At 67.5% G+C, this 54,044-nt stretch carries 59 protein-coding genes and 1 tRNA gene (2 of these 60 only partly in view); 6 read left to right on the forward strand and 54 right to left on the reverse strand.

Annotated elements, in window-relative coordinates:
* Positions 1-143: the 3' portion of a DciA family protein gene (locus K0H49_RS12895; protein ID WP_219213301.1), read on the forward strand. The gene continues 163 nt to the left of window position 1, outside the view; 143 of the gene's 306 nt are visible here — the last part of the coding sequence; its start codon lies beyond the left edge, outside the window; the stop codon is at positions 141-143.
* A gap of 87 nt (positions 144-230) precedes the next feature.
* On the opposite strand, the gene K0H49_RS12900 is transcribed toward K0H49_RS12895, so the two are convergent.
* The 6 genes from K0H49_RS12900 to petA all read right to left on the reverse strand — a co-directional run bounded on the left by K0H49_RS12900 (position 231) and on the right by petA (position 4,561).
* Positions 231-306: transfer RNA gene (locus K0H49_RS12900), tRNA-Thr, on the reverse strand.
* Between the two features lie 31 nt (positions 307-337).
* The gene (locus K0H49_RS12905) at positions 338-898 is read right to left on the reverse strand and encodes a ClpXP protease specificity-enhancing factor (protein ID WP_219212651.1); all 561 of its coding nucleotides are present in this window, start codon (positions 896-898) and stop codon (positions 338-340) included.
* 152 nt (positions 899-1,050) lie between these two features.
* Positions 1,051-1,662 (reverse strand): glutathione S-transferase N-terminal domain-containing protein, encoded by a 612-nt coding sequence (locus K0H49_RS12910; RefSeq protein WP_183025009.1) that lies wholly within the window; start codon positions 1,660-1,662, stop codon positions 1,051-1,053.
* A gap of 97 nt (positions 1,663-1,759) precedes the next feature.
* Positions 1,760-2,515 (reverse strand): cytochrome c1, encoded by a 756-nt coding sequence (locus tag K0H49_RS12915; protein ID WP_219212653.1) that lies wholly within the window; start codon positions 2,513-2,515, stop codon positions 1,760-1,762.
* A gap of 16 nt (positions 2,516-2,531) precedes the next feature.
* Positions 2,532-3,932, reverse strand: a complete 1,401-nt coding sequence (locus K0H49_RS12920) for a cytochrome b (protein WP_219212655.1) — start codon at positions 3,930-3,932, stop codon at positions 2,532-2,534.
* A 14-nt stretch (positions 3,933-3,946) separates the two neighbouring features.
* A complete protein-coding gene (petA, locus tag K0H49_RS12925; RefSeq protein ID WP_219212657.1) occupies positions 3,947-4,561 on the reverse strand; it encodes a ubiquinol-cytochrome c reductase iron-sulfur subunit in 615 nt (204 codons plus the stop codon).
* 162 nt (positions 4,562-4,723) lie between these two features.
* Between petA and mscL the strand changes: the two genes are divergently transcribed.
* Positions 4,724-5,152, forward strand: a complete 429-nt coding sequence (gene mscL / locus K0H49_RS12930; protein ID WP_219212660.1) for a large conductance mechanosensitive channel protein MscL — start codon at positions 4,724-4,726, stop codon at positions 5,150-5,152.
* Here mscL and pdxA read toward each other — a convergent pair.
* Together pdxA and K0H49_RS12940 are read right to left on the reverse strand one after the other, a co-directional pair.
* On the reverse strand, positions 5,139-6,209 hold the full coding sequence (gene pdxA, locus K0H49_RS12935) for a 4-hydroxythreonine-4-phosphate dehydrogenase PdxA (protein ID WP_219212661.1): 1,071 nt from the start codon (positions 6,207-6,209) through the stop codon (positions 5,139-5,141). The two genes, mscL and pdxA, sit on opposite strands and share 14 nt — an antisense overlap.
* A gap of 14 nt (positions 6,210-6,223) precedes the next feature.
* Positions 6,224-6,997, reverse strand: coding sequence for a Nif3-like dinuclear metal center hexameric protein (locus tag K0H49_RS12940; RefSeq protein WP_219212663.1), 774 nt, complete (start codon positions 6,995-6,997; stop codon positions 6,224-6,226).
* Between the two features lie 109 nt (positions 6,998-7,106).
* Here K0H49_RS12940 and K0H49_RS12945 point away from each other — a divergent pair, with 109 nt between their 5' ends.
* Entirely contained in the window at positions 7,107-8,270 is a 1,164-nt protein-coding gene (locus K0H49_RS12945) for a Do family serine endopeptidase (protein WP_219212665.1), read from the forward strand.
* 42 nt (positions 8,271-8,312) lie between these two features.
* On the opposite strand, the gene tatC is transcribed toward K0H49_RS12945, so the two are convergent.
* The 42 genes from tatC to K0H49_RS13155 form a co-directional block, all read right to left on the reverse strand.
* A complete protein-coding gene (gene tatC / locus K0H49_RS12950; protein WP_219212666.1) occupies positions 8,313-9,116 on the reverse strand; it encodes a twin-arginine translocase subunit TatC in 804 nt (267 codons plus the stop codon).
* A gap of 60 nt (positions 9,117-9,176) precedes the next feature.
* Positions 9,177-9,638, reverse strand: a complete 462-nt coding sequence (tatB, locus tag K0H49_RS12955; RefSeq protein ID WP_183025000.1) for a Sec-independent protein translocase protein TatB — start codon at positions 9,636-9,638, stop codon at positions 9,177-9,179.
* A 10-nt stretch (positions 9,639-9,648) separates the two neighbouring features.
* Entirely contained in the window at positions 9,649-9,885 is a 237-nt protein-coding gene (gene tatA / locus K0H49_RS12960) for a Sec-independent protein translocase subunit TatA (RefSeq protein WP_219212669.1), read from the reverse strand.
* Between the two features lie 76 nt (positions 9,886-9,961).
* Positions 9,962-10,321 carry a histidine triad nucleotide-binding protein gene (locus tag K0H49_RS12965; protein ID WP_219212670.1) on the reverse strand — a complete coding sequence of 120 codons (360 nt, stop codon included), beginning with the start codon at positions 10,319-10,321 and terminating at the stop codon, positions 9,962-9,964.
* Positions 10,311-10,700, reverse strand: coding sequence for a DUF4870 family protein (locus K0H49_RS12970; protein ID WP_219212672.1), 390 nt, complete (start codon positions 10,698-10,700; stop codon positions 10,311-10,313). Before K0H49_RS12970 ends, K0H49_RS12965 begins: the two co-directional genes overlap by 11 nt.
* Positions 10,701-10,709: 9 nt before the next feature.
* Entirely contained in the window at positions 10,710-11,087 is a 378-nt protein-coding gene (locus K0H49_RS12975) for a phosphoribosyl-ATP diphosphatase (RefSeq protein WP_219213304.1), read from the reverse strand.
* Positions 11,084-11,473: a phosphoribosyl-AMP cyclohydrolase gene (gene hisI / locus K0H49_RS12980; RefSeq protein WP_219212674.1), complete on the reverse strand. Its 390-nt coding sequence runs from the start codon at positions 11,471-11,473 to the stop codon at positions 11,084-11,086. The genes K0H49_RS12975 and hisI overlap by 4 nt, the downstream gene beginning before the upstream one ends.
* 44 nt (positions 11,474-11,517) lie before the next feature.
* Positions 11,518-12,297 carry an imidazole glycerol phosphate synthase subunit HisF gene (hisF, locus tag K0H49_RS12985; RefSeq protein WP_219212676.1) on the reverse strand — a complete coding sequence of 260 codons (780 nt, stop codon included), beginning with the start codon at positions 12,295-12,297 and terminating at the stop codon, positions 11,518-11,520.
* Positions 12,298-12,326: 29 nt separating this feature from the next.
* Complete coding sequence (locus K0H49_RS12990) at positions 12,327-13,160, reverse strand: D-hexose-6-phosphate mutarotase (RefSeq protein ID WP_219212678.1); 834 nt, start codon at positions 13,158-13,160, stop codon at positions 12,327-12,329.
* Between the two features lie 24 nt (positions 13,161-13,184).
* Positions 13,185-14,384: an AAA family ATPase gene (locus K0H49_RS12995; RefSeq protein ID WP_219212680.1), complete on the reverse strand. Its 1,200-nt coding sequence runs from the start codon at positions 14,382-14,384 to the stop codon at positions 13,185-13,187.
* 49 nt (positions 14,385-14,433) lie between these two features.
* Positions 14,434-15,177, reverse strand: coding sequence for a 1-(5-phosphoribosyl)-5-[(5-phosphoribosylamino)methylideneamino]imidazole-4-carboxamide isomerase (gene hisA / locus K0H49_RS13000; RefSeq protein WP_219212682.1), 744 nt, complete (start codon positions 15,175-15,177; stop codon positions 14,434-14,436).
* A gap of 21 nt (positions 15,178-15,198) precedes the next feature.
* Positions 15,199-15,846, reverse strand: a complete 648-nt coding sequence (gene hisH, locus K0H49_RS13005; RefSeq protein WP_219212684.1) for an imidazole glycerol phosphate synthase subunit HisH — start codon at positions 15,844-15,846, stop codon at positions 15,199-15,201.
* Positions 15,846-16,475, reverse strand: a complete 630-nt coding sequence (gene hisB, locus K0H49_RS13010; RefSeq protein ID WP_183024990.1) for an imidazoleglycerol-phosphate dehydratase HisB — start codon at positions 16,473-16,475, stop codon at positions 15,846-15,848. Before hisB ends, hisH begins: the two co-directional genes overlap by 1 nt.
* Positions 16,472-17,572, reverse strand: a complete 1,101-nt coding sequence (gene hisC, locus K0H49_RS13015) for a histidinol-phosphate transaminase (protein WP_219212685.1) — start codon at positions 17,570-17,572, stop codon at positions 16,472-16,474. Before hisC ends, hisB begins: the two co-directional genes overlap by 4 nt.
* A 6-nt stretch (positions 17,573-17,578) precedes the next feature.
* On the reverse strand, positions 17,579-17,932 hold the full coding sequence (locus tag K0H49_RS13020) for a hypothetical protein (RefSeq protein WP_219212687.1): 354 nt from the start codon (positions 17,930-17,932) through the stop codon (positions 17,579-17,581).
* A gap of 14 nt (positions 17,933-17,946) precedes the next feature.
* A complete protein-coding gene (hisD, locus tag K0H49_RS13025) occupies positions 17,947-19,269 on the reverse strand; it encodes a histidinol dehydrogenase (protein WP_219212689.1) in 1,323 nt (440 codons plus the stop codon).
* Positions 19,270-19,273: 4 nt separating this feature from the next.
* Entirely contained in the window at positions 19,274-19,915 is a 642-nt protein-coding gene (gene hisG / locus K0H49_RS13030; protein ID WP_219212691.1) for an ATP phosphoribosyltransferase, read from the reverse strand.
* A gap of 28 nt (positions 19,916-19,943) precedes the next feature.
* Positions 19,944-21,215, reverse strand: a complete 1,272-nt coding sequence (gene murA / locus K0H49_RS13035; RefSeq protein WP_219212693.1) for a UDP-N-acetylglucosamine 1-carboxyvinyltransferase — start codon at positions 21,213-21,215, stop codon at positions 19,944-19,946.
* A 43-nt stretch (positions 21,216-21,258) separates the two neighbouring features.
* Entirely contained in the window at positions 21,259-21,501 is a 243-nt protein-coding gene (locus K0H49_RS13040; RefSeq protein WP_219212695.1) for a BolA family protein, read from the reverse strand.
* Positions 21,502-21,598: 97 nt separating this feature from the next.
* The gene (locus K0H49_RS13045; RefSeq protein ID WP_219212697.1) at positions 21,599-22,363 is read right to left on the reverse strand and encodes an ABC transporter permease; all 765 of its coding nucleotides are present in this window, start codon (positions 22,361-22,363) and stop codon (positions 21,599-21,601) included.
* Complete coding sequence (locus K0H49_RS13050; RefSeq protein ID WP_219212699.1) at positions 22,360-23,307, reverse strand: ABC transporter ATP-binding protein; 948 nt, start codon at positions 23,305-23,307, stop codon at positions 22,360-22,362. Before K0H49_RS13050 ends, K0H49_RS13045 begins: the two co-directional genes overlap by 4 nt.
* Positions 23,308-23,340: 33 nt before the next feature.
* Complete coding sequence (locus K0H49_RS13055) at positions 23,341-23,613, reverse strand: STAS domain-containing protein (RefSeq protein WP_183024981.1); 273 nt, start codon at positions 23,611-23,613, stop codon at positions 23,341-23,343.
* A gap of 2 nt (positions 23,614-23,615) precedes the next feature.
* The gene (locus tag K0H49_RS13060) at positions 23,616-24,275 is read right to left on the reverse strand and encodes an MlaC/ttg2D family ABC transporter substrate-binding protein (protein WP_219212701.1); all 660 of its coding nucleotides are present in this window, start codon (positions 24,273-24,275) and stop codon (positions 23,616-23,618) included.
* Between the two features lie 192 nt (positions 24,276-24,467).
* A complete protein-coding gene (locus K0H49_RS13065; protein WP_219212704.1) occupies positions 24,468-25,223 on the reverse strand; it encodes an MlaA family lipoprotein in 756 nt (251 codons plus the stop codon).
* On the reverse strand, positions 25,220-25,729 hold the full coding sequence (mlaD, locus tag K0H49_RS13070) for an outer membrane lipid asymmetry maintenance protein MlaD (RefSeq protein WP_219212706.1): 510 nt from the start codon (positions 25,727-25,729) through the stop codon (positions 25,220-25,222). Before mlaD ends, K0H49_RS13065 begins: the two co-directional genes overlap by 4 nt.
* 27 nt (positions 25,730-25,756) lie before the next feature.
* Positions 25,757-26,536, reverse strand: coding sequence for a lipid asymmetry maintenance ABC transporter permease subunit MlaE (mlaE, locus tag K0H49_RS13075; protein ID WP_219212708.1), 780 nt, complete (start codon positions 26,534-26,536; stop codon positions 25,757-25,759).
* On the reverse strand, positions 26,533-27,396 hold the full coding sequence (locus K0H49_RS13080; RefSeq protein ID WP_219212710.1) for an ABC transporter ATP-binding protein: 864 nt from the start codon (positions 27,394-27,396) through the stop codon (positions 26,533-26,535). Before K0H49_RS13080 ends, mlaE begins: the two co-directional genes overlap by 4 nt.
* 109 nt (positions 27,397-27,505) lie before the next feature.
* Positions 27,506-28,984, reverse strand: a complete 1,479-nt coding sequence (locus tag K0H49_RS13085; protein WP_219212712.1) for a glutamate synthase subunit beta — start codon at positions 28,982-28,984, stop codon at positions 27,506-27,508.
* A gap of 38 nt (positions 28,985-29,022) precedes the next feature.
* Complete coding sequence (locus K0H49_RS13090; protein WP_219212714.1) at positions 29,023-33,762, reverse strand: glutamate synthase-related protein; 4,740 nt, start codon at positions 33,760-33,762, stop codon at positions 29,023-29,025.
* Positions 33,763-33,962: 200 nt separating this feature from the next.
* On the reverse strand, positions 33,963-34,658 hold the full coding sequence (locus tag K0H49_RS13095; protein ID WP_219212715.1) for a transposase: 696 nt from the start codon (positions 34,656-34,658) through the stop codon (positions 33,963-33,965).
* Between the two features lie 23 nt (positions 34,659-34,681).
* Entirely contained in the window at positions 34,682-35,542 is an 861-nt protein-coding gene (locus tag K0H49_RS13100; protein ID WP_219212717.1) for a class I SAM-dependent methyltransferase, read from the reverse strand.
* Complete coding sequence (locus K0H49_RS13105) at positions 35,539-36,117, reverse strand: DUF1415 domain-containing protein (RefSeq protein ID WP_219212719.1); 579 nt, start codon at positions 36,115-36,117, stop codon at positions 35,539-35,541. Before K0H49_RS13105 ends, K0H49_RS13100 begins: the two co-directional genes overlap by 4 nt.
* Positions 36,114-37,385 (reverse strand): MFS transporter, encoded by a 1,272-nt coding sequence (locus K0H49_RS13110; RefSeq protein WP_219212721.1) that lies wholly within the window; start codon positions 37,383-37,385, stop codon positions 36,114-36,116. The genes K0H49_RS13105 and K0H49_RS13110 overlap by 4 nt, the downstream gene beginning before the upstream one ends.
* Before the next feature lie 2 nt (positions 37,386-37,387).
* The gene (locus tag K0H49_RS13115) at positions 37,388-38,557 is read right to left on the reverse strand and encodes a deoxyguanosinetriphosphate triphosphohydrolase (protein ID WP_219212723.1); all 1,170 of its coding nucleotides are present in this window, start codon (positions 38,555-38,557) and stop codon (positions 37,388-37,390) included.
* A gap of 14 nt (positions 38,558-38,571) precedes the next feature.
* Entirely contained in the window at positions 38,572-39,681 is a 1,110-nt protein-coding gene (gene aroB, locus K0H49_RS13120) for a 3-dehydroquinate synthase (protein ID WP_219212725.1), read from the reverse strand.
* A 53-nt stretch (positions 39,682-39,734) separates the two neighbouring features.
* Positions 39,735-40,286, reverse strand: coding sequence for a shikimate kinase (locus K0H49_RS13125; RefSeq protein WP_219212727.1), 552 nt, complete (start codon positions 40,284-40,286; stop codon positions 39,735-39,737).
* A gap of 76 nt (positions 40,287-40,362) precedes the next feature.
* Positions 40,363-41,949, reverse strand: a complete 1,587-nt coding sequence (locus K0H49_RS13130; protein ID WP_219212728.1) for an Ig-like domain-containing protein — start codon at positions 41,947-41,949, stop codon at positions 40,363-40,365.
* Positions 41,950-41,974: 25 nt separating this feature from the next.
* The gene (gene pilQ / locus K0H49_RS13135; protein ID WP_219212730.1) at positions 41,975-44,116 is read right to left on the reverse strand and encodes a type IV pilus secretin PilQ; all 2,142 of its coding nucleotides are present in this window, start codon (positions 44,114-44,116) and stop codon (positions 41,975-41,977) included.
* Complete coding sequence (locus tag K0H49_RS13140; protein WP_219213307.1) at positions 44,113-44,655, reverse strand: pilus assembly protein PilP; 543 nt, start codon at positions 44,653-44,655, stop codon at positions 44,113-44,115. Before K0H49_RS13140 ends, pilQ begins: the two co-directional genes overlap by 4 nt.
* Positions 44,655-45,332, reverse strand: a complete 678-nt coding sequence (locus K0H49_RS13145) for a type 4a pilus biogenesis protein PilO (protein ID WP_219212731.1) — start codon at positions 45,330-45,332, stop codon at positions 44,655-44,657. The genes K0H49_RS13140 and K0H49_RS13145 overlap by 1 nt, the downstream gene beginning before the upstream one ends.
* Positions 45,333-45,344: 12 nt before the next feature.
* Entirely contained in the window at positions 45,345-45,974 is a 630-nt protein-coding gene (locus tag K0H49_RS13150; RefSeq protein ID WP_219212734.1) for a PilN domain-containing protein, read from the reverse strand.
* Positions 45,971-47,050 carry a pilus assembly protein PilM gene (locus K0H49_RS13155; protein ID WP_219212736.1) on the reverse strand — a complete coding sequence of 360 codons (1,080 nt, stop codon included), beginning with the start codon at positions 47,048-47,050 and terminating at the stop codon, positions 45,971-45,973. The genes K0H49_RS13150 and K0H49_RS13155 overlap by 4 nt, the downstream gene beginning before the upstream one ends.
* 241 nt (positions 47,051-47,291) lie before the next feature.
* Here K0H49_RS13155 and K0H49_RS13160 point away from each other — a divergent pair, with 241 nt between their 5' ends.
* On the forward strand, positions 47,292-49,688 hold the full coding sequence (locus tag K0H49_RS13160; RefSeq protein ID WP_219212738.1) for a penicillin-binding protein 1A: 2,397 nt from the start codon (positions 47,292-47,294) through the stop codon (positions 49,686-49,688).
* 9 nt (positions 49,689-49,697) lie between these two features.
* Here the strand turns inward: K0H49_RS13160 and cyaY are convergent, their stop codons facing one another.
* A complete protein-coding gene (gene cyaY / locus K0H49_RS13165; protein ID WP_219212740.1) occupies positions 49,698-50,027 on the reverse strand; it encodes an iron donor protein CyaY in 330 nt (109 codons plus the stop codon).
* Positions 50,028-50,063: 36 nt separating this feature from the next.
* Here cyaY and lptM point away from each other — a divergent pair, with 36 nt between their 5' ends.
* Together lptM and lysA are read left to right on the forward strand one after the other, a co-directional pair.
* Positions 50,064-50,291 (forward strand): LPS translocon maturation chaperone LptM, encoded by a 228-nt coding sequence (gene lptM, locus K0H49_RS13170; protein ID WP_374122343.1) that lies wholly within the window; start codon positions 50,064-50,066, stop codon positions 50,289-50,291.
* Positions 50,288-51,565, forward strand: coding sequence for a diaminopimelate decarboxylase (gene lysA / locus K0H49_RS13175; RefSeq protein WP_219212744.1), 1,278 nt, complete (start codon positions 50,288-50,290; stop codon positions 51,563-51,565). Before lptM ends, lysA begins: the two co-directional genes overlap by 4 nt.
* Here the strand turns inward: lysA and K0H49_RS13180 are convergent.
* The 3 genes from K0H49_RS13180 to ccsB all read right to left on the reverse strand — a co-directional run.
* Positions 51,562-52,224, reverse strand: coding sequence for a sulfite oxidase heme-binding subunit YedZ (locus K0H49_RS13180; RefSeq protein ID WP_219212746.1), 663 nt, complete (start codon positions 52,222-52,224; stop codon positions 51,562-51,564). The genes lysA and K0H49_RS13180 overlap by 4 nt on opposite strands.
* A gap of 14 nt (positions 52,225-52,238) precedes the next feature.
* A complete protein-coding gene (gene msrP / locus K0H49_RS13185; protein WP_219212748.1) occupies positions 52,239-53,237 on the reverse strand; it encodes a protein-methionine-sulfoxide reductase catalytic subunit MsrP in 999 nt (332 codons plus the stop codon).
* 85 nt (positions 53,238-53,322) lie between these two features.
* Positions 53,323-54,044, reverse strand: the 3' portion of a protein-coding gene (gene ccsB, locus K0H49_RS13190; RefSeq protein ID WP_219212750.1) for a c-type cytochrome biogenesis protein CcsB. The gene runs 595 nt beyond the window's last position; only the last 722 of its 1,317 coding nucleotides appear in the window; the start codon falls outside the window, past its right edge; the stop codon is at positions 53,323-53,325.

Consider the following 54,044-nt stretch of genomic DNA (forward strand, 5'->3'; position numbering starts at 1 on the left):
AGGAGGACGTCTGGTGCCTGCTGGTGCAAGGCAGCGCCGCGGCCGCCAAGCTGCGTCAGCTGACGCCGGCGCTGGTGACCCGCCTGAATGCCAAGGGCTGGAATGTCTCCAGCATCCGGATCAAGGTGCAGGCCCGGCATTGAGGCCGGCCGGGCCGGACAGAAAAAAACCCCTCGGGCCTTGAGGTCCCCAGGGGTTTATTCGTGCCAGGATGCCCCTGGCTTCAAAGATGGTGCCGCTTGTCGGAATCGAACTGACGACCTACCGCTTACAAGGCGGTTGCTCTACCAACTGAGCTAAAGCGGCGCGGACAGGATTCTACCGGCGCAGATGCGCCTTACTTGATGCGCTTGAGCGAAGGCTTGGCGCCACCGCCCGCGGGCGGCTTGGGCGGCTCGGGATCGACCGGCGCATGGCCTTCGTCATCGCGCGCCTCGTCGGAGCCTTCGACCGCGACGAGATGGACCACCTTGCTGGCATCGCCTTCGTTGCCGCGCGACGCATCGCGCAAGGGCATGCGCGGCGGCGGGGCCGAGGCCTCGTCGCCCTTTTCACCACCCGACGAAGAGGCCAACGCCGGCGCGGGAAAGGCCATGCCCTGACCGTTCTCGCGCGCATAGATCGCGATCACGCGGCCGATCGGCACGACGATCTCGCGCGCAGAGCCCGCGAAGCGGGCCTTGAACTCGATGAAGTCGTTGCCCAGCTTGAGCGAACTGGTCGCGTCGAAGCTGACGTTGAGCACGATCTCGCCGTTCTTCACGTACTCGCGCGGCACCTGCACGGTGTCGTCGACCAGCACCGCCACATAGGGCGTAAACCCGTTGTCGGTGCACCATTCGTAGAGGGCACGGATCAGGTACGGGCGGGTGGAAGTCGAGTCGAGTGCGTTGATCATGTGAGTGGATAGGTGCGCCGCCAAACTGCAGCTCGGAAGCCCCCCGGTATGGCGTGAGACACCGCGGAACCGGCTCTGCCGGGCCGCAGGTGTCGCCCCCGGAAGGGGGAAGGCGCACGCGACACGAAGTGCGCGCAGCCCTCGGGGGCGAGTTATTTCCTCATGACCTTTTCGGACGGGGTCAGCGCTTCGATGTAGGCCGGGCGCGAGAAGATGCGCTCGGCGTACTTGAGCAGCGGTGCCGCGTTCTTGCTGAGGTCGATGCCGTAGTAGTCGAGGCGCCACAGCAGCGGCGCGATGGCCACGTCGAGCATCGAGAAGTTGTCGCCCAGCATGTACTTGTTCTTCAGGAACACCGGCGCGAGCTGGGTCAGGCGGTCACGGATGTGCGCACGCGCCTTCTCCAGCGCCTTGTCGTTGCCCTTGGCGGCGCGGTTCTCGAGCGCGGCCACGTGCACGAACAGTTCCTTCTCGAAGTTGAGCAGGAACAGGCGCACGCGCGCGCGGTCGACCGGGTCGCCGGGCATCAGCTGCGGATGCGGGAAGCGCTCGTCGATGTACTCGTTGATGATGTTCGACTCGTACAGGATCAGGTCGCGCTCGACCAGGATCGGCACCTGGCCGTACGGGTTCATCACGCTGATGTCTTCGGGCTTGTTGTAGAGATCGACGTCGCGGATTTCGAAGTCCATTCCCTTCTCGAACAGCACGAAGCGGCAGCGGTGGGAAAAGGGGCAGGTCGTACCTGAATACAGAACCATCATGGCGAGAGACTCCTAAAAATCAAAAAGAGTGGGTCGCGTTGGCAACCCACTCTGCGGGACCGGTCACCCTGCGGCGACATCGATCGGCATTGGACGACTACTTGACGTCTTTCCAGTACGACGCGTTGAGGCGCCAGACGAAGACCAGCGTCATCATGAGGAACAGCAGCACCCAGACGCCGATGCGCACACGGGTGTTCTGGGCCGGCTCGGCCATCCATTGCAGGTAGTTGACGAGATCGCCCACGGCCTGGTCGTATTGCAGCGGGGTCAGCGTGCCCGGACGGGTCTGCTCCCAGCCCTTGAAGACTTCGACTTCATGGCCGTGCGACTCGATCTTGGTGTAGACCGGGCGACGGTCGCCCTGCAGCTCCCACAGCGCGTGCGGCATGCCGACGCTCGGGAACGCGAGGTTGTTCCAGCCGGTGGCCTTGGTGTCGTCGCGGTAGTAGGTGCGCAGGTAGGTGTAGAGGTAGTCGGCACCGGTGCCGCCATGGCCGGCACGCGAGCGCGCCACCAGCGTCAGGTCGGGCGGGTTCGCGCCGAACCATTCCTTGGCCTGGTGCGGATCGATGTTCGCCTTCATGACTTCACCGACCTTGTCGGTCGTGAACAGCAGGTTGTCCTTGATCTGCTGTTCCGTGATGCCGATGTCCTGCAGCCGGTTGAAGCGCATGAACGCCGCCGAGTGGCAGCCCAGGCAGTAGTTGACAAACAGCTTGGCGCCGTTCTGCAGCGAGGCCAGGTCGTTGGTCTTGTTGGGCGCCTTGTCCCAGGCGATACCGCCTTCGGCGGCCTGGGCACCCGTGACGATGCCGAGAGCGGCGATCAGCGTGAGGATCAGTTTCTTCATTCTTCTTCTCTTCGGCTCAGTGCGCATGGAAGGTGACGCGGTCCGGCACCTGCTTGAACGTACCCACACGGCTCCACCATGGCATCAGCAGGAAGAAGCCGAAGTAGAACAGGCTGCCGACCTGCGACACGCGCTCGCCCAGCGGCGAGGGCGGCTGCACACCCAGATAACCCAGCACCAGGAAGTTGATCACGAACACGCCGTACAGGTACTTGTTCCAGCTCGGACGGTAGCGGATCGACTTGACCGGGCTGTGGTCCAGCCAGGGCAGGAAGAACAGGATGATGACGGCACCACCCATCACGACCACGCCCCAGAACTTGGCGTCGATCGAGAGCATCAGCGCGGCGACGACCACTGCGGCGATCACGAACGCACCCTTGATCAGGGCCGGCACGCGGGCCTTCCACACGCCGAAGACGGCGGCGCCCACGACGCAGGCGATCAGCGCATACATCATCTCGCTGGTGATGGCACGCAGCATCGAATAGAAGGGCGTGAAGTACCAGACCGGTGCGATGTGGTTGGGCGTCTTGAGCGAATCGGCCGGGATGAAGTTGTTGTACTCCAGGAAGTAGCCGCCGGCTTCGGGCGCGAAGAAGATCACGGCCGAGAAGATCGTCAGGAAGATCACGACGCCGAAGATGTCGTGCACCGAGTAGTACGGGTGCGACGGGATGCCGTCGACCGGGTGGCCGTCGGGTCCGAGGTTGGCCTTGATCTCGATGCCGTCGGGGTTGTTCGAGCCGACTTCGTGCAGCGCGATCAGATGCGCCACGACCAGGCCCAGCAGCACCAGCGGCACGGCGATCACGTGGAAGCTGAAGAAGCGGTTCAGCGTGGCATCGCTCACCACGTAGTCGCCGCGGATCAGCAGCGCGAGGTCAGGACCGACGAAGGGGATCGCGGCGAACAGGTTCACGATCACCTGGGCGCCCCAGTAGGACATCTGGCCCCAGGGCAGCAGGTAGCCCATGAAGGCCTCGGCCATCAGGCACAGGAAGATCGCGCAGCCGAAGATCCAGATCAGTTCGCGCGGCTTGCGGTAGCTGCCGTAGATCAGGCCGCGGAACATGTGCAGGTACACCACCACGAAGAAGGCCGAGGCCCCCGTGGAGTGCATGTAGCGGATCAGCCAGCCCCAGGGCACGTCGCGCATGATGTACTCGACCGAGGCGAACGCGAGGTTGGCGTCGGGCTTGTAGTGCATCACCAGGAAGATGCCGGTCACGATCTGGATCACGAGGACCAGCATCGCGAGCGAGCCGAAGATGTACCACCAGTTGAAGTTCTTCGGCGCGTAGTACTTGCCCCATTGGTCGTTCCACAGCTTGGTCAGCGGGAAGCGGTTGTCGACCCAGTTCAGCAGCTTTTCGCCGGCCGGGGCGTTGGGGGAGATTTCGTGGAATTCAGCCATTTTCTTTTTTTGCCTCAGGCTTTCTTGTCTTCGCCGATCAGCAGGCGCGTATCCGAGAGGTACATGTGCGGCGGCACCGGGAGGTTGTCGGGCGCGGGCTTGTTCTTGTAGACGCGGCCGGCCAGGTCGAAGGTCGAACCGTGGCAGGGGCACAGGAAGCCGCCTTCCCAGTTGTCGGGCAGCGAGGGCTGCGGACCGGCCTGCAGACGGTCGATGGGCGAGCAGCCGAGATGGGTGCAGATGCCGACCACCACCAGCACTTCGGGCTTGATGGAGCGGCCTTCGTTGCGCGCGTACTCGGGCGTGAATTCGGAGGGATTGCGCTGCGACTTCGGATCGGCCAGCTGGCTGTCGAGCTTGGGCAGTTCCGCGATCTGCTGCGGCGTGCGCTTGAGGATCCACACGGGCTTGCCGCGCCATTCGACGGTGAGCTTCTCACCAGGCTGCATGGCGCTGATGTCCACTTCGACCGGCGCACCGGCGGCCTTGGCGCGCTCGGAGGGCTGGAAGGTGCTGACGAAGGGGATGGCGGTTGCCACGCCACCCACGGCACCGGCGCAGGTCGATGCAATCAACCACGTCCGCTTGCTCTTGTCGATCCGGGGGGCGCCGACGGGGATGTCACTCATGGGGGTCCTCAATCTTCTCGCTGGGGGCTTGGGTCAACCCGCGATTGTAGCGGAGCGATACAGACAGATTCAACGCGCACGCAGCCACACGGCGCGCCGCCCACATGCCCGGCGCACCTCTATACTGACCGCGATTCCAACATCACCGCGAGGTAGGCAGACATGAGCGTTCTCAAAGAGTTCCGGGAATTTGCCATCAAGGGCAATGTGATCGACCTGGCCGTGGGCGTGATCATCGGCGCGGCGTTCGGCAAGATCGTCGACTCGCTGGTCGGCGACGTGATCATGCCGCTCGCCGGACTGGTCTTCGGCAAGCTGGACTTCTCCAACCTGTTCCTGGTGCTGGGCACGGTACCGGCCGGCGTGGCCAACAACCTGGCCGACCTGAAGAAGGCCGGCGTCCCGGTGCTGGCCTATGGCAACTTCATCACCATCGCGGTCAACTTCCTGATCCTGGCCTTCATCATCTTCATGATGGTCAAGCAGATCAACCGGCTGCGGAAGAAGGAAGAAGCGGCGCCCGCCGTGGCGGCCCCGCCCGAGGACATCGCGCTGCTGCGCGAGATCCGCGACAGCCTCAAGCGCCCCTGAGTGCGCCGGGCGCGAGCGATCGCGCCATCCGGATCGCCTCGATCAGGCTGGCCGCATCCGCGCGGCCGGTGCCCGCGATGTCGAAGGCGGTCCCGTGGTCGGGGCTGGTGCGCACCAGCGGCAGCCCCAGCGTCACGTTCACCCCCTTGTCGACGCCCAGGTACTTGACCGGAATCAGCCCCTGGTCGTGGTACATCGCGATCACCACATCGAATTCGCCGGCCTTGTCCGGCGTGGCCCGGGCCCGCATGAAGACGGTGTCGGGCGCATAGGGGCCGTGGGCCTCGATGCCCTCGGCACGCGCCGCCGCAATGGCCGGCGCAATGATCTCGCGCTCCTCGCTGCCGAACAGCCCGCCCTCCCCCGCATGCGGATTCAGGCCCGCCACGCCGATGCGCGGCGTGCGGCCCAGCGCGGCGCCCAGGGCCCGGTGCGCGATCCGGAGCGTGTCGAGCACGCCCTCGGCATGCACCGCGTCGATCGCCTGGCGCAGCGACATGTGGATGCTGACCAGCACCGTGCGCAATTCGTCGTTGGCCAGCATCATGCGCACCGGCACCTCCGACAGCGGACGCCTCAGATGCGCGGCCGCCTCGGCCTGCAGCAGCTCGGTGTGGCCGGGGAAGGGAAAGCCCGCAGCCGACAGCGACTCCTTGTGCAGCGGCGCGGTAACGATGGCCGCCACCTGCCCCGCCAGCGCGGCACGCGCGGCCCAGACCACGCTGTCGCCGGCCGCCTTTCCCGCCGCCGCGCCGACCTGACCGACCACCACACCCTGCGGCACGTCGATGGCCTGCAGCAGCGGCAGGCAGTTCGGCGGCAGGCCCGCGACCTCGTCGGCCCGCGCGATCAGCGCCACCGGCAGCGACACGCCGCCGGGCACGGCCAGCGCCGCCGCGGCGCGGCGCAGCGTGCCGAGGTCGCCCACCACGAAACAGCCGCGCGTCAGCTCGGGCGCCTGCAGGAAAGCCTTGACCACGATCTCGGGGCCGATGCCCGCCGGGTCGCCCATGGTGATGGCGATCGGCAGGCCCGCCGAGGCAGCGTTGTCGCCCATGTTCCTCACCTCGTTCATGCCGGGTTGTCGATGTCGATGAATTCGTGCGCCAGCCCCAGTTGGGCGGCCACGTGCGCCGCCACCGCCGGTGCGCCATAGCGCTCGGTGGCGTGATGGCCGCAGGCCAGGAAGGCCACGCCCAGCTCGCGCGCGTAGTGCGCCTGCGGCTCGGAGATCTCGCCGGTGATGAAGGCATCGGCGCCGGCCGCGATCGCGGCCTCGAAGTAGCCCTGCGCGCCGCCGGTGCACCAGGCCACGGTCTGGATCGGGCGGCGCGTGCCCGGCACCAGCGTGACATGGCGGCCCAGCACCTGCTGGACGTGCGTGGCGAGCGCCGCGGCATCGGCGAAACCGCTGCCGTCGATGCGCCCGCCGATGAAGCCCAGGTCCTGCTCGCCAAAGCGGCCGGCCGGGCCCAGGTGCGCCGCCAGGCCCAGCTGCAGGCCCAGCTGCGCGTTGTTGCCCAGCTCGGGGTGCGCATCGAGCGGCAGGTGGTAGGCGAACAGGTTCACGTCGTCACCCAGCAGCAGGCACAGGCGCTGCCGCATCCAGCCGGTCACGCGGCCGTCCTGGCCACGCCAGAACAGGCCGTGGTGCACGAAGATCGCATCGGCCTCGGCATGGATCGCGGCCTCGATCAGCGCCCGGCTGGCGGTCACGCCCGACACGATCTTGCGCACCGTGGTGCGGCCCTCGACCTGCAGGCCGTTGGGCCCGTAATCCTTGAAGCGTGCGGGCGCCAGCAGCAGGTCGAAGGCGTGCAGGAGTTCGTGGCGGGTGGTGCTCATGTGCCGATTGTGGCGCGGCCGGCAGACGCCGCGAGGCGTTGAGGGACAATTGCGCCCTGGCGCCGGCCGCGTCTGGCCGCGCTCTTCTTACGCCTTAGCTCCTCTGTTCATGAAACGCACCTGGCTGCTCTTCGCCCAAGCCGTGACCGTCCTGCTCGCGGCCTATTTCGTGGTCGCCACGCTCAAGCCCGAATGGCTCAACCGGCGCACCTCGCTGAACGGGCTGGTCTCGATCATCGAGGCGCCCGGCAGCGCCAGTCCGGCCACGACGGCCGTCGGCAGCCTCAGCGCGGCCGCCAAGAAGGCGGCGCCGGCGGTGGTCAGCATCAACACCAGCAAGGCCGCCCAACGCCATCCGCGCAGCAACGACCCCTGGTTCCGCTTCTTCTTCGGCGACCAGGGCGACGACCAGCCGCAGGTGGGGCTGGGCAGCGGCGTGATCGTCAGCACCGACGGTTACATCCTCACCAACAACCACGTGGTGGCGGGCGCCGACGAGATCGACGTGACGCTCAACGACAGCCGCCACGCGCGCGGCAAGGTCATCGGCACCGATCCGGAAACCGACCTGGCGGTGCTCAAGATCGAACTCGACAAGCTGCCGGCGATCGTGCTGGGCAATTCGGATGCGCTGGAGGTGGGCGACCAGGTGCTGGCCATCGGCAACCCCTTCGGCGTCGGCCAGACCGTGACCAGCGGCATCGTCTCGGCGCTCGGGCGCAACCAGCTGGGCATCAACACCTTCGAGAACTTCATCCAGACCGACGCGGCCATCAACCCCGGCAATTCGGGCGGCGCGCTGGTCGACGTGAACGGCAATCTCGAGGGCATCAACACCGCGATCTACTCGCGCTCCGGCGGCAGCATGGGCATCGGCTTCGCGATCCCGGTGTCGATCGCCAAGCAGGTGCTCGGAGACATCGTCAAGGAAGGCAAGGTCACGCGCGGCTGGATCGGCGTGGAGCCCAACAACCTGTCGCCGGAACTGGCGGAGACCTTCGGCGTCAAGGCCAATGCGGGCGTGATCATCACCGGCGTGCTGCAGAACGGCCCGGCGGCCAAGGCCGGCATCCGGCCCGGCGACGTGATCACCAACGTGGACGACCGCAAGATCGACAACGTGCAGGAACTGCTGACCGCGGTGGCCGGCCTCAAGCCCGGCAACGAGGCGCGCTTCGCGCTGCAGCGCGGCACCGACAAGATGGAACTGAACGTGGTGCCGGGCCTGCGGCCGAAGGTGCAGCAGCGTCGCAGCCCGGCCGACACCGAGTAAGGTCAGCCAGGACGATGCCCGGCGCCGGGCATCGCCTGCGCGTCAGGAGGAGGGCGAATCGGCGCCTTCTTCTTCCTTGGGTGCGGCGCTGTGCTTCACGAAGTAGCGCGCCGCGAGGATCCCGACTTCGTAGAGCAGGCACATCGGCACCGCGAGCGCCAGCTGCGACACCACGTCGGGTGGCGTGAGTACCGCGGCCACCACGAAGGCCAGCACGATGAAGTAGCCGCGGAAGCTGCGCAGCTTCTCGACCGTGACCAGCTCGAAGCGCACCAGCAGCATCACCACGATCGGCACCTGGAAGGCGCAGCCGAAGGCGATGTAGAGCGAGAGGATCGCCTCCACGTACGAGGAGATATCGGGCGTGGCCGCCACGCTGGGCGGCGTGAACTTCTGGATGAAGCCGAACATCTTGTCCAGCACGAAGAACTGCACGAAGGCGATGCCTGCATAGGCCAGCAGGCTGCCGAAGAGGATCAGCGGCAGCGCGAACTTCTTCTCGTGGCTGTAGAGGCCCGGCGCCACGAACATCCAGATCTGGTACATCAGCCAGGGCAACGCCAGCAGCACGGCCGTCATGCCCAGCACCTTGAGCGGCACGAAGAAGGGCGAGAACACACCGACGGCGATCAGCTTCGCGCCGGGCGGCATGTGAGCCCGGATCGGCATGGCGATCAGGTCGATCAGCCCGCTGGGGCCGGGCCAGAAGGCCAGCAGTGCGGCGGCCACGGCCAGGCCGTAGACGCAATAAAGCAGGCGGTCGCGCAGCTCCATCAGGTGCGCAACGAAAGGCTGCTCGGTGCCGGCCAGTTCGTCGTCTTTGTTCTTGTCGGTGGAATCGGCCATGAGGGAGCGCTGCGGGCAGGAAGACGAATCGCGCTGCACGCGACCGCTTCGGCCTGGCGGCTAGTTGATCTTGTGGGGACGAAAGCGCGCGACGCGCGCCGCGCCGGAAAGCGCCTTGGTACGGACGCCGTTGCGGGACTTGTACCACTGCGGCGTGGCGCCCTGCTTCAAGCGCCAGTTCTTGCGAGGATGCTTGTATTCGGGATAGGAGGCGGCTTCGGGCTCGGCCAGCGCCGACAGGGTCTGGCCGCTCTCCGAGAACTGCTTCTCGAAGTCGCTGGCACCCGCGTGGATGCTCTGTTCGACATCGCGTGCAGCATCCTGCACCGTGTCCTTCATCTTGCGCAGTTCGTCGAGGTCCATCGAACGATTGACCTCGGACTTGACGTCGTTGACGTAGCGCTGGGCCTTGCCCAGCAGCATGCCGACCGTGCGCGCCACCCGGGGCAGCTTTTCAGGCCCGATGACGATCAGCGCCACCGCGCCGATCAGCGCGAGTTTCGAGATGCCGAGGTCGATCACGCGCGGCGGCTCAGGACTTCTGACGTGCTTCGACGTCGATCGTCGACTTGTCGGCAGCCGGCGTGCCGGTCACGTGCTGCGTGGGCACGTCGGGCGTGTCGGTGGACGAGCCGTCCTTCATGCCGTCCTTGAAGCCCTTGACGGCGCCGCCCAGGTCGGAGCCCATGTTGCGCAGCTTCTTGGTGCCGAAGATCATGACCACGACGAGCAGCACGATCAGCCAGTGCCAGATGGAAAAGGAACCCATGGAAGTACTCCTGAAGAATGAAAAGAATTTTAGTCCCGGCGGCCCGGGCGGACATCGCCGCCACCCGCCAGCATGACTAGCCCTTGAGCCAGGGGCGCGGACCGCCCATGACGTGAACGTGGAGATGGTGGACTTCCTGCCCGCCCTCTTGGCCGGTGTTGACCACCACCCGGAAGCCGCCCTCGGGGTACGGACGGCAGCCCTGCTCGAGCGCCAGCTGCGGCGCGAGCGTCATGATCCGGCCCATCAGCGCCGCATCGTCGGGCGTCAATTGCGCCATCGAGGGGATGTGCCGCTTGGGCACGAGCATGAAATGCACCGGCGCCCAGGGCGAGATGTCGTGGAAACCGAAGAGTTCTTCGTCCTCGTAGACCTTCTTCGACGGGATCTTGCCCTCGACGATCTTGCAGAAGATGCAGTTGGAATCAGACGACATCGGCGGGCTCCATGGCACGGCCGGCGTTCATGCGCACCATGCCCTTGACGATACGGTAGAGGAACCACAGCGAGATCAGCCCCCAGGCGATCCAGCCGGGCACCACGAACAGCAGCCACAGCCAGGCGGTCAGCACGTACAGCACGCCCGCCCACAGCACCGAGCGGATGCGCCAGCTGAAGTGCGACTGCTGCCAGGTCCCGGCGGCGTCGGGGCGCTTGACCAGGTCGATCACCAGCGCGATCAGCAGCAGCACGACGGAGGCCTGCGCGCCCGGCAGCACCGCACCCACCGCCACGATCAGGTGCAGGATGTAGCTGACCCAGCCCCAGGTCCTGAGCGATTCGTCGGGCTCGGCGGTCACGATGTGGTTGGCCATGGCGTCCTTTCAGTCGTTGGAAGCTTCGCGGTCCTGCGCCTTGCGCAGGGCCTTTTCCTCGATGCCGCTGGTGCCCGCGCGGCGCGCCAGCTCGGCCACCACCTCGCGGGGGCTCAGGCCGTAATGCGCCAGCGCCACCATCGTGTGGAACCACAGATCGGCGACTTCGTTCACTATTTTTTGCGGATCGCCGCCATGGTCGGCGTCCTTGGCCGCCATCACGACCTCGGTGGCCTCCTCGCCGATCTTCTTGAGGAAGGCATCGGGGCCCCTGTGCAGCAGGCGGGCGACATAGCTCTGCTCGGGGTCGCCGCCGCGTGCAGGCAGGCGGCTTTCGATCACGGCCGCAAGGCGGTCCAGCGCGTCGGTATTCATCGTTTCCATTATTTGTAGATCGTCCCTGGGTCTTTCAGGACCGGCTCGACCGCGGTCCACTGCCCATTCTCGTACCGGCTGAAGAAACAACTGTGACGGCCAGTGTGACAGGCAATGCCGGGTTCGTGACCGAGCTGTGTCACCTTGAGCAGCACCACGTCGTTGTCGCAATCCAGGCGGATCTCGTGAACGGTCTGCACGTGGCCCGATTCCTCGCCCTTGAACCACAGCTTGTCGCGCGAGCGGCTGAAGTACACGGCGCGGCCGAGCTCGGCCGTCTTGGCCAGCGCCTCGCGGTTCATCCAGGCAAACATCAGGACATCGTTGCTGCCCTGTTCCTGTGCGATCACCGGCACCAAGCCGTTCGCGTCCCATTTCACTTCATCGAGCCAGTTCATTGCCAGATTGTCGGGGATTCGCGGCCGGCCCTGCGCCGCCGCATTCAAATCCGTACGGGGATTCCGCGCGCGGCCATGCGGGCCTTGGCCTCGCCGACCGTGTATTCGCCGTAGTGGAAGATGCTGGCGGCCAGCACCGCGTCGGCGCCGCCGGTCTGGACGCCGTCGGCCAGGTCGTCGAGGTTGCCCACGCCGCCCGAGGCGATCACCGGCACGTCGACCGCGTCGCTCACCGCGCGGGTCAGCGCCAGGTCGAAGCCGCTCTTGGTGCCGTCGCGGTCCATGCTGGTCAGCAGGATCTCGCCCGCGCCGCGGCGCGCCATCTCGACCGCCCATTGCACCGCGTCGAGCCCGGTGTTCTTGCGCCCGCCATGGCTGTAGACGTCCCAGCCCGCGCCGCGCGTGGCGGCGTCCTCGGGCGAGCGGCGCTTGGCGTCGATGGCCACCACGATGCACTGGGCACCGTACTTCTGCGAGGCGTCCTCGATCACCTGCGGATTGGCGAGCGCGGCGGAATTGAAGCTGGTCTTGTCGGCGCCCGCGTTGAGCAGCCGGCGCACGTCGTCGACCGTGCGCACGCCGCCGCCCACCGTCAGCGGGATGAAGACCTGGGAGGCGACCGCCTCGATGATCGGCAGGATCAGGTCGCGCCCGTCGCTGGTGGCCGTGATGTCGAGAAAGGTCAGTTCGTCGGCGCCCTGCGCGTTGTACCGCGCCGCGATCTCGACCGGGTCGCCCGCGTCGCGCAGTTCGACGAAGTTGACGCCTTTCACGACCCGCCCTCCGGTCACGTCGAGGCAGGGAATGATGCGTTTGGCGAGCATGGTGTGTTCGTTCGGAAGAAAAAGATGACTTAAAGGACGGTGAGCTGCTGCCAGCCCTGCCATTCGGCGCCCGGCGCCAGCCGCACGGCGTCGTCGATGTGGGCGGCTTCGACGCACAGCATGCGGCGCCAGCCCTCGTCGGGCAGGTCGGCCAGCTGGGCCGACAGCGCGGCGCCGGGATTCCAGACCACGGTCTCGGTGCAACTCGCGCTCTGGGCAATGGCCAGGACACCGCTGGGCTGGACCCGCTTCAGCGGCGCGGCAGGCGCGGCATACACGCTGTCGAATTCGGTGTCGAAGCGCAAGGCTTCGGAGGTCTCGGCATGGCGCAGGTCGCGCACTGCATCCCAGCGCTGCGCGCCCTGCAGGCCCCCGAGCCGCACATCGGCGATCTCGTCGACCTGCAGGTAGGTGTGCAGCGCGGCGGTGAAGGACCAGGGCTCGGCGTCGGTGTTGCGCACGTCCAGCGCGATGCGCAGCGCGCCCGGCGTCAGCGTGACGCGCAAGGCGAGGCGGAAGGCATGCGGCCACAGCGCGCGGCTGGCGGCATCGTCGCGCAGGGAGAACACGAGTTCGCCCGGCGCCTCGGCGGGCTCGAGCTGCCAGGCCTTGTTGCGCGCGAAGCCGTGCTTGGGCAGCGGGCCGCGCTGGTTGAACTGCGGCCAGCACACCGGCACGCCGCCGCGGATCGCGGAGCGGCCGTCGAACAGCGCCTCGGGGCTCAGGTAGATGCGCTCGACGCCGTCGGCCGTCTGCCATGACAGCAGGTGCGCGCCGTGCAAGGCCACGGTGCAGGCGTCACCGCCGGGCAGGCGGAGCCGGACCGCGGGCTGGCCGCGGACGCTGAGGGTTTCGAGGGACATGGCGTCGATTCTAGGGTCGGGTCGCTACCGCGCCGGCCAGTGCCATGGCGGGATGTCGCCCATGTCCAGGTTGGCGATGCGCGTGGCGCCGAAGTGCTTCTCCAGCACCACCGACTGCAGCGCCATCTCGCCCGCCGCGGCCTCCAGCGAGGCGATCAGCCGCGTGGCGTGCGAGACCACGATGACCTGGGTCCGGACCGCGGCCTGCGCGATCAGCCGACCCAGCGCGGGCAGCAGGTCGGGATGCAGGCTGGTCTCGGGCTCGTTGAGCACCAGCAGGCTCGGCGGCCGCGGCGACAGCAGCGCGGCGATCCACAGCAGGTAGCGCAGCGTGCCGTCGGACAGCTCGGCCGCGCTCAGCGCACGCAGCAGGCCGTGCTGGTGCATGCGCACCTCGAAGCGGCCGTCCGGGCCGGCCGCGACCTCGACACGCGCGCCGGGGAAGGCGTCGTCCAGCGCATGGTCGAGCGCCTCGGCATCGCCGATCTCGCGGATGGTCTGCAGCGCCGCCCCGAGGTCTGCCCCGTCGTTGGCCAGCACCGGCGTGTAGGTGCCCAGCTGAGGGCTGCGCGCGGGCGCCTCGGCGTCGGAGCGGAAGTGATCGTAGAAGCGCCAGGAACGCATGCGTTCGCGCAGCGAGAGCATCTCGGGCGCGGCGCGCGGGTCGGCGTACTCGGTCATCATGCTGGCGAAGGCCGGGATGCGGCGCTCGACAACCACCCAGCGGTCGGCCTCGTCGCGCACGCGCAGCGCCGGGCCCTTGCGGTCGACCAGCTGGCTCGCGGGCCGCAGCACCGGGCCGCTCCAGAGCGCCTCGCGCTTGATCTCCGGGTCGTGCGAGAAGGCCGAGGGCGGCACGGGCGGCGGCAGGCCGATGTCGATCGCGTAGCCGAAATCGTCGTCGCCCTCTGCATCGGCGGCACTCGCGAAGCCCAGTCGCAGGTTGACCGGCTCGCTGCGCACCGTGCCCTGCACCGGCGCCTCGCCGCGCAGCACCGCGGCCGAATAGCGCTCGGGCCCGGCCCACAGGGTGGACGCCAGGCCGCCTTCACGCACCAGCGAGCGCACCACGCCGCCGCTGGCGATCTCGGCCAGCAGGCGCATCGCGCGGTAGACGCTGGACTTGCCGCTGCCGTTGGGCCCGGTGACGACCGTCAGCCGTCCGAGCGGCACCGTGAGCTGGCGCAGCGAGCGGTAGTTGGCGATGGCGAGCGCGGACAGCATGCGCAGTCGGCCGGATCAGGCCCGGGGCAGCGCCCGGGCCGTGCTGCGCTCAGTTGGCGGCCAGCACATCCGCGCGGGCCTGTGCCGCGGCGAAATCCAGGTCGCCGGAGTAGATCGCGCGACCGCAGATCACGCCCTCGACGCCTTCGAACTCGACCGCGCAAAGCTGGTCGATGTCGGCCATGTTCGACAGGCCGCCCGAGGCGATCACCGGGATGGTCAGCGCCTGCGCGAGCTTGACCGTGGCCTCGATGTTGATGCCCGAGAGCATGCCGTCGCGGCCGATGTCGGTGTAGATGATCGACTCGACGCCGTAGTCCTCGAACTTCTTGCCCAGGTCGGCGACCTCGTGGCCCGTGAGCTTGCTCCAGCCGTCGGTCGCGACCTTGCCGTCCTTGGCATCGAGGCCCACGATGATGTGGCCGCCGAAGGCGACGCAGGCGTCCTTCAGGAAGCCCGGGTTCTTGACCGCGGCGGTGCCGATGATCACGTAGCGCAGGCCGTCGTCGATGTAGCGCTCGATGGTGTCGAGGTCGCGGATGCCGCCACCCAGCTGCACCGGGATCTCGTCGCCGACTTCTTTGAGGATCGCCTTGATGGCCGCGTGGTTCTGCGGCTTGCCCGCGAAGGCGCCGTTGAGGTCGACCAGGTGCAGCCGGCGCGCGCCGGCCTGGACCCACTTGCGCGCCATGGCGGCAGGGTCTTCGCTGAAGATGGTCGATTGGTCCATGTCGCCTTGTTTGAGGCGAACGCAGTGGCCGTCTTTGAGATCAATGGCGGGAATCAGCAGCATGGCAGGTCGGCCCGGAAAGGCTCAGGGGTTCCAGTGGAGAAAGTTGCGGTAGAGCTGCAGACCATGGTCCGCACTCTTTTCAGGGTGGAACTGGGTCGCAAAAATATTATCGCGTGCGATGGCGGCCGTGAACGGCGCGCCGTAGTCGGCCTCGCCCACGCTGTGGCGCGGATCGGCCGGCTTCGCATAGAAGCTGTGGACGAAATAGAAGTACGCGTCGTCGGGCACGCCGGCCCAGACCGCATGCGGCTGCGCCTGGCGCACTTGGTTCCAGCCCATCTGCGGCACCTTGTAGCGGCTGCCGTCGGGCTGGGTGCGGCCGGCCAGCTCGAACTTGACGACGCGGCCGGGGATCAGGTCGAGGCCGTCGGTCGCGCCCTCGTCGCTGTGCGAGAGCAGCATCTGCATGCCCACGCACACGCCGAACAGCGGCTTGCTGGCGGCGGCTTCGAGCACCGATTCGCGCAGGCCGGAGTCGCGCAGTTCACGCATGCAGTCGGGCATCGCGCCCTGCCCTGGCAGCACGACGCGCGTGGCCTGGCGCACCACTTCGGGGTCGGAGGTGACGAAGACCTCCACGCCCACCTGGTCGGCCGCATGCTGCACGGCCTGCGACACGGAGCGCAGGTTGCCCATGCCGTAGTCGACGACGGCGACGGTGTTGCGCATCAGAGGGATCCCTTGGTCGAGGGAATGACGCCGACCGAGCGCGGGTCGATCTCGAGCGCCGAGCGCAGCGCGCGCGCGAAGGCCTTGAACACCGTCTCGCACTGGTGGTGCGCGTTGATGCCCTTGAGGTTGTCGATGTGCAGCGTGACGAAGGCGTGGTTCACGAAGCCCTGGAAGAACTCGTAGGTGAGCTGGCTGTCGAAGCCGCCGATCATGCCGCTGGTGAAGGGCACGTGCATCACCAGGCCGGGACGGCCCGAGAAGTCGATCACCACGCGGCTCAGCGCCTCGTCGAGCGGCACGTAGGCGTGGCCGTAGCGGCGCAGGCCCTTCTTGTCGCCCACGGCCTTGGCCACGGCCTGGCCCAGCGTGATGCCCACGTCTTCCACCGTATGGTGGCCGTCGATGTGCAGGTCGCCCTGACAGTCGATCTCGAGGTCGATCAGCCCGTGGCGGGCGATCTGGTCGAGCATGTGGTCGAAGAAGCCGATGCCGGTCGACAGCTTGGCGCGACCGGTGCCGTCGAGGTTGACCGAGACCGTAATCTTGGTTTCGGCCGTGTTGCGGGTGACGGAGGCCACGCGATCGCCCGCGAGGGCGGCGGCCTGGGGTGCCGTGGGGGTGTTCATAGGGAGGATTCGAGGGCTGCGAGCATGCGGCTATTGTCGTCGGCCGTGCCGACGGTCAGGCGCAGGCAGTTCGCCAGCAATGGGTGCATTCTAGAAACGTTCTTGACCAGCACGCCGCGCGCCTTCATGCCCTCGAAGGTCTTTGCCGCATCGGGCACCCGCACCAGCACCATGTTGGCCTCGCTGGGCCACTGGGTCAGGCCGGGCAGCTTCGCCAGCGCCGCGACCAGCTCCTCGCGCCGGGCGCGGATGTCGGCGGCCTGGGCATCGAACACCTCGGCATGTTCGAGCGCGAACAGTGCGCACTCGCAGTTGAGCACGCTGATGTTGTAGGGCGGGCGCACCTTGTCGATCTCGGCGATCAGCGCCGCCGGGCCCATCAGGTAGCCCAGCCGCACCCCGGCCAGCCCGAACTTGCTCAGCGTGCGCATCAGCAGCACGTGGCCGTGGCGCGCCACGCGGTCGATGTAGCTGCGCGCGGCGAAGGGCTGGTAGGCCTCGTCGATCACCACCAGGCCGCCCTGCGCACCCTGGGCCTCGACGATCCGCTCGATCGACGCGTCGTCCCAGCGGTTGGCCGTGGGGTTGTTGGGATAGGCCAGGTAGACGATGGCGGGCTTCTCGGCAGCGATCGCGGCCAGCATGGCCGGCGTGTCGAGCTCGAAGTCGGCGGTGAGCGGCACGCCGACGAAGCGCACGCCCTGCAGTTGCGCGCTCATGGCGTACATCACGAAGCCCGGCACCGGCGCCAGCACCGTCGCGCCCGGCAGGTCGCAGGCCATGGTCAGCAGAGAGATCAGCTCGTCGGAGCCGTTGCCCAGCATCAGCGCGAAGCCCTCGGGCATCTGCGCGTGCACGGCCAGCGCGCGCTTGAGGTCGTCGCCGCGCGCGCCGGGGTAGCGGTTGAGCGCCAGCGCGCCCAGTCGCGCGCCGAGTTCGGCCTGCAGCGCCGCCGGCAGGCCGTGCGGGTTCTCCATGGCGTCGAGCTTGAGCAGGCCGGTCGCGTCCTGCACGGCATAGGCGTGCATCGACTGGACGTCGGCACGGATGCGCTGGAGCGCGGGAGAAGAAGCGGTGGAAGTGGAATCAGCGGTCATGGGTTGTCAGTGGGTGCAGCGGTAGCTGCTGCGCAAGGCGGACGACAGCACGAGCTGCACCGGCATGTCGGCCTCGTAGGTGTCGGCGTTGCGCGAGAGTTCGGTCTGGTAGAGCGAGCGTGCCATCGCGGGCTCGAAGCGGCGGCCTTCGACGCAGAACAGCGGCTTCTGGCCGGCGCGCTGGGCGGTGTCGCTGGCCTCGCGCAGGCCCTCCATCACGCCGACCAGGTAATAGCTGGCGTAGGCCTGGCCGTCCTTCTCGTTGGCCTCGAGCGTGCGCAGTTCTCGGATGCTCATGGCCTGCGCGCCGGCACCGGCCAGCAGCGCGGCCAGCAGGACGGTGCGTGCAAGCGCGGCCATCGGTGGTGCCTCGGTCAGTCGCGCTGAAGACGCAGTCGAGCGGCCTCGGCGTGCGCCTGCAGGCCCTCGCCTTCGGCCAGCGTGACCGCGATCGGGCCCAGCACCTGCGCGCCGGCCCGGCTCACCTCGATCAGGCTGGAGCGCTTCTGGAAGTCGTAGACGCCCAGCGGGCTCGAGAAGCGCGCCGTGCCGCTGGTGGGCAGCACGTGGTTCGGTCCGGCGCAGTAGTCGCCCAGGCTCTCGCTGGTGAAGGCGCCCAGGAAGATCGCGCCGGCATGCTTGAGCAAGGGCTCCCAGCGGTGCGGCTCGCTGCTGCTGACCTCCAGGTGCTCGGGCGCGATGCGGTTGCTGATGGCGCAGGCCTCTTCCATGCTGCGCGTGTGGATCAGCGCGCCGCGGCCGTTGAGCGAGGCGGCGATGATCTCCGCGCGCGGCATCGTAGGCAGCAGCCGGTCGATGGCCTCCTGCACGCGCGCGATGTAGTCGGCGTCGGGGCACAGCAGGATGCTCTGCGCGAGCTCGTCGTGCTCGGCCTGGCTGAACAGGTCCATCGCCACCCAGTCGGGCGGCGTGCTGCCGTCGGCCAGCACCAGGATCTCGCTGGGACCCGCGATCATGTCGATGCCCACGGTGCCGAACACGCGGCGCTTGGCCGCGGCCACGTAGGCGTTGCCCGGACCGGTGATCTTGTCGACCGCGGGCACGGTGGCCGTGCCGTAGGCCAGCGCGGCCACGGCCTGGGCGCCGCCGATGGTGAAGGCGCGACTCACGCCGGCGACATAGGCCGCCGCCAGCACCAGCGAATTCTTCTCGCCGCCTGGCGTGGGCACGACCATGATGATTTCGCCGACGCCGGCGACATGGGCCGGGATCGCGTTCATCAGCACGCTCGAGGGATAGGCGGCCTTGCCGCCGGGCACGTAGATGCCCACGCGGTCGAGCGGCGTGACCTTCTGGCCCAGCAAGGTGCCGTCCTCGTCGCGGTACTGCCAGCTCTCGCCGCTCGCCTTCTTCTGGGCCTCGTGGTAGCTGCGCACGCGGCGTGCCGCGGCTTCGAGCGCCTCGCGCTGCACCGCCGGCAGCGACTCGAAGGCCGCGCGCAATTCGTCGGCCGTGAGTTCCAGCGCCGGCACGCCGGTCACGTCGAGCCGGTCGAAACGCGCCGTGTACTCGAGCACTGCGGCATCGCCGCGCTGCTGCACGTCGGCCAGGATCCCGGCCACCACCGTCTCGATCGCCGAGTCCGCCTCCGCGGACCAATGCAAGCGCGCCTTGAAGGCGGCTTCGAAATCGGCCGAGGCGGTGGACAGGCGGGCGGGAGCGGCGGTCAGGGTCATGGTGTCAGGATTGTGGAAGGGCCGACGCGAAGGCGTCGAGGATGCGGCGGATCGGGGCCTGCTTGAGCTTGAGCGCGGCCTGGTTCACCACCAGGCGGGCGCTGATGTCCATGATGCGCTCGACCTCGACCAGGTGGTTGGCCTTGAGCGTGTTGCCGGTCGAGACCAGGTCGACGATGGCATCGGCCAGGCCGGTGAGCGGCGCGAGCTCCATGCTGCCGTAGAGCTTGATCAGGTCGACGTGCACGCCCTTGCTGGCGAAGAAGTTGCGCGACAGGTTGACGTACTTGGTGGCCACCGTCAGGCGCGAGCCCTGCTTCACGGCCGACGCGTAGTCGTAGTCCGCACGCACCGCGACGCTCAGGCGGCAGGCGGCGATCTGCAGGTCCAGCGGCTGGTAGAGGCCCTGGCCGCCGCCTTCGAGCAGCACGTCGAGCCCGGTCACGCCCAGGTCGGCACCGCCGTACTGCACGTAGGTCGGCACGTCCGAAGCGCGCACCAGCACCACCCGGACGTCGGGCCGGGTGGTGGCGAGGATCAGTTTGCGCGACTTGTCCGGGTCCTCGGTGACCTCGATGCCGGCCGCGGCCAGCAGCGGCAGGGTCTCGTCGAAGATGCGTCCTTTGGAGAGGGCGAGCGTGATCATGGGCGGGCTTTCGTCAGGGAAGTGGGCTTCATGCGATTCTTTCGATGTCCGCGCCCAGGCCGCGCAGCTTGGCTTCCATGCGGTCGTAGCCCCGGTCCAGGTGATAGATGCGGTCGACCAGGGTCTCGCCCTCGGCCACCAGGCCGGCGATCACGAGGCTGGCGGAGGCGCGCAGGTCGGTCGCCATCACGGTCGCACCGGACAGGCGGGCACCGCCCTCGACCAGCGCCACCCGGCCGTCGACGTGGATGGCCGCGCCCAGGCGCACCAGTTCGTTGACGTGCATGAAGCGGTTTTCGAAGATGGTCTCGGTCACGGCCGCCGAGCCATGGGCCACGCAGTTGAGCACCATGAACTGGGCCTGCATGTCGGTCGGGAAGCCAGGGTATTCGGTGGTGCGGAAGGCCTGGGCCTTGAGGTCGGCGGCGCCGGTCGAGACGATGCGCACACCGCCCTCGACGGCCTGCACCTCGCAACCCGCATCGCGCAGCTTGTCGATCACCGCGTCGAGGTGGTCCGCGCGCGCATGGCGCAGGAACACCTCGCCCCCGGCGGCCGCGACCGCGCACAGGAAGGTGCCGGCCTCGATCCGGTCGGCCACCACCGCGTGCTCGCAGCCGTGCAACTTGTCCACGCCCTGGATGCGGATGTGGCTGGTGCCGTGGCCCTCGATGCGCGCGCCCATCTTGATCAGCATCTCGGCCAGATCGACGATCTCGGGCTCCTGGGCCGCGTTCTCGAGCAGCGTCTCGCCTTCGGCCAGCGCCGCGGCCATCAGGAAGTTCTCGGTGCCGGTCACGGTCACCATGTCGGTCAGGATGCGTGCACCCTTCAGACGGGTGCGCCCGGCGGGCAGGCGCGCGACCATGTAGCCGTGCTCGACCACGATCTCCGCGCCCATGGCCTGCAGGCCCTTGATGTGCTGGTCGACCGGCCGCGAGCCGATCGCACAGCCGCCGGGCAGCGAGACCTTGGCGTGGCCGAAGCGCGCCAGCAGCGGGCCCAGCGCCAGCACCGAAGCGCGCATGGTCTTGACCAGCTCGTAGGGTGCCTCGATGGTGTGCAGCGGGCCGGCGTCGAGCCGCACGGTGCCGTTGTCGTCGCGTTCGACCGCCACACCCATGTTGCGCACCAGCTTGAGCATGGTCGACACATCCTCGAGGCGCGGCACGTTGTGCAGCGTCACGGGCTGGTCGGTCAGCAGCGCGGCACAGAGCTCGGGCAGCGCGGCGTTCTTGGCGCCGGAAACGAGTACTTCGCCGCCAAGCTTGCGCCCGCCGCGAATGAGAAGTTTGTCCATGAAAAATCCAGCGATATCTAGCAGGAAGGCCTGCGAAGCGGCATCAACGAGGCGCCGTGGCCCATTCGGCGGGCGTGAAGGTCTTCATCGACAGCGCATGCACCTCGTCGGTATGCATTTTCGCACCGAGGGTGGCGTAGACCCGCTGATGACGCTGGATCGAGCGCTTGCCCTCGAATTCGGCCGACACGATGGTGGCGTACCAATGGCGCCCGTCGCCCTCCAGCGTGATGTGCTCGCAGGGCAGGCCGGCGGTGATGATGGCTTGGAGTTCTTCAGCGGTCATAGGGGTCGTCTTGCGTAGTCATCGTGTGACACGGCGGAACCGGCCTGGCCGGGTCGCCGATGTCGCCCCGGACGGGGCTGAAGCCGAGGGAATCCCTCTAGCCTCGAATTTTGTAGCCGATCCGCAGCAGATGGACGGCGATCGCGCTCACGACCACCCAGGCACTGCCGACGATGCCGAAGCTCAGCCAGGGCGAGGCGTCGCTCACGCCGAAGAAGCCGTAGCGGAAGCCGTCGATCATGTAGAAGAAGGGGTTCAGGTGGCTCACACTCTGCCAGAACGGCGGCAGCGAGCCGATCGAATAGAACACGCCCGACAGGAAGGTCATGGGCATGATCAGGAAGTTCTGGAACACCGCCATCTGGTCGAACTTCTCGGCCCAGAGACCCGCGATCAGCCCCAGCGTGCCCAGCATGGCCGCGCCCAGGAAGGCAAAGACGAAGATCCAGGCCGGCGCCGCGAAATCCGGCACGGCGAAGAACACCGTGACGATGAACACGCCCAGGCCGACGGCCAGGCCGCGGATGATGGACGAGCCCACGTAGGCAAAGAACCAGCCCCAGTGCGACAGCGGCGTGAGCAGCACGAACACCAGGCTGCCCATGATCTTGCTCTGGATGATCGAGGAGGAGCTGTTGGCAAAGGCGTTCTGCAGCACGCTCATCATCACCAGGCCCGGGATCAGGAAGGCCGTGTACGCCACCGTGCCGTAGACCTTGACGTGACCCTCCAGCACATGGCCGAAGACCATCAGGTACAGCACGGCCGTGAGGATCGGCGCGCCGACGGTCTGGAAGCCGACCTTCCAGAAGCGCAGCGTTTCCTTGTAGAGCAGCGTGCGCCAGCCCGTGGTGCCGATCATCGCGCCACCTCCAGCGGAATCTGTTCACCCGCCATCAGGTCGAGGAACACGTCCTCGAGATCGGCCTTGCGCATCTCGACGTCTTCGACCGCCACGCCGGCCTCACGCAGTGCGCCGAGCAGCTGCTCGACCTCGTGCGCGTTCTGCGCCGGCAGCTGCACGATGCGCCCGGTGATGCGCGCATGCTGCGCGATCGCCCAGGGCAGGTTGGCGTCGGTCTTGAAACGCAGCACGTTGCTGGCGGCCGACTTCAGCAGCTCGCTGGTGCGGTCGAGCGCGATCACGCGGCCCTGCTTGAGCATGGCGATCCGGTGGCACAGCGCCTCCGCCTCTTCGAGATAGTGGGTGGTGAGCAGCACGGTGCTGCCCTGCTTGTTGAGCTTGGCGATGAACTGCCACAGCGTCTGGCGCAGTTCGACGTCGACGCCGGCGGTAGGCTCGTCGAGCACGATCACCGGCGGCTTGTGGACCAGCGCCTGCGCCACCAGCACGCGGCGCTTCATGCCGCCCGACAGCTGCCGCAGGTTGGCGTTGGCCTTGTCGGTCAGGCCCAGGCTGTGCAGCAGCTCGTCGATCCAGGCGTCGTTGTTCTTGATGCCGAAATAGCCCGACTGGATGCGCAACGATTCGCGCACGTTGAAGAAGGGGTCGAACACCAGCTCCTGCGGCACGATGCCCAGGTGGCGGCGCGCCTCGGCATAGTCGCGCTGCACATCGAAGCCGTGCACGCTGACGGCGCCGGCCGTCGGGCGCGACAGCCCGGCCAGCATGCTGATCAGCGTGGTCTTGCCGGCGCCGTTGGGCCCCAGGAGGCCGAAGAACTCGCCCTCTTCGATCTGGAAGCTCACGTCATCGACGGCGCGCAAACCAGGCTTGCCCTGGGCGCGTTGCTGACGGGAGGCGGGGTAGGTCTTGGAGACCGATTGGAAGGAGATCGCGGGCATGGGAGCCCGAGATTCTAGGCGGCCTGCACTTTTCTAGGGCGCGGCCGGCAAAAGGCCCGCAATGCCGTAGAGCGCGGCCAGCTCACGCAGCCGGGGCGAGAGCCCCTTGACCGCAAAGCTGCGTCCCAGCGCACTGGCCTCGCGCCGGCATTCGAGCAGCACGGCCAGTGCCGAGGAATCGAAGCGCACCAGCGCGCTGGCATCCACCACCGCCGCGGACCCGCTCTGGCCTGCCAGGCCCTGCTGCAGCATGCGCATGCAGGCCGGCGCCTCGTCGTGCGTGAGCTTGGTCGGCAGGACGAGCATGCTCAGCTCTTGCCGTTGCTCTTGTTGCGCGCCGCCAGTGCGGCGATCAGGCCGTCGATGCCCTGGCTGTTGATCTGCTGCGCGAACTGGGTGCGGTAGGTATCGACCAGCCACACGCCCAGCACGTTGAGGTTGTAGACCTTCCAGCCGGAACCCTGGCCCGGCGTCTTCTCGAGGCGGTAGTCCAGCTGGACCGGGTCGCCGCGGCCGCGGACCTCGGTGCGCACCAGCACGTCGGTGTCGTCGGGCGAACCGCGGAAGGGGCGCACGCTGACCGTCTGGTCGCTGACCTGGTCGAGCGCGCCGGCATAGGTGCGCACCAGCAGGGTCTTGAACTCATCCTGCAGCCGCTTCTGCTGCTCCGGCGTGGCCGTGCGCCAGGCCGGGCCGACGGCGGAGGCCGTCATGCGCTGGAAATTGACGTTGGGCATGATCTTGCTGTCGACCAGCACCATGATCTTGTTGACGTCGCCCGACTTGATGGACTTGTCGGACTTGATGGTCTCGAGCACGTCGGTCGAGATGCGCTTGACCAGCGCATCGGGGGTTTCGTCGGCGGCGCGCGCCGGGCTCACGAAGGCCACGGCGGCACTGAACAGCAACGCACCGGCCAGCGCCATGTGGCCGAGGCTGCGTCGTTGCAGGATCATCTTGTTGTTCATTGGGCAGGTCCCTCAGGTTTCGGATCTCGCGCGGCCCGCACGAAAACGACGTGCCGCAGCATGAATGGTTTGGACAGCACCCTCGCCGTCCGGGTTCCTCGAACGCGGGCCGAGGCTTGCAACGGAATGCAAGCGAGCGGCCCCGCGCCTTCGCACTTCAGTGTGCCGCGTCCTGGCTGTCGCCGGCGTCGGCTACTTGCCTGCGTCGTCGTCGGGTGCCCGGCCGTCCTGGATCTGGCTGCGACGGCGCTGCAGGAAGGCATCGCGCGTGAACGAGTACTTGTCGAGCGCGGCGTCGTCGATCAGCCGACCGGCGCGCAGGTACTGCGAGCGCTTGTCGACCACGCGCAGCGCGGTCAAGGAATTGCGCCAGGCCACGTCCTGGACCGCATTGAGCGCATCGCCATAGAGGTCGACCGGCTTGGCCGCCGTGTCGCGCAGCGTGGAGGGGCCCAGCAGCGGCAGCACGACGTACGGGCCCGCGCCCACGCCCCAGCGTCCGAGCGTCTTGCCGAAATCCTCGTCGCGGCGGTCGATGCCGACCTCGGTCGCCACGTCGAGCAGGCCGCCGAGGCCGAAGATGGTGTTGACGTTGACCCGCATGAAGGTCTCGGCGCTGTTCTGCAGCTTGAGCTGGGCCACGCTGTTGGCAAAGCTCCAGATGTCACCCAGGTTGCCGAAGAAATTGTTCACCCCCGTGCGCACCATCGACGGCAGCACGTTGACGTAGGCCGTGGACACCGGCACCAGCACCACCTCGTCGACCTTCTCGTTGAACGAGAACACGCCGCGGTTGAACGGCTCGAAGGGATCGGACGGGTTGGCATTGGGGCCGGTGGCACACCCGGCCAGCACGGCAAGGACGACGGCGGCCCCCACCCAGCGGGCGTGGTCGGCGATGCGCTTCACGGCATCGGAAGCGGGAGACAGGAAGGATCGTGTTTTCATTTTTTGTTCGGTGTTGCTGGCGCCGCACCCGCACTGGCGGCATTCGGCGTTCCTTCGGCAGCCTTGCTGAAGAGGAATTGGCTGATCAGGTTTTCCAGCACCACTGCGGATTGCGTGGAGGTGACGGTGTCACCGGCCTGCAGGTTCTTTTCCTCGGCGCCCGCCTCGATCCCGATGTACTGCTCGCCGAGCAGGCCACTGGTCAGGATCTTGAGCGAACTGTCCTTGGGAAAACTGTAACGGTTTTGCAAAGCCAGCGTCACGTCGGCCTGAAAGAGCTTGTCGTTGAAGGTGATGGATTCCACACGGCCGACCACCACGCCGGCACTTTTCACGGCCGTCTGCGGCTTGAGCCCGCCGATGTTGTCGAAGCGCGCGGTCACCGAATAGGTCTTCTGGAAGTTCAGGCTCAGCAGGTTGGCCGACTGCAGCGCCAGGAACAGCAGGGCTGCCGCGCCGATGAGCACGAACAGGCCCACCCAGATGTCGTTGTTGGAACGTTGCATGGTTTGCTCTCGTAGTCGAGTTTGCGCTCAGATGCTGAACATCATGGCGGTGAGAAGGAAGTCCAGCGCCAGCACCGCCAGCGAAGCCACCACCACGGTGCGGGTGGTGGCGCGCGACACGCCCTCGGGCGTGGGCTGGGCCTCGAAGCCCTGCAGCAGCGCGACGAAGGTCACGGTGAAGCCGAAGACGATGCTCTTGATGACGCCGTTGCCCAGGTCCCTGAACACGTCGGTGCCGTTCTGCATCTGGCTCCAGAAGGCCCCGGAATCGATGCCCAGCAACGGCACGCAGACGACCCAGCCGCCCAGGATGCCGACCGCGCAGAACACCGCCGACAGCAGCGGCATCGCGATCACGCCGCCCCAGAAGCGCGGCGCGAGCACGCGCTTGACGGGGTCGACCGCCATCATCTCCATTGCACTGAGCTGCTCGCCGGCCTTCATCAGGCCGATTTCCGCGGTCAGCGAGGTGCCGGCCCGGCCCGCGAACAGCAGTGCCGTGATCACCGGGCCGAATTCGCGCAGCAGGCTCAGGCTGATCAGCACGCCCACCGATTCGGAGGCGCCGTAGCGCTGCAGACCGTAGAAGTACTGCAGCCCCATGACGAAGCCGACGAACAGGCCCGACACGGCGATGATCGCCAGCGAATAGTTGCCCAGGAAATGGACCTGATCGCGCACCAGCGCAAAACGCCGCAGGCCGCCCACATCGCTGAACAGCCGCCAGAACAGGCGCGCGCCGCGGCCCAGGTCGGCCAGCTTGGAGCGCACCGCGAAGCCGACATCGGCGGGATTCCAGAAGCTCAAGACCGGCCTCCCGAGGCCGGGCCGAAGTCGTCTTCGACGCCGACGCCCGGGTAGTGGAAATGCACCGGCCCGTCGGGCAGCGCATGGACGAACTGGTGCACCAGCGGGTCGGCGCTCTCGCGCACGGCCTGCGGCGTGCCTTGCGCCGCGACGCCGCCGTTGGCCAGGATGATCACGTGGTCGGCTATGCGGAAGGTCTCTTCCAGGTCGTGCGAGACGATGATGCTGGTCAGCCCCAGCGTGTCGTTGAGCTGGCGGATCAGCCGCGCGGCCGTGCCCAGCGAGATCGGGTCGAGGCCCGCGAAGGGCTCGTCGTACATCACCAGGTCGGGGTCGAGCGCGATCGCGCGCGCCAGCGCCACGCGCCGTGCCATGCCGCCCGAGACTTCGCTGGGCATGAGCTCGCGCGCGCCACGCAGCCCGACCGCGTCGAGCTTCATCAGCACGATGTCGCGGATCAGCGCCTCGGGCAGTTGCGTGTGCTCGCGCAGCGGGAAGGCCACGTTGTCGAACACGCTCATGTCGGTGAACAGTGCACCGAACTGGAACAGCATGCCCATGCGTCGGCGCGCCGCATACAATGCGCCGGCGTCGAACCTGACCACGTCCTGACCATCGAACAGGACCTCGCCGCGCTGCGCTTTCTGCTGCCCGCCGATCAGGCGCAGCACCGTGGTCTTGCCGCCGCCCGAGGCGCCCATCAGGGCCGTCACCTTGCCGCGCGGCACGGTGAAGGAGACGCCATCGAGAATGGCGCGCGCACCGTAGCCGAACGCGACGTCGCGGAACTCTACGAAGGGGGGTGGCTGAGGAGCGGCTGGGTCCATCTCAATGAAAAAGCCGGGCGCTCCTTCGAGCATCCCGGCATGCGGTTTGACGCGGATGATACCGGGGCCGCGACAGGCCTCGCCGGATTGAAACAAAATTCAATACGGCGCGTCATGGGAATGCCCGAAGGCACTCATGCACTCAACGCGGCAGGTCGCTGAAGCCCATCAGGAACTCGTCCACCGAGCGCGCGGCCTGGCGGCCTTCGCGAATCGCCCACACCACCAGCGACTGGCCGCGGCGCATGTCGCCGGCGGCAAACACCTTGGGCACGCTGGTGGCATAGCCGCCGATGAAGTCGACCGTCGCCTTGGCGTTGCCGCGGCCGTCCTTCTCGATGCCGAAGGCCTCCAGCACACCGGCCACCGGGCTCACGAAGCCCATCGCCAGCAGCACCAGGTCGGCCTTGAGGACTTCCTCGCTGCCGGGCACCTCGACCATCTTGCCGTCCTGCCATTCGACACGCACGGTCTTCAGGCCGGTGACCTTGCCCTTGGTGCCGATGAACTCCTTGGTCGAGATCGCGAACTCGCGTTCGCAGCCTTCGACGTGGCTGGAGCTGGTGCGCAGCTTGTACGGCCAGTAGGGCCAGGTCATGGGGCGGTTCTCTTCCACTGGCGGCTCGGGCATCAGCTCGAACTGCGTGACGCTGACGGCGCCGTGGCGGTTGCTGGTGCCCACGCAGTCGGAGCCGGTGTCGCCGCCACCGATCACGATCACGTGCTTGCCGTCGGCGCGCAGCTGGCCCTTGAGCTTGTCGCCGGCGTTGACCTTGTTCTGCTGCGGCAGGAACTCCATCGCGAAATGGATGCCGTCGAGGTCGCGGCCCGGCACCGGCAGGTCGCGCGACTGCTCGGCGCCGCCGGTCAGCAGCACCGCGTCGAATTCCTTGTCGAGCTGCTCGGGAGTGACGGTTTCCTTGGCCCAGTTGGTGACCTTGGAGCCTTTGCCCAGCGTGTCCTTGGCAGCGCCGACGATGACGCCGGTGCGGAAGGTCACGCCCTCGGCCTGCATCTGCGCGACGCGGCGGTCGATGTGCGACTTCTCCATCTTGAAGTCGGGGATGCCGTAGCGCAGCAGGCCGCCGACGCGGTCGTTCTTCTCGAACAGCGTCACGTCATGGCCGACGCGTGCCAGCTGCTGGGCCGCGGCCATGCCCGCCGGGCCGGCACCGACCACGGCGACCTTCTTGCCGGTCCTGTGCTTGGCCACGCGCGGCTGCACCCAGCCCTCGTCCCAGGCGCGATCGATGATCGAATGCTCGAGCGACTTGATGCCCACGGCATCGTCGTTCACGTTGAGCACGCAGGCGGCCTCGCAGGGCGCGGGGCAGATGCGGCCGGTGAACTCGGGGAAGTTGTTGGTCGAGTCGAGCACCGCGAAGGCATTGCGCCAATCGTCGCGGTACACCAGGTCGTTGAAGTCCGGGATGATGTTGTTGACCGGGCAGCCGCTGTTGCAGAACGGCGTGCCGCAGTCCATGCAGCGCGCGCCCTGGACCTTGGCCTGGTCCTTGTCGAGGCCGACGACGAATTCCTTGTAGTGCTTGAGCCGCTCGTCGACGGGCTTGTAGCCCTCTTCCACGCGCTCGTAATCCATGAAGCCGGTGATCTTTCCCATCGTGCTTTCCTTGTTTCTTGTTTCTACGTGCGGGCGACTCAGACGGCCGCGGTCTTGCGCGCGGTGCCGGCCGCGACGGCGGCTTGCGCGTCGTTGCCGCTGGCCGCTGCCAGCGCCTTGCGGTCGTGGATCTCGGCCAGTGCGCGCTTGTATTCGTTGGGGAACACCTTCACGAACTTCGTGCGTGCCACGGTCCAGTCGTCGAGCAGTTCGCGCGCGCGCTTGCTGCCGGTCCAGCGGTGATGGTCTTCCAGCAGCTTGCGCAGCTGGGCCTCGTCGGTCAGGCCGTTGTGCCAGATCGAGGGCTTGATGCTGGCGGTCTGCTCGGCGGTGGTCAGCACCTTCTCGAGCGACACCATCGACAGGTTGCAGCGCGAGGCGAACTGGCCGTCCTCGTCGTAGACGAAGGCCACGCCGCCGCTCATGCCGGCCGCGAAGTTGCGCCCGGTCTTGCCGAGCACGGCCACCGTGCCGCCCGTCATGTACTCGCAGCCGTGGTCGCCCGTGCCTTCGACGACCGCCGTCGCGCCCGACAGCCGCACCGCGAAGCGCTCGCCCGCGACGCCGCAGAAGTAGGCCTCGCCAGTGGTCGCGCCGTACATCACGGTGTTGCCGACGATGGTGTTGCGCACCGCTTCGCCGCGGAAGTCCAGGCTCGGGCGCACCACGATGCGGCCGCCCGACAGGCCCTTGCCGGTGTAGTCGTTGGCGTCGCCGATCAGGTACAGCGTGATGCCGCGGGCCAGGAAGGCGCCGAACGATTGGCCGCCCGTGCCTTCGAGCTGGATGCGGATCGAATCGTCGGGCAAACCTTCGGGGTGCACCCGCGTGAGCGCGCCCGACAGCTTGGCGCCGACGGTGCGGTTCACGTTGCGCACGATCTCGATGAACTGCACCTTCTCGCCCTTGTCGATGGCCGCACGCGACTTCTCGATCAGCTTGGTGTCGAGGTTGTGCTCGAGCCCGTGCTCCTGGTTCTCGACGTGGAAGCGCGGCACGTCGTCCGGCACGTTCGGCAGCGCGAACAGGCGGCTGAAGTCCAGGCCGCTGGCCTTCCAGTGCGAGATGCCCTTCTTCATGTCGAGCAGGTCGGCGCGTCCGATCATGTCGTCGAACTTGCGGATGCCCAGCTGCGCCATGATCTGGCGCACCTCCTCGGCGATGAAGAAGAAGTAGTTGACGACGTGCTCGGGCTTGCCCGAGAACTTCTTGCGCAGGATCGGGTCCTGCGTGGCCACGCCCACGGGGCAGGTGTTGAGGTGGCACTTGCGCATCATGATGCAGCCCTCGACGATCAGCGGCGCGGTCGCGAAGCCGAATTCGTCGGCGCCCAGCAGCGCGCCGATGGCGACGTCGCGGCCGGTCTTCATCTGGCCGTCGGCCTGCACGCGCACGCGGCCGCGCAGGCGGTTGAGCACCAGCGTCTGCTGGGTCTCGGCCAGGCCGATCTCCCAGGGACCGCCCGCATGCTTGATCGACGACCAGGGCGAGGCGCCCGTGCCGCCGTCGTGGCCGGCGATCACCAGGTGGTCGCTCTTGCACTTGGTCACGCCCGCGGCCACCGTGCCCACGCCCACTTCGCTGACCAGCTTGGTGCTGATGCTGGCGTGCGGCGCGACGTTCTTCAGGTCATGGATCAGCTGGGCCAGATCCTCGATCGAGTAGATGTCGTGGTGCGGCGGCGGCGAGATCAGGCCCACGCCCGGCACCGAGTAGCGCTGCTTGCCGATGTACTCGGTCACCTTGCCGCCGGGCAGCTGGCCGCCCTCGCCCGGCTTGGCACCTTGCGCCATCTTGATCTGGATCTGGTCGGCCGAGGACAGGTACTCGGCCGTGACGCCGAAGCGGCCCGAGGCCACCTGCTTGATCTTCGAACGCAGCGAGTCGCCGGCGTTGAGCGCCAGGTCGACCTCGACGTTGGCGTCGCCGATCACGCTCTTGAGCGTGTCGCCCTGCTGGATCGGGATGCCCTTGAGCTCGTTGCGGTAGCGCGCCGGGTCCTCGCCGCCCTCGCCGGTGTTGCTCTTGCCGCCGATGCGGTTCATGGCCACGGCCAGCGTCGAATGCGCCTCGGTCGAGATCGAGCCCAGCGACATCGCGCCGGTGGCGAAGCGCTTGACGATCTCGGCCGCCGACTCCACCTCTTCCACCGGAATCGCCTGGCTCGGATCGATCTTGAACTCGAACAGGCCGCGCAGCGTCATGTGGCGACGGCTCTGGTCGTTGATGATCTGGGCGTATTCCTTGTAGGTGCTCCAGTTGTTGGCGCGCGTGCTGTGCTGCAGCTTGGCGATCGCGTCGGGCGTCCACATGTGGTCCTCGCCGCGGGTGCGCCAGGCGTACTCGCCGCCGGCGTCGAGCATGTTGGCCAGCACCGGGTCGTCACCGAAGGCGGCCGCGTGCATGCGCAGCGCTTCCTCGGCGATCTCGAACACGCCGATGCCCTCGACACGGCTCGCGGTGCCCGAGAAGTACTTGCCGATGGTGTCGTTGTTCAGGCCGATGGCCTCGAACAGCTGCGCGCCGCAGTAGCTCATGTAGGTGCTCACGCCCATCTTGGACATGATCTTCGACAGGCCCTTGCCGATCGCCTTCACGTAGTTGTAGATCGCCTTCTCGGCCGACAGGTCGCCCGAGAGCTCGGCGTGCAGCGAGGCCAGCGTCTCCATCGCCAGGTAGGGATGGACCGCTTCGGCGCCGTAGCCCGCGAGCACGCCGAAGTGATGCACCTCGCGGGCGCTGCCGGTCTCGACCACCAGGCCGGCCGTGGTGCGCAGACCTTCGCGCACCAGGTGCTGGTGGATCGCGCTCGACGCCAGCAGGGCGGGAATCGCGACCTGCGTGGCGCTCACGCCGCGGTCGCTCACGATCAGGATGTTGCTGCCGCCCTTGATCGCATCGACGGCTTCGGCGCACAGCGACGCGAGCTTGGCCTCGACGCCTTCACGGCCCCAGTCGGCCGGGTAGGTGATGTCGAGCGTGGTCGAGCGGAACTTGCCCTGCGTGTGCTGCTCGATGTTGCGCAGCTTGGCCATGTCGGCGAAGTCGAGGATGGGCTGGCTCACTTCGAGCCGCATCGGCGGGTTGACCTGGTTGATGTCTAGCAGGTTCGGCTTGGGGCCGATGAAGCTGTTGAGCGACATCACGATCGCTTCGCGGATCGGGTCGATCGGCGGGTTCGTCACCTGGGCGAACATCTGCCGGAAGTAGTTGTAGAGCGTCTTGTTCTTGCTCGAGAGCACGGCCAGCGGGCTGTCGTTGCCCATCGAGCCGATGCCTTCCTCGCCGGCCTGCGCCATCGGGCTCAGCAGGAACTTGATGTCTTCCTGCGTATAACCAAAAGCCTGCTGCCGATCGAGCAGCGAGACGGCGCTGGCGGGCACTTCGGCCGGCGGCGCCTCGACGCTGTCGAGCTTGATGCGCAGGTTCTCGATCCACTGCTTGTAGGGCTTGGTGTTGACGACATAGGCCTTGAGCTCGTCGTCGTCGATCATGCGACCCTGCTCCAGGTCGATCAGGAACATCTTGCCGGGCTGCAGGCGCCACTTGCGCAGGATCTTGTGCTCGGGAATCGGCAGCACGCCGGACTCCGACGCCATGATCACCAGGTCGTCGTCGGTCACGCAGTAGCGCGAGGGACGCAGGCCGTTGCGGTCGAGCGTGGCGCCGATCTGGCGGCCGTCGGTGAACACGATCGAGGCCGGGCCGTCCCACGGCTCCATCATCGCGGCGTGGTATTCGTAGAAGGCGCGGCGGCGCTCGTCCATCGTCGTGTGCTGCTCCCACGGCTCGGGGATCATCATCATCACGGCCTGGCTGATCGGGTAGCCGGCCATGGTCATGAGTTCGAGGCAGTTGTCGAAGGTCGCGGTGTCGGACTGGCCGGCGAAGCTGATCGGGTACAGCTTCTTCAGGTCGGCCGCCAGCACCGGCGAGGACATCACGCCCTCGCGCGCCTTCATCCAGTTGTAGTTGCCGCGCACCGTGTTGATCTCGCCGTTGTGGGCGACATAGCGGTACGGGTGGGCCAGCGGCCACTTGGGGAAGGTGTTGGTCGAGAAGCGCTGGTGCACCAGGCCGATGGCCGAGATGCAGCGCTCGTCGGACAGGTCGAGGTAGTACACACCGACCTGGTCGGCCAGCAGCAGGCCCTTGTAGACGACCGTGCGGCTCGACATGCTGGGAACGTAGTATTCCTTGCTGTGCTTGAGCTCGAGGTTCTGGATGTTGGCGCTCGCGGTCTTGCGGATCACGTAGAGCTTGCGCTCCAGCGCGTCCTGCACGATCACGTCGCTGCCGCGGCCGATGAAGACCTGGCGCAGGATGGGTTCGGTCTTCTTGACCGCGGGCGACATGGGCATCTCGCGGTTGACCGGCACATCGCGCCAGCCCAGCAGCACCTGGCCTTCGGCCTTGATCGCGCGCTCCATTTCCTGCTCGCAGGCCATGCGCGATGCATGCTCCTTGGGCAGGAAGATCATGCCGACGCCGTATTCGCCGTAGGGCGGCAGTTCGACGCCCTGCTTGCCCATCTCCTCGCGGTACAGCGCGTCGGGGATCTGGATCAGGATGCCGGCGCCGTCGCCCATCAGCTTGTCGGCGCCGACGGCGCCGCGATGGTCGATGTTCTCGAGGATCTTGAGGGCCTGCGTCACGATGTCGTGGCGCTTCTCGCCCTTGATGTGGGCGACGAAACCGAGGCCGCAGGCATCGTGTTCGTTGCTGGACGAATACAGCCCGTGCTGTTCCAGGTGTTGGATCTCGACATCCGTCGTCATGGGGCGCACTCCTTCAATTTATCGCGGGATCTCTCGCAGGGAATCGGAGGATATTGCGTTGCACAAATAATGCCAAGAACATTAAATGGGGTCAGATTCATATTATTTTCTGACTTTTTTAGTGAGTTATTAATTGGGGACACATCAATACCGCCGACAAGCGGTCGCTCAGGCGGCCCGCCGGAGCCACAAACGAAGGATCAAACGGTCGGAGGATTCGGCCGGCGCCCGGCCCGCGCCTTGACCAGGCGGCGCGGCGTGTCCTGCTGCAGCTGTGCCAGGAAACGCTCGTCGCCCGCTGCCCAGCCCTGCAGCGCGGCGTCGGTCAGCAAGGTCTGTTCGTGGGCGCCGATGCCCTCGCGCACCCGCTCGGCATAGGCGGCCTCGCGCGCGAAGGGCGTGTTGCCCAGCGCCCAGTAGAGCGGATGCGGCGACAGGAAGCGGTCGCTGCGCAGGCCCGCGTAGTGGTGGTGGCTGGACCAGGCGAAGTCGCGTGCCTCGGCCACCAGCCCGGCGCGCACCGGGTTGAGGTCGAGGTAGACCATGCAGGGCAGCAGGTAGCGCTCGGCCTGCAGCACGGTCGCGCGGTAGCGCCCTTCCCACAGCGTGCCGCTGCGCGCATGGCGGTCGTTGAAGCTGCGCACATAGCTGCGCCCCACCGCCTGCATGAACTGCGGCAGGCCTTCGGCGGTGGACGGCGTGACCAGCAGGTGGAAGTGGTTGTCCATCAGCACATAGGCGTGCAGCGCCACGCCGAAGCGCGGCGCGTGCTCGGCCCACAGCGCGACCAGCCGTTCGCGGTCGGCGGTGTCGACGACGATCGGCTGGCGGTTGTTGCCGCGCTGGATCACATGGTGCAGCTGCTGCGCCAGCGTGAGTCGGGGCAGTCGGGCCATGGCGGCGCGCGGCCTTTTCTCGCTCAGTCCAGCCGGAAGCGCGTCTGCAGCAGCGAACTCAGGCCGAATTCGGCCAGCAGGCTGCGCAGGCGTTCGGCGGCGCTGGCCTTCGCCTGGCCGGTGCGGCGCGCGATGATCAGCTCGTTCTTCATGCTGTGCTCCCAGCCCACGAGCTCGGTCACGGTGACCTGGTAGCCCTGGGCCTCGAGGTAGAGGCAGCGCAGCACGTTGGTCAGCTGGCTGCCGATCTCGCGCGTGTGCAGCGGATGGCGCCACAGCTCGGCCAGCGGCGTGCGCGACAGCGACAGCGCCTTGGTCTCGCGCAGGCAGGCCGCCACCTCGGCCTGGCAGCAGGGCACCAGCACCATGTACTTCGCCCGCTTGGCCAGCCCGAAGGCGATCGCGTCGTCGGTGGCGGTGTCGCATGCATGCAACGCCGTCACGATGTCGATCTGCGCCGGCAGCTCGCTGGCATGCGTCGACTCGGCCACCGTGAGGTTCAGGAAGGCCATGCGGTCGAAGCCCAGCCGCAGCGCCAGCGCGCGCGACTTCTCGATCAGCTCGGCGCGCGTCTCGATGCCGTAGACATGGCCGCCGTCGAGCGCGCGGAAGAACAGGTCGTAGATGATGAAGCCGAGGTAGGACTTGCCCGCGCCATGGTCGGCCAGCGTCGCATGGCGGCCCTGCTCCGGCAGTTCGCGCAGCAGCTTCTCGATGAACTGGAACAGGTGGTAGACCTGCTTGAGCTTGCGGCGCGAATCCTGGTTGAGCCGTCCTTCGCGCGTGAGGATGTGCAGCTCCTTGAGCAGCTCGATCGACTGCCCGGGCCGCAGCGCCTCCTGGACGTCGGCCTCGGCCTTGGATGCCTTGTCGACACGGCTCATCGTGCGGCTCCCGCACCCACGTCGAGCGCGGCCCAGCCGGCCGGGCCCAGCGCCTCCAGCGTCTCGATGTTGCGCTCGAAGATCACCTCGGCCTCGGGGAAGGCCTCGACCGCGCGGTCGATGCTCTCCTCGCGCAGCAGGTGCAGCGTGGGGTACGGCGCGCGGTTGGTGGCGTTGCCGATGTCGTCGGGCTCGGTGCCGCCGAACTGGAAGCGCGGGTGGAAGCTCGCGAGCTGCAGCGTGCCCTCGAGGCCCGCGCGGGCCAGGCGGCGTTCGGCGCGCTCGGTGAAGTCGTTGAAATCGAGAAAGTCGGCCAAGGTATGGGGTGCCATCAGGAGGGTGGTGTCGCGTTCGGAAGCCGGCCGGTCGACCAGCGCCTGCGCCTCGGCCATCAGCAGGTCGAGCAGGCCCGCATCGTCGTCGGCGGCCAGGTGCACCGCGTAGTGGACCTGGCCCTTGGCGTGCACCGCCTTGGCGAACGGACAGAGGTTCAGGCCGATGACCGCGCGCTCGAGCCAGCGTCGCGTGTCGGCTTCGGCCTGCGCGGCCGTGATTGTCGCAGTCGTGTCGTTCATGCGTCGATTCCTTGTGTCGATGGCCCCGGCCTCAGCCGGGCCGCGAGCGCGATGCCCGTCAGTGCGCAGGCCAGCGTCACGGCCCAGGTCCATTGCCAGCCGCCCGCACGGTGCGCGAGCCAGGCCACCAGCGGGGGTGCGCAGAACTGGCCCAGTGCCGAGGCCTGCTGCATCAGACCGACCGTGGTCGAGACGGTAGCCGGCCCGGGCGCGAAGCGCACGGCGAGCACGAACAGCGTGGCCGGCACCATGCCGCCGCCAAAGGAGAAGGCGCAGACCGCGGCATAGCGCAGCGCGGGCGGCAGACCGGCCGACAGCAGGCCGTCGCCGAACTGCGCGAAGGCCACGACGCTGCCCAGCGCCATGGCGCCGTAGCCCCAGCGCAGCAGTTTCTCGGGCGCCAGGCCGCGCTGCAGCAGCCGGCCGCCCAGCAGGTTGCCGCCGATGTTCATCGCCGCCGCGCCGGCCGTCAGCACCGCGCTCCAGGCGACAGGCACGCCGGCCTCGGCATAGATGGCAGGCAGGAAGCCGATCACCGCCATCCATTGGGCCGAATACACGGCGAAGGCGGCCGCCAGCAGCCACGGGCCGGAGGCGCCCAGCGTGGCGCGCAGCCGGGTCGGCCAGCGCCCGGCCACGGCCGTCGGCGCGGTGAGCGCTTGTTCCTTGTCGCTGGGCACGCTCGCGGCAACCCAGAACCCCGCCGCGGCCGACACGCCGGCCAGCGCCCACCACCAGGCGCCCCAACCCAGTGCTGCGATCAGCGCGGGGCCCACCAGCAGCGCCGAGGCTACGCCCAGCGGCATGTAGGCGCCCCACCAGCCGAGGGCGGTCTTCTCCGTGCCTTGCGGCGCGGTCGCACGAATCAACGCGGGCGCGGGCATCACCACCAGCAGGAAGCCGAGGCCCTCGAGCGCACGCAGCAGCAACAGCGCCGGCACCGCATGGGCGCCAGGGGCGGCTGCAGCGCCGATCGCGCCGCCTGCCAGGCTGGCCAGCGTGAGGATCGCGAGCCCCCAGAGCATGCTGCGGCGCAGCCCGAGGGTGCCGGCCGCGAGACCCGCCGCCAGGCCCAGCGTCATGCCGGCCATCTGCACCAGCGACAGCAGGAAGCCCGCCTCGACCAGGTCGATGCCCAGTGCGGCCTGCAGCGCCGGCACGGCCGGCGGCAGCTTGCCCAGGTGCAGTGCGGCACTGACGCCAGCGGCGACGACGGCCAGCGTGGCGGCCGGCAAGCGCGGGCGCGCGACAGGGACGATCGCGGCCATGCTCAGGCCTGCCAGGCGCGCCCGGTCAGGCGCTCATGCTCGCGCATCGCGAAGCGGTCGGTCATGCCGGCGATGTAGTCGGCCACGGCGCGCGCCACGTCGGGCCGGCTTGCGAACGATTCCGGCATCTCGGCCGGGCCTTCCAGGTAGGCCGTGAACAGTTCGCGCACCATCACCTTGGCCTGGCCGGTGGTCTGCATCACCTGCGGATGGCGGTAGAGGTTGGCGAACAGGAAGCGCTTGAGCACGATCGACTGGGCGCGCATGTCGTCGCTGAAGCGCAGCAGCGGATCGGCGTGCCGGGCCGCATCGGCATCGGCCGGGGCCGCCGCCTCGACGGCCGCGCGGGTGGCGTCGATCACGTCGTATACCTGCGCGCTGAGCATGCGGCGGATGGTCTCGTAGAGCACGCGGCGCCCGCCCAGCGAGGGGTGCTCGGCCAGCGCCTCGCGCCGGTAGCGCTCGAACAGCTCGACCTCGCCCAGCTGCTCGATGCTGATCAGGCCTGAGCGCACGCCGTCGTCGATGTCGTGCGCGTTGTAGGCGATCTCGTCGGCCAGGTTGCACAGCTGCGCCTCGAGGCTGGGTTGGGTGAGCTCGAGGAAGCGCCGTCCCACGCCGCCGGGCTCGCCCGCCTCGATGCGCTCGGCATTGGCGCGCGAGCAGTGCTTGAGGATGCCTTCGCGTGTCTCGAAGCTCAGGTTCAGGCCGTCGTACTGCGGGTAGCGGTGCTCGAGCGTGTCGACCACGCGCAGGCTCTGCAGGTTGTGCTCGAAACCGCCATGGCCGGCCATGCAGTCGTCCAATGCGTCCTGGCCCGCATGGCCGAAGGGCGTGTGGCCCAGGTCGTGCGCCAGCGCGATCGCCTCGACCAGGTCTTCGTTGAGCCGCAGCGCGCGTGCGATCGAGCGCGCGAGCTGGGCCACTTCGAGCGAGTGCGTGAGGCGGGTGCGAAACAGATCGCCCTCATGGTTGAGGAAGACCTGGGTCTTGTAGACCAGCCGGCGGAAGGCGGTGGAATGGACGATGCGGTCGCGGTCGCGCTGGAAGGCATCGCGCGTGGGCGCAGGCGGCTCCGGATGGCGGCGGCCGCGCGACGCGGCCGCATGGCTGGCGTAGGGGGCGAGCCGCCCCGCGGGGCCATCGACCGAGGAAGAAGCGACCGGCGTCATGGCGACCTTTTCCCTCAGGCGGCGCCGCAGTGCGCGAGCACGTCGCGCACCAGCGCGTCGGGCGCCGGCCGCATCACGGCCGAGCCGGGCTTGTCGATGACCACGAAGCGGATCTCGCCGGCCTCGGATTTCTTGTCGACGCGCATCAGTTCCAGGTAGCGATCGGCGCCGAGTTTCGGCGCGACGGTGGGCAGGCCGGCGCGTTCGACCAGCGCCGTCAGCCGTTGCACGAAGGCCGCGTCGACGCCGCCCAGGCGCTGCGAGAGCTGCGCCGCCATCACCATGCCGCAGCCCACGGCCTCGCCGTGCAGCCACGCGCCGTAGCCCAGGCCCGACTCGATCGCGTGGCCGAAGGTATGGCCGAAGTTGAGGATGGCGCGCAGGCCGGTCTCGCGCTCGTCCTGCCCCACCACCTCGGCCTTGATCTCGCAGCTGCGCCGCACCGCATGCGCGAGCGCCGCCGGGTCTCGGGCCATCAGCGCGTCGATGTTGGCCTCGATCCAGTCGAAGAAGGCCATGTCGTAGATCGGGCCGTACTTGATGACTTCCGCCAGGCCTGCGCTCAGTTCGCGCACCGGCAGCGTGGCCAGCGTGGCCAGGTCGCACAGCACCAGTTGCGGCTGGTAGAAGGCGCCGATCATGTTCTTGCCCAGCGGATGGTTGATGGCCGTCTTGCCACCGACCGAGGAATCGACCTGCGCGAGCAGCGTGGTCGGCACCTGCACGAAGGGCACGCCGCGCATGTAGCTGGCGGCCGCAAAGCCGGTCATGTCGCCGACCACGCCGCCGCCGAGCGCGAACAGCACGGTCTTGCGGTCGCTGCCATGCTGCAGCAGGGCATCGAAGATCAGGTTGAGCGTGGTCCAGTCCTTGTGCGCCTCGCCGTCGGGCAGCTCGAGCACGTGGATGGTGCGGAAGCGCCCGGCCAGCGTCTTCCGGAGCGTTTCGGCATAGAGCGGGCTCACCGTGGTGTTGGTGACGATCAGCGCGCTGGATGCCGCCGGCACCGCGTCGAACTGCGACGGGTCGCCGAGCAGGTCGGCGCCGATCAGGATGGGGTAGCTGCGGTCGCCGAGGCGGATGTCGACGCGCTGGGGCAAGGCGATGGGTTCAGGCTGGGGCATGGCCGCAAGTTTAGGCGCTGCGGCGCCCTGCCCGACCCGGACTGGCTTGTCGATCAGGCGATCGGTTCGCCGTCGTTCGCGGGCGGTGGCGTCACGAGGCCCGACAGCTCGAGCTGCATCACGATGGTGTTGACCAACGTGGCGACCGAGGGCCGCCCGGTGTCGACGATGCTGTGCGCGGTCTCGCAGTAGAGCGGATCGCGCTGATCGTGAAGCTCGCGCAACCGCGCCAGCGGATCGGCCACCTGCAGCAGCGGCCGCTTGGTGTCGTGGCGCAGTCGCTTGAGCAGGTCTTCGGGCGAGGAGCGCAGGTAAATCACATGGAAGTGGTCGTGCAGCGCCCGCCGGTTCGCCTCGCGCAGCACGGCGCCACCGCCGGTGGCCACCACGCCCTGCGCCGACACCGCCAGTTCGGCCAGCACCTGCTGCTCGACGTCGCGGAAGGCGGCCTCGCCTTCGCGCTCGAAATAGTCGCGGATGGAGCAGCCGAGGCGCTGCTCGATCACATGGTCGCTGTCGACGAAATGGTGCCCCAGGCGCTCACCCAGGCGCCGCCCCACTGCGGATTTGCCCGCGCCGGGTAGTCCGACGAGTGCAATGTTCATACCGATCCACTCCCGAGTCTGAATGACAAAACCGCCGGCATGCCGGCGGTTTTGATTGTGAGGCCGTGGCCGCGGGTCAGGGTTTCGGGTAGGTCACGGTCAGTCTGCGGGGTTGCGTGAAGCTGTCGTTGGTGAACCTGATGTCCACCGAAGTGCTGCCCCGATTGAGTCCGGCACCACATGCCTCCGAACCGACGATTCCAGAAACATCGATGCTGAAATCTACGATCGTGCGGGCAGGCGGCCTCACCAACTGGTCCAGGATCGTCGTATCGCTCAGCAATTTGACCGTCAATTTGTCATTGATCGACGACAGTGCAACACCCGTATTGGCGGGAGCGGGAAACGCCGCCGGCGTGCCGGCATACAAGGTGAATGTCGTCGGCTCGCAACTAACGAGGTCGAGTTTCTTCACTGCCGGTACCACGTTCCCCAATCCATCCAACACAGTGGGACCCTTGAACAGATCGACGAGCGTCAAATCCGACATGATGAAGTCAAGTTGCTTGCCAATGGACGTACCGTCGCCTAGAAGGGTTGAGGCGATCACCGTGGCAAATTTCCCGTCTTCTGGACGGGGATCCTGGACCAGGTAGTCCACGCTGCACCCACCGCCCAAGGTCGTGCAACCGCCACGCGACGATGAACCCACTGCGCCATAGTTCGCGGTAAAGACAACAGGAACGCCGTCCGAGACGGGATTGCCATTGGCGTCGACGATCCGAACCGAAATCTTCGTCGAGTCACCGGTCTTGAGCGCGTTCAGGTTGTACTTTCCCGCACTCATGTCGAAGCCTCTCTGAGTCGCCAGGCCCGTGGTCACCGTCAACTGGTCGGATGGCGAGGTGATCGACTTTCCAGTCACCGTGGCCCGCACCACTACCGCCGTGGCGATGGCACCCGACGAAACCGTCGTGACAACCACGCCTTCGGCGTCGCTCGTGGCTGTCGGAACGTTCAAGGTCACGGCATTGGCCGGCGTGACGCTGAAGGTCACCGCAGTCCCCTTGACCGGCGCGTTGTTCTTGTCGACCACACGGAAGCGCAAGGTCGCCGACTCGGAGCGCCCATTACCGCCCGAACCCTTAATGACGATTGAGCGGTCCGCCGGATTCACATCCAGGAAGTTGAGCGCATTCGCCAACAACTGAGGATCCTGCACGCCTGTCGAAGGCGCGCTCGAGATCGCAATCGCCTTCTGTCCACTGGTCGCCGCTCCAGCCACGTCCGCCGTGGCAGTCAGCATCGTCGCGCCGGTACTGGAAGTGGACGTCGCACGCACCTCCACCACGGCCGTGCCGGCATCGTCGGTCAACGCCGTCTTGGCGGCGGGAGAGAAGGTCAACAGCCCCGCGCCGGTCTCGCTGAAAGTAACGATGGCGCCCTTCACGACGGCACCCTTGGCATCCTTGAGCACAGCCTTGACCTGCGCGATCTCCGCGCTGGAAATGGACGTCGTCGATGTACCGCTGCCACTCAGAACATCAAGCGTCAGCGTGCTCTGCGCCACCACCGGCGTCTCGGTCGTGGGCGGGGTTGTCGTGCCACCATTACCACCACCCGATCCCGAACCACTCGGCACCGTCGGACTACCGCCGCCTCCACCGCACGCGGCCAAGGTCGCCGCCATGAGGATCCCCAGCAGTATCTTCTTGCAAGTCATTCATTCGTCCTTAAGAAAAGCGGCTTCAGCGCGCTGCGTTGCGGTCAGTGATCATCTTGGGCGTGATGAAGACCAACATCTCGGTCTTGTTGAAAGTCCGGTCACGCGTGCGGAACAGCGTGCCCAGATAAGGCAGTTCGCCCAGCAGCGGGATGCGCGATTCGTTGTTGTTCTCGGTCATCTCGAAGATGCCGCCGATGACCACCGTGCCGCCGTTCTCCACCAGCACTTCGGTCTGCACGTGCTTGGTGTTGATCGCGAAACCGGCCGTCGTGGCCTGGCCGACCGTGTCCTTGTTGACGTCCAGCGTCAGGATGATGTTGCCCTCGGGCGTGATCTGCGGCGTGACCTCGAGCTTGAGGTTGGCCTTGCGGAACGCGATCGACGTGGCACCGCTGGAAGTCGCCACCTGGTAGGGCAATTCGGTGCCCTGCTCGATCAGGGCCTTGGTCTGGTCGGCCGTGACGACGCGCGGGCTGGACACCACCTTGCCCTTGCCGTCGGCTTCGAGCGCGGAGATCTCCAGGTTGAGCAGTCGAGAGAAGCTCGAATTGAACAGCGACACCGCGAAGGTGCCCGGCGCGTTGCCGTTGCCGGCCACGCCGGTGGACGGCAGGTTCACGAAGTTCGAATTCGTGAAGGTCGTGGTGGCGCTGGGCTGGTTGGTGAAGCTGCCGCCGACGACCGGGTTCGAGGTCACCACCGGCATCGCGCCAACGGTGCTGCGCGTGTTGATGATGCCGCCGCCCAGGCGCACGCCCAGCGACTTGCCGAAGGTGTCCGAGGCCTCGACGATGCGCGCTTCGATCAGCACCTGCCGCACCGGAACGTCCAGCTTCTGAATCAGTTCGGCCACCTGCAACAGGCGCGAGGGCACGTCGGAGACGAAGATCTGGTTGGTGCGCGACTCGGCGATCACGCTGCCGCGGGCGCTCAGCAGGCGCGAGGTGCTGTTGCCGCCACCGCCGCCGCCCGACGACGCCCCGGTGCCGGTCAGGCCCTGCGCAATGATCAGGGCCTTGGTGTAGTTGAGCTGGAACGACTGGGTGCGCAGGGGCTCGAGGGTTTCGATGGCCGCCTTGGCCTCGAACTCCATCTTTTCCTTGGCATTGATCTCGTCCTTGGGCGCAATCCACAGCACGCTGCCGTTCTTGCGCATGCCCAGGTTCTTGGCCTGCATGATGATGTCGAGTGCCTGGTCCCAGGGCACGTCCTTCAAGCGCAGCGTGAGCGCGCCGGTCACCGAATCCGAGGTGACGATGTTGAAGTTGGTGAAGTCGGCGATCACCTGCAGCAGCGAGCGGATCTCGATGTTCTGGAAGTTCAGCGACAGCTTCTCGCCGCTGTAACCCACGCCCTGCGTGAGCTTGGTCGGGTCGACCTTGCGCGGGCGCACCTCGACCACGAACTGGTTTTCGCTCTGGTAGGCGCTGTGCTCCCAGTCGCCGCTGGGCTCGATGGTCATGCGCACGCGGTCGCCGACCTGCTGAGTGGTGATCAGCTGCACGGGGGTGCCGAAATCGGCCACATCGAGACGGCGGCGCAAGCCTTCGGGCAGCGTCGACTTGGTGAACTCGACCACCAGGTTCTTGCCCTGCTGGCGGATGTCGACGCCCACCTGGTTGTTGGCCAGGTCGACGATCACGCGGCCGGTGCGATCGGACGCCAGGCGGAAGTCGACGTCGCGCAGCGGCAGGGTGTCGCGGTTGCGGTTTTCCGCGAACGAGGCCGAACTGGAGGCCGAGGTCACCAGCGCGGCGCCGGCCACCGGTTCCAGGGACACCAGCAGCGACTTGCCCTGGACCTCGGTCTTGTAGGCCGTCGCCTGCTTGAGGTTCAGCACCAGCCGTGTGCGCTCACCCGCCTGCACCACGTTGATCGAGCGAAGGTTGCCCTGATTCACTTCGACGGCCGAACGGCCGATGCCGTTGGTCACGCCCGGGAAATCGAGCGCGATGCGCGCCGGCGTCTGGATCGCGAAACCCGCAGGCACCGCACTCAGAGGCTGCGTCAGGTCGATGCGGACCACTTCGGCGCCCGACTGCATCGACGTGGTCACCGACTCGATCGCGTTCTGCGCGTGCGCCGCGACCACGGCGCTCAGCGTGGCAAGGGAGAGGCCCGCAGCGCGAAGCCACCGTGCCATCGTTGATTTCTGCTGACTCATTTCGACCTCTCTTGCAATTCCAACGTCGCCACGCGCTCGATCCACTCACCGGCGGCGTCCTGCACGATTTCCCGCAAGGCCAGTTCGGTTTCACCGATACGGGTCACGCGCCCGTAATTCAGTCCCAGGTAGTTGCCCACGCGCACCTGGTACAGCAGCTTGTCGACCATCACCAGCGCCACCGGCTGGCCACCGCGGTTCATGCTGCCGACCATGGCCATCGAGTCCAGCGGCATGGCTTCGAGCGCTTCCTTGCGCCGTGCCAGCTCGGGCCCGATCAGCCCCGAACTGCTGGGCTGCGCGGAGTCGCGCCGCAGGGCCTGCGTGAGCTTCTGGCTGTTGAAGGGGTCGAGGGTCGTGCCCTCGGTGTAGGCCTGGGGCGTGAACTTCTTCGGCTCGCTGATGGGCGGTACCGCGGGCCGCACCTTGGCCCGCTCCTCGACCATCCACTGCTGCAGGTCGTCCTGCTCCGAACCCCAGCAACCGCTCAGCAGCAGCGCCGCGGCGCACAGTCCAAGGGCTTTCAGGAGGGTGGTCATCATTTCTTCTTCGCTCCCGCCGCCGCGGCACGGCGCTGACCGGCCTGCTCCTCGTCGTCGAGGTAGCGGTAGGTGCGGGCCGTGGCGTCCATCGTCAGGGCGCCGTCTTTCTGCGGCGTGATGGACAGGTCGTTGAGCGTCACGATGCGCGAGAGGTTGGCCACGTCGGCCACGAAGGCGCCCATGTCGTCGTAGCGCCCGGTCACGCGCAGCGCGATCGGCAGCTCGGCGTAGTAATCCTTGACCGCCACCTGGCCCGGGCGGAACAGCTCGAACTGCAGGCTGCGGCCCAGGCCGGCCTGGTTGATGTCGGACAGCAAGGCATCCATCTCGGCCTTGCTGGGCAATTGCTTCTCGAGCAGGGTCACGTACTGCTGCACCTGTTCGCGCTGCTTCTTGAGCAGATCGAGGTTGGCGGCCTGCGCGACCTTCTTCTGGTAGTCGGCCTTGAGCGTGACCTCGGTGGCGCGCTCCGCCTCCAGCTCGTCGTTGGCGTTGGTCAGCCAGACGAACCACAGCGCCACCAGCACCAGCGCGGTCACGGCGACGCACAGCGCGTAGCGCGGTGCGGCCGGCCAGACGGACGGATCGTTCGGGTTCAGGCCACGGAACTGCTCGCCGAAGCGACGCAGGGACGCGGCGACGTCGACATTGGAGGCGAATCGTTTGCTTGCCATATCGGTCCCTGCCTAACCTTTGACCGCCGGAGTGGCGGCACCGGCCGCGCCGGCCGCGCCGGCCGCCGGCTTCGGCACATCGGTCGGGCGCTTGAGGCCGATGCGCATGGTGAAGTTCGCCACGCGGCGCTGGTCGCGCGGGTTCAAGGTCACGGTGCCGGCCGTGATCTCGATCAGCTCGGGCTTGACCAGCCAGGGACTGCCGCTGCCCAGGTTGCGCAGCAGTTCGGACACGCGCTCGTTCGATTGCGCCATGCCCTGCAGCGTGACCGTCCGGTCGGTCTGCTTCATGCTGGCCAGGTACACGCCGTCGGGCAACTGCCGTACCAGTTCGTTGAGCAGGTGCACCGGCATGTTGCGATCGCCCTGCAGGTCTTCGACGGCCTGCTGGCGCGCCTTGAGGGCCGTGATCTCGGCCTGCAGCGTCGAGATCTCCTTGATCTCGGACTCGAGCTTCTTGATCTCGGCCTGGAGGTAGCTGTTCTTCGACTGCTGGGTCGAGATCTGTGCCTGGTACCAGACGTAGGCCGCGCCCGCGATCAATCCTCCCAGCAGGGCCGCGGCGCCCAGCGTCACATAGAAGCTCTCGCGGCGACGCTTGCGGGCCGCCTCGCGATGCGGCAACAGGTTGATCAGGATCACTGCAGGAACCTCCGCATGGCCAGGCCACAGGACGTCAGGTACGACGGTGCCTCACGGCGCACCTTCTTTTCCCGGATGCCCGAACCCATTTCCATGCCATCGAAGGGGTTCACGAGGGTGCAGGCAAAGGAGGTCTGCCGGGTCACGGCACTGGTCAGGCCCGGCAGCGCCGCCGAGCCGCCGGCCAGCAGCACGTAGTCGACACGGTTGTGCGGCGTGCTGGTGAAGAAGAATTGAAGCGCCCGCGCGATTTCCTGGGCGATGCTGGCCACGAAGGGCTTGAGCACGCCCGAGTTGTAGTCTTCGGGCAGGTCGCCGCTGCGTTTCTTGCTTTCCGCCTCTTCGGCCGAAAAGCCGTACTGGCGCACGATCAGCTGGGTCAGCTGGGCACCGCCGAAGGCCTGGTCGCGGTCGTACAGCACCTCCTGGTTGCGCAGCACCTGCATGCTGGTGGTGAAGGCGCCGACCTCGAACAGGGCGACGACCGCATCGCGGCCCTGGCCGGGCAATTGTTCGATCAGCCGCGAAGTCGCGAGCCGCGACGCATAGGACTCGACGTCGAGGATCACGGCCTTGAGTCCGGCCGCCTCGGCCAGGCCCTGGCGGTCCTGCACCTTTTCCTTGCGCGATGCGGCGATCAGCACCTCGACATCTTCTGCGGCGCCGGCACTGCGGCCGACCACGCAGAAGTCCAGGCTCACTTCGTCCAGGGAGAAAGGAATGTACTGATTGGCCTCGGACTCGACCTGTAGCTCGAGTTCCTGCTCGCTCATGCCGCCGGGCAGCACGATCTTCTTGGTGATCACGGCCGAAGGCGGCAGCGCCAGCGCGACGTTGCGGGTCCGGGTGCCGCTCTTGCGCACCACGCGGCGCACGGCCTCGGCCACCTCGTCGAACTTCTCGACGTTGCCGTCGCTGATCCAGCCCCGTTCCAGCGGTTCGATCGCGCACCGCTCGAGCACCAGCTTGCCGCTCGCGTCACGGCCCAGCTCGACCAGCTTGACGCTGGACGAACTAACATCCAACCCGACCAACGGTGCGGGCTGACGGCGAAACAACGATCCCAGTGCAGTCAAGTTCGATCCCATCCGTTTGTAACGATTGGAAATATTTACGTATGGTTGCATGCTAGCAGCAAGAAGTGGGCGCTACCAAGGCGCCCCGCCGAGGATCGGCGCGAGCGTTGTCAAAAGTTGACGCCCACGTAGTCTTCTGCAACTTACGTGACGACACCCCGGTATTTGGTCGTACGAGACCTTTGCTGACGACCCTTTTCCGGGCCATTTTTTATAATGCGCGGTGACTCCGCCCTCCTCCATGCCCCAATCTCCCCGCCCCGAGAAGCGCGCCAAGCCCGCCTCGACCCGGCCTTTCTGGCTGAAGTGGCTGCTGCGCCTGCTGTTCTGGAGCGGCGGCATCGTGCTGGCCGGCGCCGTGTCGCTGGCCTGCGTGATCGCCGTTGCACTGGCGGTCGCCTATCCCAACCTGCCTGATATCTCCGAGCTGGCCGACTACCGCCCCAAGCTGCCGCTGCGGGTGTTCTCGTCCGAAGGCACCCTGATCGGCGAATTTGGCGAGGAACGGCGCAACCTCACGCCGATCGCCACGATTCCCAAGGTCATGAAGGACGCCGTGCTGGCGGCCGAAGACGCGCGCTTCTATGACCATGGCGGCGTCGACTACAAGGGCCTGGTGCGTGCCGGCCTGGCCAACGTGAACCGGGCGAAGAGCCAGGGCGCCTCCACCATCACCATGCAGGTGGCGCGCAACGTCTACCTGAGCTCCGAGAAGACGCTGACCCGCAAGATCTACGAGGTGCTGCTGACCTTCAAGCTCGAGCACCTGCTGAGCAAGGACCAGATCTTCGAGATCTACCTGAACCAGATCTACCTGGGCAACCGCGCCTACGGCTTCGCAGCCGCCTCCGAGGCCTATTTCGGCAAGCCGCTGCAGGACATCTCGATCGCCCAGGCCGCGATGCTGGCGGGCCTGCCCAAGGCACCGGGCGCCAACAACCCGGTGAACAACCCGACGCGCGCCCGCGGTCGCCAGCTCTATGTGATCGACCGCATGCGCGACGCCGGTTTCATCACCGCCGAGCAGGCCGTCGAAGCCAAGAAGGAAGAACTGCACCTGCGCGACGCGGCCGACCCGAACCGGCTGCATGCCGAGTACGTGGCCGAAACCGTGCGCCAGCTGATGTACAGCCAGTACGGCGACAGCACCTACACCCGCGGCCTCAAGGTCTACACCTCGCTGGTGGCGGCCGACCAGGCGGCCGCGTACAAGGCGTTGCGCAAGGGCATCATGGATTACGAGCGCCGCCAGATCTACCGCGGCCCCGAGAAGTTCATCGACCTGCCGACCGACCCGAAGGAACTCGACGAGGCCGTCGACGACGCGCTGGCCGAACATCCCGACAACGGCGACGTGATGGCGGCCGTGGTGCTCAAGGCCAGCCCCAAGGAGATCACCGCGGTGCGCGCCAACGGCGACGTGCTGCAGATCACCGGCGACGGCCTCAAGCCCGCGCAGTCGGGCCTGTCCGACAAGGCGCCCCCCAACATCAAGGTCCGCCGCGGCGCGGTGATCCGGGTCGCGCGCACGCCCAAGAACACCTTCGAGATCACCCAGCTGCCCGAGGTCGAGGGTGCCTTCGTCGCCATGGACCCGCGCGACGGCGCCATCAAGGCCATGGTGGGCGGCTTCGACTTCGGCAAGAACAAGTTCAACCACGTGACCCAGGCCTGGCGCCAGCCGGGCTCGAGCTTCAAGCCCTTCATCTACTCGGCCGCGCTGGAAAAGGGCTTCTCGCCCTCGACCGTGATCAACGACGCCCCGCTGTTCTTCGACGCCGGCACCACCGGCGGCCAGCCCTGGGAGCCCAAGAACTACGACGGCGGCTTCGAGGGCCCGATGTCGATGCGGCGCGCGCTCATGAAGTCCAAGAACATGGTGTCGATCCGCATCCTGCAATCGATCGGCACACGCTACGGCCAGGAATGGATCGGCAATTTCGGCTTCGAACGCGAAAAGCATCCGGCCTACCTGCCGATGGCGCTGGGCGCCGGCTCGGTCACGCCGATGCAGATGGCGACCGCCTACTCGGTGTTCGCCAACGGCGGCTACCGCGTCAATCCCTACCTGATCACCCGCGTCACCGACCACAAGGACCGGGTGCTGGTCGAGACGCAACCGCCGATGCTCAACGAGACGATGCGCGCGATCCCGCAACGCAACGCCTTCATCATGGACAGCCTGCTCCAGTCGGTGGCCAGCGGCGGCACGGCCGCCAGGGCCCAGGCCACGCTCAAGCGGACCGACATCTACGGCAAGACCGGCACCACCAACGATTCGCTCGACGCCTGGTTCGCCGGCTTCCAGCCGACCATGACCGCGGTCGCGTGGATGGGCTACGACACCCCGCGCAAGCTGGGCGACCGCGAGACCGGCGGCGGCCTGAGCCTGCCGATCTGGATCAGCTTCATGGAAACCGCGCTCAAGGGCGTGCCCGTGGCCGAGCTGACGCCGCCCGCGAGCGGCGTGGTCAACGTCGGCGGCGAGTGGTACTACGACGATTACGGCCCGGGCCGCGGCGTGTCCAGCCTGGGTGTGGACGCCACGGCGACCTCCGCGGAGGCGACCGGTGGCCCGATCGGCGCGCCGCCCGCGCCCGAGGAGCGCAACCGCATCCTCGACCTGTTCAGGAACTGAGGCGCGGGCTCAGGCGGCGAACAGCAAGGGCTGTCCCGCCTGCAGCGAGGCTTCGCGCGACAGGTTGCCGAAGAATTCCTCGCCGGTCTTGGTATCGCGCCACGCCGTGCCATCGTGCCGATAGTGGTAGCCGCCGGAGCGCGCCGCCAGCCAGATTTCCTGCAGCGGCTTCTGCAGGTTGATGATCAACTGGCTGCCATTCGGGAAGACCAGCGTGATCATGCCCCCCACGCGCTGGTTGTCGATGTCGGCCTCGGTGGCGTCGTTGATGCGGTCGCAGGACTGCTCGATCGCAGCCAGTGCGGCTTCCGCACGATCCATGTACTCGGGGTCGGTCATTACAATTTCACCATGTTGAACGTCCGCCAAATTCTAGTGAGCGCCATTGGCCTCTGTGCGCTCGGGGTCGGCTTGTCCGGCTGCGGGCTCAAGGGCCCGCTCTATCTGCCCACCGATCCGGCCGCTGCCCAGCGCGCCACCTTGCCCGAGCTGCTCACGCCGTCGATCGGCAAGCCCGCCGCCGATGCCGATGCCGATGCCGATGCCGGCGCGGCACCGGCGCCCGCGCCTGCCGCCAGTGCCCCCGTCGGAGCCCCGCGATGAGCGCCTCGACCGCCCTCCCCGGCCACCCGCACATCGCCCAGCGCGACGGCGCGCTGCACGTCGAGGCCCTGCCCCTGGCAGCGCTGGCCCGCGAACACGGCACGCCGCTGTTCGTCTACTCCAAGCAATGGATGCTCGACGCACTGGCCGCCTACCAGCGCGGCTTCGAGGGCCGCAACGCCCTCGTCTGCTACGCGATGAAGGCCAACTCCTCGCTGGGCGTGCTGCGCGTGTTCGCCGAGGCCGGCTGCGGCTTCGACATCGTCTCGGGCGGCGAGCTCGCGCGCGTGCTGGCCGCGGGCGCCGATCCGGCCAAGGTGATCTTCTCGGGCGTGGGCAAGACCCGCGACGAGATGCGCCAGGCGCTGGCCGCGGGCATCGCCTGCTTCAACGTCGAGAGCGAGGCCGAACTCGAGGTGCTCAACGCGGTGGCGCTGGAACAAGGCCAGCGTGCGCGCATCAGCATCCGCATCAACCCCAACGTCGATCCCAAGACCCACCCTTACATCTCGACCGGGCTAAAGGGCAACAAGTTCGGCGTGGCACACGATCGCGCGCTGGCCACCTATCGCCATGCGGCGGCGCTGCCGGGCCTCGAGGTGGTCGGCATCGACTGCCACATCGGCTCGCAGATCACCGAAGCCTCACCCTACCTCGATGCGCTCGAGCGCGTGCTCGACCTGGTGGTGCTGATCGAGCAGGCGGGCATCCCGCTGCACCACCTGGACTTCGGCGGCGGCCTGGGCATCGACTACAACCACGACACGCCGCCGGCCGCGGATGTGCTCTGGAAGCAGCTGCTGGCGCGGCTCGATGCGCGCGGCTTCGGCCAGCGCAAGCTGGTGGTGGAACCCGGCCGCTCGCTGGTGGGCAATGCCGGCGTCTGCGTGACCGAGGTGCTCTACCTCAAGCCCGGCGAGGACAAGAACTTCTGCATCGTCGACGCGGCCATGAACGACCTGCCGCGCCCGGCCATGTACCAGGCCTTCCACCGGATCGTGCCGCTGGCCGCGCGCGACGCCGCCGAAGCCACGACCTACGACGTGGTCGGCCCGGTCTGCGAGAGCGGCGACTGGATCGGCCGTGACCGCGAACTGAACGTGGCCCAGGGCGACCTGCTGGCCGTGCTGTCGGCGGGCGCGTACTGCATGTCGATGGCCAGCAACTACAACACCCGCGGCCGGGCCGCCGAGGTGCTGGTGGCGGGTGACCGCGCCACGCTGATCCGCCGGCGCGAGAGCGTCGAGGACCAGTTGCGCAGCGAGCTCGGCTAGGACTTGGTCGGCTGCACGCGCGCCACGGCCGGCGCGCGGGCCGCTGCCGGCTTCTGCTTCTGCTTCTGGCGCACGAAGTGCCAGACCCGCCAGGCCAGCAGCGCGGCCACGATGCCCGCGTAGACGAACACTTCGGCGAAGTTGTTCTTGCCCGCGCGCATCCAGAAGAAGTGCAGCAGGCCCAGGCCGGCGATCAGATAGACCAGCTTGTGCAGCCGCTGCCAGCGCTTCGCGCCCAGCGCCTTGATCGCCCGGTTGAAGGAGGTCGCGGCCAGCGGCGTCAGCAGCACGAAGGCGGCGAAGCCCACCAGGATGAAGGGCCGCTTGGCGATGTCGCGCGCGATGTCGCCGACTTCAAAACCCATGTCGAACCAGCTGTAGCTCAGCAGGTGCACCGCCACGTAGAAGTACGCGAACAGGCCCAGCATGCGCCGGTAGCGCGCCAGGCCGGTGAGCTTGAGGCTCACGCGCAGCGGCGTCACGGCCAGCACGATGCACAGGAAGCGCAGCGTCCAGTCGCCGGTCGAGCGGATCAGGTATTCGGCCGGGTTCGCGCCCAGCCCGTCGGTGACGGCCCCGAACACCAGCCAGGCGAAGGGCAGCAGGCACAGCAGGAACACCAGCGGCTTGGCCGCCTTGTGCAGCAGGAGCTTGTTCATCGCGGGCCCGGGCGTCAGTAGAACTTCTTGAGGTCCATCCCGGCGTAGAGCTGGCCGACCTGGGCTTCGTAGCCGTTGAACATCTCGGTCTTGCGCCGCTTGGCGAACAGGCCGCCGCCGTCGCCGATGCGGCGCTCGGTGGCCTGGCTCCAGCGCGGATGGTCGACGTTGGGGTTCACGTTGGAATAGAAGCCGTACTCGTTGGCGGCCGACTTGTTCCAGGCGGTGCTCGGCTCCTTCTCGACGAAGCGGATCTTGACGATCGACTTGGCCGACTTGAAGCCGTACTTCCAGGGCACCACGATGCGCACCGGCGCGCCGTTCTGGTTGGGCAGCACCTCGCCGTACATGCCGAAGGTCAGCAGCGTCAGCGGATGCATGGCCTCGTCCATGCGCAGGCCCTCGGCATAGGGCCAGTCGAGCACGCGCGAGCCCACGAAGGGCATGGTCTTGGGGTCGGCCAGCGTCACGAACTCGACGTACTTGGCATTGCTCTGCGGCTCGACCTTCTTGATCAGCTCGGCCAGCGAGTAGCCGACCCAGGGAATGACCATCGACCAGCCCTCGACGCAGCGCAGGCGGTAGATGCGCTCTTCCTGCGCGCTGAGCTTGATCAGGTCCTCGATGCCGTACTTGCCCGGCTTCTTGACCAGGCCCTCGATCTCGACGGTCCAGGGGCGGGTCTTGAGCGTGCCGGCGTTCTTCACCGGGTCGCCCTTGTCGGTGCCGAACTCGTAGAAGTTGTTGTAACTCGACGCGTCCTTGTAGTCGGTGAGCTTCTCCATCGACTGCGCCCCCGGCACCGCCGACTTGCCGCCCTTGAGCGCCGCCAGCTTGCCCGGCGCCACGGTCTGCGCCATCGCGTCGCGCGCGGCCCAGCCTGCGAGCGCTGCGCCAGCGGCGCCGCCGGCCATCAGCTTGAGCAGGTCGCGCCGGCCTTCGTAGGCGCTGCGCGAGGTGATCTCGCTGGAGGCCGGGTGGGTGAAGCCGTTGTCACGGGAACGAATCAGCATGGCTCGCCTTTCGATGGCAGGTGGATCTCACCCTCAACTTCGTTGCAGGGCACCGAAAGGTTACGCGCTTGCCGCGCGTTCGGTTTCAGAGCGTGCCGTAACTGTGCAATCCGCTGAGGAACATGTTCACGCCCAGGAAGGCGAAAGTGGTCACGGCCAGGCCGCCGAGCGCCCACCAGGCCGCCACGGTGCCGCGCAGGCCCTTGACCAGCCGCATGTGCAGCCAGGCCGCATAGTTGAGCCAGACGATCAGCGCCCAGGTCTCCTTCGGGTCCCAGCTCCAGTAGCCGCCCCAGGCGTCGGCCGCCCACAGCGCGCCCAGCACGGTGGCGATGGTGAAGAAGGCGAAGCCGACGGTGATCGACTTGTACATCACGTCGTCGAGCACGTCGTTGGCCGGCAGCCGTGCCGCGATGCGCTTGCGGCCGAGCAGGATGCCCGCGGCGATCAGCGCCGAGATGCCCGCATAGACCACCCAGTAGCTGCCGCCGGCTTCCTGCACGCGCTGGCGGAAGGCCACCGGCACGAAGCACAGCGCCATGCCGAACAGCCAGATCGGCGTGAGCTTGTACCAGCGCTTCTCGTCGGCCTGCTCCTTGATCAGGTAGGCGAAGGCCACCATGGCCGCGAGCGCGAAAGTGCCGTAACCGATGAAGTTGGCCGGCACGTGCAGCTTCATCCACCAGCTTTGCAGCGCCGGCACCAGCGGCTGGATCTCGTGCGCTTCGCGCACCAGCGTGTACCAGAGCAGGAAGCCGACCGCGGCGCTGACCACCAGCATCACGAAGGCGCCCATGGCACGGGTGC

This window comes from Variovorax boronicumulans (assembly GCF_019352895.1).
GTDB lineage: Bacteria > Pseudomonadota > Gammaproteobacteria > Burkholderiales > Burkholderiaceae_C > Variovorax > Variovorax boronicumulans_A.

Excerpts from the sequence above, each read along its gene's own strand:
- K0H49_RS12905 (WP_219212651.1), bottom strand. The coding sequence starts at position 898 with ATGATCAACGCACTCGACTCGACTTCCACCCGCCCGTACCTGATCCGT.
- K0H49_RS12910 (WP_183025009.1), bottom strand. The coding sequence starts at position 1,662 with ATGATGGTTCTGTATTCAGGTACGACCTGCCCCTTTTCCCACCGCTGC.
- K0H49_RS12915 (WP_219212653.1), bottom strand. The coding sequence starts at position 2,515 with ATGAAGAAACTGATCCTCACGCTGATCGCCGCTCTCGGCATCGTCACG.
- K0H49_RS12920 (WP_219212655.1), bottom strand. The coding sequence starts at position 3,932 with ATGGCTGAATTCCACGAAATCTCCCCCAACGCCCCGGCCGGCGAAAAG.
- petA (WP_219212657.1), bottom strand. The coding sequence starts at position 4,561 with ATGAGTGACATCCCCGTCGGCGCCCCCCGGATCGACAAGAGCAAGCGG.
- mscL (WP_219212660.1), top strand. The coding sequence starts at position 4,724 with ATGAGCGTTCTCAAAGAGTTCCGGGAATTTGCCATCAAGGGCAATGTG.
- pdxA (WP_219212661.1), bottom strand. The coding sequence starts at position 6,209 with ATGGGCGACAACGCTGCCTCGGCGGGCCTGCCGATCGCCATCACCATG.
- K0H49_RS12940 (WP_219212663.1), bottom strand. The coding sequence starts at position 6,997 with ATGAGCACCACCCGCCACGAACTCCTGCACGCCTTCGACCTGCTGCTG.
- K0H49_RS12945 (WP_219212665.1), top strand. The coding sequence starts at position 7,107 with ATGAAACGCACCTGGCTGCTCTTCGCCCAAGCCGTGACCGTCCTGCTC.
- tatC (WP_219212666.1), bottom strand. The coding sequence starts at position 9,116 with ATGGCCGATTCCACCGACAAGAACAAAGACGACGAACTGGCCGGCACC.
- tatA (WP_219212669.1), bottom strand. The coding sequence starts at position 9,885 with ATGGGTTCCTTTTCCATCTGGCACTGGCTGATCGTGCTGCTCGTCGTG.
- K0H49_RS12965 (WP_219212670.1), bottom strand. The coding sequence starts at position 10,321 with ATGTCGTCTGATTCCAACTGCATCTTCTGCAAGATCGTCGAGGGCAAG.
- K0H49_RS12970 (WP_219212672.1), bottom strand. The coding sequence starts at position 10,700 with ATGGCCAACCACATCGTGACCGCCGAGCCCGACGAATCGCTCAGGACC.
- hisI (WP_219212674.1), bottom strand. The coding sequence starts at position 11,473 with ATGAACTGGCTCGATGAAGTGAAATGGGACGCGAACGGCTTGGTGCCG.
- hisF (WP_219212676.1), bottom strand. The coding sequence starts at position 12,297 with ATGCTCGCCAAACGCATCATTCCCTGCCTCGACGTGACCGGAGGGCGG.
- K0H49_RS12990 (WP_219212678.1), bottom strand. The coding sequence starts at position 13,160 with ATGTCCCTCGAAACCCTCAGCGTCCGCGGCCAGCCCGCGGTCCGGCTC.
- K0H49_RS12995 (WP_219212680.1), bottom strand. The coding sequence starts at position 14,384 with ATGCTGTCCGCGCTCGCCATCGCCAACTACCGCTCGCTGCGCCAGCTC.
- hisA (WP_219212682.1), bottom strand. The coding sequence starts at position 15,177 with ATGCTGCTGATTCCCGCCATTGATCTCAAAGACGGCCACTGCGTTCGC.
- hisH (WP_219212684.1), bottom strand. The coding sequence starts at position 15,846 with ATGCGCAACACCGTCGCCGTCGTCGACTACGGCATGGGCAACCTGCGC.
- hisB (WP_183024990.1), bottom strand. The coding sequence starts at position 16,475 with ATGAACACCCCCACGGCACCCCAGGCCGCCGCCCTCGCGGGCGATCGC.
- hisC (WP_219212685.1), bottom strand. The coding sequence starts at position 17,572 with ATGACCGCTGATTCCACTTCCACCGCTTCTTCTCCCGCGCTCCAGCGC.
- K0H49_RS13020 (WP_219212687.1), bottom strand. The coding sequence starts at position 17,932 with ATGGCCGCGCTTGCACGCACCGTCCTGCTGGCCGCGCTGCTGGCCGGT.
- hisD (WP_219212689.1), bottom strand. The coding sequence starts at position 19,269 with ATGACCCTGACCGCCGCTCCCGCCCGCCTGTCCACCGCCTCGGCCGAT.
- hisG (WP_219212691.1), bottom strand. The coding sequence starts at position 19,915 with ATGATCACGCTCGCCCTCTCCAAAGGACGCATCTTCGACGAGACCCTG.
- murA (WP_219212693.1), bottom strand. The coding sequence starts at position 21,215 with ATGGACAAACTTCTCATTCGCGGCGGGCGCAAGCTTGGCGGCGAAGTA.
- K0H49_RS13040 (WP_219212695.1), bottom strand. The coding sequence starts at position 21,501 with ATGACCGCTGAAGAACTCCAAGCCATCATCACCGCCGGCCTGCCCTGC.
- K0H49_RS13045 (WP_219212697.1), bottom strand. The coding sequence starts at position 22,363 with ATGATCGGCACCACGGGCTGGCGCACGCTGCTCTACAAGGAAACGCTG.
- K0H49_RS13050 (WP_219212699.1), bottom strand. The coding sequence starts at position 23,307 with ATGCCCGCGATCTCCTTCCAATCGGTCTCCAAGACCTACCCCGCCTCC.
- K0H49_RS13055 (WP_183024981.1), bottom strand. The coding sequence starts at position 23,613 with ATGCTCGTCCTGCCGACCAAGCTCACGCACGACGAGGCGCCGGCCTGC.
- K0H49_RS13060 (WP_219212701.1), bottom strand. The coding sequence starts at position 24,275 with ATGAACAACAAGATGATCCTGCAACGACGCAGCCTCGGCCACATGGCG.
- K0H49_RS13065 (WP_219212704.1), bottom strand. The coding sequence starts at position 25,223 with ATGAAAACACGATCCTTCCTGTCTCCCGCTTCCGATGCCGTGAAGCGC.
- mlaD (WP_219212706.1), bottom strand. The coding sequence starts at position 25,729 with ATGCAACGTTCCAACAACGACATCTGGGTGGGCCTGTTCGTGCTCATC.
- K0H49_RS13080 (WP_219212710.1), bottom strand. The coding sequence starts at position 27,396 with ATGCTCGAAGGAGCGCCCGGCTTTTTCATTGAGATGGACCCAGCCGCT.
- K0H49_RS13085 (WP_219212712.1), bottom strand. The coding sequence starts at position 28,984 with ATGGGAAAGATCACCGGCTTCATGGATTACGAGCGCGTGGAAGAGGGC.
- K0H49_RS13090 (WP_219212714.1), bottom strand. The coding sequence starts at position 33,762 with ATGACGACGGATGTCGAGATCCAACACCTGGAACAGCACGGGCTGTAT.
- K0H49_RS13095 (WP_219212715.1), bottom strand. The coding sequence starts at position 34,658 with ATGGCCCGACTGCCCCGACTCACGCTGGCGCAGCAGCTGCACCATGTG.
- K0H49_RS13100 (WP_219212717.1), bottom strand. The coding sequence starts at position 35,542 with ATGAGCCGTGTCGACAAGGCATCCAAGGCCGAGGCCGACGTCCAGGAG.
- K0H49_RS13105 (WP_219212719.1), bottom strand. The coding sequence starts at position 36,117 with ATGAACGACACGACTGCGACAATCACGGCCGCGCAGGCCGAAGCCGAC.
- K0H49_RS13110 (WP_219212721.1), bottom strand. The coding sequence starts at position 37,385 with ATGGCCGCGATCGTCCCTGTCGCGCGCCCGCGCTTGCCGGCCGCCACG.
- K0H49_RS13115 (WP_219212723.1), bottom strand. The coding sequence starts at position 38,557 with ATGACGCCGGTCGCTTCTTCCTCGGTCGATGGCCCCGCGGGGCGGCTC.
- aroB (WP_219212725.1), bottom strand. The coding sequence starts at position 39,681 with ATGCCCCAGCCTGAACCCATCGCCTTGCCCCAGCGCGTCGACATCCGC.
- K0H49_RS13125 (WP_219212727.1), bottom strand. The coding sequence starts at position 40,286 with ATGAACATTGCACTCGTCGGACTACCCGGCGCGGGCAAATCCGCAGTG.
- K0H49_RS13130 (WP_219212728.1), bottom strand. The coding sequence starts at position 41,949 with ATGACTTGCAAGAAGATACTGCTGGGGATCCTCATGGCGGCGACCTTG.
- pilQ (WP_219212730.1), bottom strand. The coding sequence starts at position 44,116 with ATGAGTCAGCAGAAATCAACGATGGCACGGTGGCTTCGCGCTGCGGGC.
- K0H49_RS13140 (WP_219213307.1), bottom strand. The coding sequence starts at position 44,655 with ATGACCACCCTCCTGAAAGCCCTTGGACTGTGCGCCGCGGCGCTGCTG.
- K0H49_RS13145 (WP_219212731.1), bottom strand. The coding sequence starts at position 45,332 with ATGGCAAGCAAACGATTCGCCTCCAATGTCGACGTCGCCGCGTCCCTG.
- K0H49_RS13160 (WP_219212738.1), top strand. The coding sequence starts at position 47,292 with ATGCCCCAATCTCCCCGCCCCGAGAAGCGCGCCAAGCCCGCCTCGACC.
- cyaY (WP_219212740.1), bottom strand. The coding sequence starts at position 50,027 with ATGACCGACCCCGAGTACATGGATCGTGCGGAAGCCGCACTGGCTGCG.
- lysA (WP_219212744.1), top strand. The coding sequence starts at position 50,288 with ATGAGCGCCTCGACCGCCCTCCCCGGCCACCCGCACATCGCCCAGCGC.
- K0H49_RS13180 (WP_219212746.1), bottom strand. The coding sequence starts at position 52,224 with ATGAACAAGCTCCTGCTGCACAAGGCGGCCAAGCCGCTGGTGTTCCTG.
- msrP (WP_219212748.1), bottom strand. The coding sequence starts at position 53,237 with ATGCTGATTCGTTCCCGTGACAACGGCTTCACCCACCCGGCCTCCAGC.